Below are 46998 nucleotides of genomic sequence, written 5' to 3' on the forward strand. Positions count from 1 at the left end.
ATGTCAGCCCGCCATGCCGACCTGCGACACAACGTCCGTGGTCATTACAGCTAGTCCCCGAACTCCCCGAGTTCCTCGACCGGCAGCTCCACCACGAACCGGGCACCGCCGTCGGGCGCGTCCTCGACCCGCACGCTGCCGCCGTGGGAACGCGTGATCTCCGCGACGATCGCCAGACCCAACCCCGAACCGCCCTTGCCACGCGCGCGGTCGGCATCGAGGCGGGCGAAGCGATCGAACACCGAATGTCGCTGGTCCGCGGGAACGCCGTCGCCGTCGTCGTCGACCACGATCACGGCGCGCGGCGACCCGGCGACCGACCGGTCGACGGTGAGCCCCAGCGACATCCGCTCGCGCGCGTGCCGGCGCGCGTTGTCGACCAGGTTGCGCACCACGCGCTGCAGCGCGTCGGGGTCACCGCACAGGCGCGCCGGCTCCACCGACACCGCCACCTGCAGGCCCGCGCCGGCCGCCGTGCCCAGACCCCGCGCCCGCGTGCCCTCGGAGAGCACGATGTCGTCGAGGTCCACGTCGTCGCGGCGCAGCGGCATCCCGTACTCGTCGTTCTTGGCGAGCAGCAGCAGGTCCTCGACCATCGAGCGCATCCGCGCGACCTCGGGCAGCAACAGTTCGTCGACGGTCTCGACGTCGACCGGCGTGCCCGAGGTGGAGGACAGCTCGAGCATCGTCGACAGCGTGGACAGCGGGCTGCGCAGCTCGTGGGAGGCGTCGCCGATGAACGCCACCTGCGCGGTGCGGGCGGAATCCAGGCGGGCGAGCATGGCGTTCATGGTCTCGGCGAGGCGGGCGATCTCGTCCTCGGCCTCCGGCACCGGGACCCGCTCGCCGTGGCCGGACGTGGAGATCTCGGCGACCCGTGAGCGGATCGCCTCGACCGGGCGCAGCACGCGGCCCATCGCGTAGTGGACGAACACCGCGGTGGCCAGGCCCGCGACCGGCACGAACGACAGGAACAGGACCGCGCCGGTGTCGAGCAGGGAGTCGTAGCGGTCGGTACCGGCGCCGACCTGCACGACGAACGTGGTCCCGCGCACGTCGACGCCGACGGAGGTGACCCGCACGTCGTCGCCGTTCGGCGCGCGGAACCGGTGCCGGACCAGTTCCCCCGCCGCCGGCGCGGTCAGCACGGGGACGTTCTCCAGCCCGTGCATGACCTGACCGGCGAGGATCGTCTCGTCGGGGGTGATGATGCGCACCATGTCGACGCCCGCGAGCGGCTCGGCGACGATCTCGAGCGAGGCCTGCGGCCCGCGGGTGGCGAGCTGCCCGGCCACCTCGACGGCGCGGTTGCGGTTCAGGGTGTCGATCGTGCTGTGCACGGCCGAGCGCAGCATCAGCCACGCGCCGCCGGCCGCGGCGGCCAGCACGAGCATGACGATCGCGGTGGCGATCACGGTGGTCGCGACGCGGATGGGCCACCGGTGGGGAGTGGTGAGGACGTCGCGGTTCAGGGGCACGGTCCCATTGTGCGTGCCCGGCGGAAACTAGAACGCGTGTTAGCGTCGCGGGGTGAGAGAATCGCAGTACAGAGGCCCCGAGCCGCGCCTGGGCGTGACCTTCGACGAGGCCGGGGACGGATCCATCACCTGGCACCAGCCGGTCGGCGACCAGTTCATCGGCCCCGGCGGACGCTTCGCCACGGGCGGACTGGCGGTCCTGGTCGACTCGGGGCTCGGCGCCGAGAACCACCGCCGCCGGCCGAGCGGGATGTGGACGGTCACCACCGAGCTGCGCATCGACCTCGTCTCGCCGCCGCGCGAGGGCTCGACCGGCCTGGGCGTGCGCACGGACCACCTGGGCGGGGACAGCCGTGTCCTCACCACGCGCGGTGAGATCGTCGACGACGACGACGAGGTGGTCGCCGCCGCACTGGTCAAGTCCATGGAGTTCTCGATCGGCGTCGACCCGGACGAGTTCGACGACGAGCCCCCGTGGCCCTCCCTGCTCGCGCCGGGAACGCTGCCGGAGGTGCTGTGCCTGACACTCGACGAGCGCGATGACGGCCCGGGCGGCACCCGCGCGGTGGAGGCCGTGATCGCCCCGGAGCCCGCGCTGGCCAACCCGCTGGGCAATCTGCACGGGGGAGTGTTCGCGGCGGTCGCGGAGATCGCGGGCGCGGCCGTGTTCCCGCACCAGCGCGAGGTCAGCTCGTCGTCGCTCGAGGTCCACTACATCCGGCAGGTCCCCCTGGTCGAGCCGGTCACCGTGCGCGCGGAGGTCGTGCACGACGGCCGGAGCTGGGGCATCGCGCGGGCCAGCACGCTCGACGAGCGCGGTCGCGTGTGCGCGGTGGCATCGGTCACCGTCTACGGGCAGCGGTAGGGTCGGCCGGACCTACCGACGAGAGGGGACCAGACGTGAAGATCGGCATCATCCTGGGCAGCATCCGTGAGGGGCGCGCCGGCGAGTCCGTCGCGCGGTGGGTGGCCGAGCAGGCCGCTTCGCGCGAGGGCGTGACCTACGAGCTGGTCGACCTCAAGACCTTCGACGTCCCGCTGCTCACCTCGGCCACCGTGCCGGGCGCGGCGAACAAGCAGTACGACGACGAGCGCGTGACCCGCTGGAGCGCCGCGATTGACTCCTACGACGGCTTCGTCTTTGTCACCCCCGAGTACAACCACAGCGTGCCGGGCGGGCTGAAGAACGCCTTCGACTCGCTCGGGGGCGAGTGGGCCGACAAGGCCGTGGCCTTCGTGTCCTACGGCGCCGAGGGCGGCGTCCGGGCGGTCGAGCACTGGCGCCAGATCGTCGCCAACTTCCGCATGTTCGGCGTGCGCCAGCAGGTCTCGCTGAGCACGTTCGCCGAGTTCGACGACGACGGCGTGGCGCCGGCCGAGCGCCGCACCCGGGAGATCGCGACCGTGTTCGATCAGCTCGAGAGCGCGACGCGCCGCATGAGCGCTGAGCCGTGAGCATGACAGCGGCCCGCCCCCTGTGCAGGGGGCGGGCCGCGGTCGTGTGTGTCAGTTCAGGGCGGCGAGCGCGGCGTCGTAGTCCGGCTCGGTGGTGATCTCGTCGACGAGCTGGGTGTAGAGGACCTTGCCGGCGGCGTCGAGCACGACGACCGAGCGGGCGTTGAGGCCGGCCAGCGGGCCGTCGATCATCTTGACGCCGTAGTCGGTGGAGAAGGTGCTGCGGAAGGTCGAGCCCGTGGAGACGTTCTCGATGCCCTCGGCGGCGCAGAAGCGCGCGGCGGCGAACGGCAGGTCGGCGGACACGCAGACCACGGCGGTGTTCTCCAGGCCGGCGGCCTTCTCGTTGAAGGTGCGGACGGAGGTCGCGCACACGCCGGTGTCGACGCTCGGGAAGATGTTGAGCACGACCTTCTTGCCGGCCAGCGACTCGGAGGTGACGGCCGACAGGTCGGAGCCGACCAGGTCGAAGGCCGGCGCGGTCGAGCCGACGGCGGGAAGCTCGCCGGACGTGGAGACGGGGTTGCCCTTGAATGCGGTGGTTGCCATGAGTCCGTTCTACCGCACGGCGGGCCTCAGCGTCGGTGGGGAGTCGCCACGTGGACCACCACGTCGTCAGGCACTCCCTTGACCCCGCCGAGCCGAAACGTCCGCTTGGGGCGGGTCGCCACCCGCGCCGGATCCAGGCCCGCGCGCGTCGCCTCGCTGATGAGGATCTCTCCCGCTCCGGCCTTCTCGCCGAGGCGCGCGGCGATGTTGACGTCCATGCCCAGGTAGTCGTCGCCGATCCGCCGCGGATGCCCGGTGTGGACCCCCACCCGCAGCCGTGGCCGCCAGCCGCCGACCTCGATCCGGGCCACTCCGTCCAGACACGCGGCGACCGCGTCGAGCGCGAGCTGCGGGGACGGGAACACGGCCATCATCCCGTCGCCCAGCCGCTTGACCACGGCCCCGCGGTTCGCCACGACCTCGGGCTCGGTGGCGGCCGCGACCCGCCGCAGCAGTCGCAGGGCCTCCTCGTCGCCGGCGTGCATCGCCCAGTTCGAGAACCCCACCAGGTCGGTGAACACGATCGTCACCTCGTGCTCGCCGACCCCTCGGCCCGCCCGCTCCCGCAGCGCGTGCCACAGCTGCAGGCCGCCGAGCGTCACCTCGCGTGTGGCCGTGGGGCGCTCGTCGAACAGTCGGCCGGCGATCCGCGCGATAGTGCCGGCGCCGTCGCGTCCCGCCGCCGAGAGCGGGTCCCCGAATCCCGAGTCCCCGGGCAGCACCCGCCGGACCCGCCGCGCCATCTCGACCGACGCCGGGTGCCGGTTGGCGTCGTAGGCTCCCGTGGCCACCCGGGTCGCCGCCGCGCGCATGCGGGCCCAGCGCTCCGCCGGCAGTGCTGGCTGGTTCTCCGGCTCGGGCGTGGGCCCCTCGGCGGACGTGGTCATGGGACGAGACTAGGACGTGGACCGTCGGCGCGGGGCCCTCCCGGTCCTGACCTGGGGTGCCCTGGAGAGGGTGAGCAGGGCACTGCAGGTCAGGGGCCCTTCGCCGGCGGCGGGGTCTGCGTCAGGCCGGAGGGGCGGATTCCCCGGTCTGGTCCACCGCGCGCCACAGATACCAGGACGCGACCGACCGGTACGGCGCCCAGGCCTGTGCGTGCTCGGCCATCTGGGCGGGCGTGGCCTTGGCCTCGAGGCCCAGCACCCGTTCGAAGCCGCGGCGGACCCCCACATCGGCCAGGGGAAAGACGTCGGGTCTGTCCAGCAGGAAGATCAACTGCATCTCGGCGGTCCAGCGGCCTATCCCGCGGACGGCGGTCAGGGCGCTGATGACGTCGTCGTCGTCATATCCGCGAAGCACCTCGAGGGTGGGGATCCGTCCCGACCGGACCGCGTCGGCGAGGTCTCGAAGGGCAGCTACCTTCGGCCGCGAGATCCCGCACGCGCGCAGCTCCTCGTCGGACAGGGCGGCAACAAGGTCCGGGGCGAGGAGCGGGCGGGCACCGGTGGGGCTAGTGTGGCCTGTGGTGCTGGCGCGGTCGCGGAGGCGTCCGGCGATCGTCGCGGCGGCCTTGACCGACAGTTGCTGGGACAGGATCGACGACGCCAAACGGTCGAAAAGCATGTGGGTTCCCGCATCCGGGGGTGGGTTGAGGGTGCAGGGGCCGACAGAATCGATATGGGCGCTAAGCAGAAAATCTGCCCGGCGGAGGTGTTGTACAGCCGTTACTTTGTCGTATCCTTCCGTCATGACGTGCACGTTACGCGCGCATTCGTGATCGATCCGAGTTCGAAGGTAACGCCTCGGCTGCCAGCGCCGATAACCGATGGGTCACAACTTTGCTTGGGAGAGGACCGAATTCGTGGGAAAGACACAAAAGCGTATCGCTGCAGTCGCCGCGACCGCGGCCATGGCGATGAGCTTGGGGGCCGGCACCGCCTCGGCCGGGTCGGCGGAGATGCCGTCGACCACCGCGTTGTACAACGGCGCCGTGATGCTGGGGTGCCAGGTCGTGGACCAGGCGCTACTGCCGTCGTGCGGCGATCTCGACAATTTCGGCACAGATGATCCCGCGGTGCTCACGATCAACCCGTTCACCACCGACATCGTCATCCTCGGCGCGGGCCTGAGCCCCGAGGGCCATATCCCGCCGATTCTCGAGGAGCGGCTGCGTACGGGCTTCCGGCTCGCCTCCCAGTACCCGACCTCGCGGATCATCGTCACCGGCGGCGTGCCGAAGAACGGTCTCACCGAGGCGCGCGCGATGGGCGACTGGCTGCGCGGTGCCGGCATCGCCCCGTGGCGCATCACCGAGGAGGGCAACTCCAACTCGACGGTGCAGAACGCCCAGTTCACCGACCAGATCTTCCGTGAGCGCGGCACCACCGGCGCCGTGGTGGTGACCAACGACTTCCACCTCAACCGGGCGGTCCTCAACTTCCGCCAGGCGGTCGACGGTCGTATCCCCGTCACCGGCGTGGTGGCGCGGGGCTGATACCCGTTCCCGGTTCCCCGTCGTCGGTCCTCGCGGCCGAGGGCGAACTCGGCGGCATCGCCGGCTGGGCCGTGGGCCTGATGGACGCGCTCGGTGGCCCGGGTGCGTCCATCATCGTGGGGCTGGAGAACGTCTTCCCGCCCATTCCCAGCGAGGTCATCCTCCCGCTGGCCGGGTTCAGCGCCGCGCAGGGGACCTTCACTCTCGCCGGGGCGATCTTCTGGACCACCCTCGGCTCGGTGCTCGGGGCGATCCTCGCCTATGCCCTGGGCTTCTGGCTCGGGGCCGACCGCGTGCGCGCGATCTTCGGGCGCGTCCCGCTGATGAAGGTCGAGGACTTCGACAAGGCCGAGGGATGGTTTCACCGGCACGGCGCCGCGTCGGTGTTCTTCGGTCGCATGGTGCCGGTGGTGCGCAGCCTCATCTCCATCCCGGCCGGGGTGGCACGCATGAATTTCCCGCTGTTCCTGGCGCTGACCCTCGCCGGCAGTCTGATCTGGAACTCGATCTTCGTGGTGGGTGGCTACCTGCTCGGTGGTCAGTGGCATCGGATCGAGGCGGTGGCCGACTGGTTCTCCAACGCCGTGGTGGCGGCGATCGGCGTCCTGGTGGTGGCGTTCCTCGTGCGCCGGTGGCTGCAGGAGCGTGCGCAGGCCAGGCTGGAGTCTGACGGGCGGCCCGCGGAATAACACCGGCCCGCCGCCAGTTGGATGATGTGACAGCAAAATTGTCCCGCCATAGGAGGAGCCCATGTCCGCCATCCGTCAGGTCGTACCGCTCGGGGCCCAGTGGCCGGGCATCGACCCGTTCCTGTTCACCGCCCACCACCGGGACGAGTTCCCTGCCGCCGACGGCACCACCATGCGTCCCGCCACTTCGCTCGAGGGGCGGTCGATCGGCCAGGACTTCTCCGGCAAGGACGGCTGGTCCATGTACCACGGAGACACCGTTCCGGGCTTCCCCCAGCATCCGCACCGCGGCTTCGAGACCGTCACCGTGGTGCTCGACGGCATCGTCGACCACTCCGACTCGCTCGGCGCCGCCGCGCGCTTCGGCCACGGCGACACCCAGTGGCTCACCGCCGGGGCCGGCATCTCCCATTCGGAGATGATGCCGCTGCTCAACGACGACGCCCCCAACCCGCTCGAGCTTTTCCAGATCTGGCTCAACCTCGCCCCCGAGGACAAGGCGGCCGAGCCGCACTTCGACATGTTCTGGGCCGAGGAGACCCCGATCGTCGTGCGCGGCGAGGAGGGCGCCGCCGCGCGGTTCCGCGTGATCGCCGGCGAACTCGACGGCGTACGCGCGCTCGACCCACCACCGAACTCGTGGGCCGCCCGCCCGGAGAACCACCTGGCCATCTGGATCGTCACTCTCGACCCCGGCGTGAGCACCGAGCTCCCCGCCTTCGACGCCTCGGCCGGGCGGGTGCTCTACAACTACGGCGGCGGGGTCACCGTCGACGGGCAGGAGATCGGCTATGACGCCGCGGTCCTCGCACCGGAGCCGGTCACGGTGACCGCCGGAGACGACGGCGCCGCGTTCCTCATCCTCCAGGCCCGGCCCATCGGCGCGCCCGTCGTCCAGCAGGGGCCGTTCGTCGGCAACACCCGCGAGGACATCATCGCCGCGATGGACGAGTACCGCGCCGGGGTGTTCGGGCAGTGGGACCTGCCGAGCAACGGACCGGTCCACCCGCACGGCCAGACGCGCTTCGCCCGCTACCCCGACGGCACGGAGAAGCGGCCGGCCGAGGCGAGTTAGTCCGGCCAGTCGCCGGTCCGGAGCAGCTCCAGGGCCGCCGACTGATCGATGATCGGTTGGCGCATCTGGTCCGACAGGAACTCCAGCAGCGCGGCGGACAGCGCGGCGTCATCCGAGGCGATGGCGTCGCGCGCCACCGCGATGTGGACGTTCTCCGCGAACCCGTCGATCGCGGTCTGTGCCACGCAGCTGTGCGTCGAGACCCCGCACAGCAGCAGGTGGTCCACCCCCAGCCGGGCCAACTCGGCGGCGAGCGAGGTCTTGAAGAACGCGCTGTCGCGGGTCTTGACCACCTCCACATGCCCGCCGGTGTCCAGACCGTCCAGGAATTGGGCCTGCTCCGTTCCCGGGAAAGCGAACCCCTCGTCGTCGTCGCACATGTTGAGGGTCCACGTGGAACCGTCACGGGCGTGCTCGGTCCGCACCAACACCACGGGCCGGCCGGCGCCGTGGGCGGCGGCGATGAGCTCGTTGACGCGCGCGACCAGCCCGTCGCGCACCTTCGCCAGGTCCGGGAACTCGAAATACGAGTTCTGCATGTCGATCACCGCGAGCGCCGTCGGCGGCCCGGGGCGCCACCACGTGTCGGACACCGAGACCGGCATGGTGCGCTTGTGGCGGCCCCGGTCCCACGCCGCCTCGATGCGCTCGGCCGCCGCGTCCGGGACGTCGCGGCCCTCGAGGTAGTCGTCGATGTCGTCGTAACGCAGGCCCAGCTCGTCCTCGTCGGTCTGCCCGACGTTCTCATCGAGCAGGTCGGCGGTGGGGACCTTGGCCCACAGCTGGCGCGGGGCGTCGAGGTGCCGGAGTAGCGCTCGGCACTGGCGCTTGTCCAGGCCGGACAGCGGCAGGACGTCCGCGGCGCCGTCACCGAACTTGGTGAAGAACGCGGTGACGTTCTCGGCCGCGTGGTCCGCGCCGATCACCAGCAGCCCCCGGTCGCCGGCCAGCGCGTACTGGGCGACCATCCGGTGGCGGGTCTTGGCGTTGCCCTTGGTGAAGTCCGTCAGCTCCGCGCCCGTCGCCCGGGCGATCTCGGCGTCGAGGGCGTCCACGCCGGGCGCCACGTTGACGGTGAGCACCTCGTCGGCGCCGATGAACTCGACGGCGGCGGCCGCGTCGGCCTCGTCGTGCTGCACCTTGTAGGGCAGGCGCATACCGACGAACCGTGCCGCGCCGCCGTCGGCGCGCACGCGCTCCACGGCCAGCTGTGCCAGGCGCGCGGCGAGAGTGGAGTCGACGCCGCCGGAGATGCCGAGCACATAGCCGCGGGCCCCACTCGCGTGCAGGTAATCGACCAGGAACCGGATCCGCCGCTCGATCTCGGCGGCCGGGTCGATCTCGGGCCGGACCCTCAGGGCGTCGATGATCGTTCGCTGCTTCTCACGCATGGCCCCATTGTGTGGATGCGCCGCGATGGCGCGCCACCGGAGGGCGGGGGGGCGCGCTCAGGCGAAGAGTTGCTCGATCTCCGCCGCGTAGAGATCGTCGACCACCCGGCGCCGCAGCTTCATCGTGGGCGTGAGCTCGTGCCCGGGACGCCAGTCCTGCCGCAGCACCGTGAACTTCTTGATCTGTTCGACCCGGGACAGCGTGGCGTTGGCACGATCGACCTGCGCCCCGATCATCTCCTCGAGATCCGGGTCGCCCGCCCGCTGCGGATCCGCCACGATCAGGGCGACGTTGTAGGGACGCTGATCGCCGATCACGGCTACGTGGGAGATCGCGTTGCCCGCCGAGCGGATGGCCATCTCGATGTTGGCCGGGGACATGTTCTTGCCGGCCGCGTTGATGATCAGCTCCTTCTTGCGGTCGACGATCCACAGGTAGCCGTCCTCGTCGAGCCGGCCGATATCGCCCGTGTGGAGCCACCCGTCGCCGTCGATCGCCTCGGCGGTCTTCTCCGGCGCACCGCGGTACCCGCGCATGACCTGCGGGCCGCGCACCGCCACCTCGCCGTCCTCGGCGATCCGGACCTCGACGGTGTCGAGCGGTTTTCCGACGCTCCCGAGCTTGATGGCGTCCGGGGTGTTGGTGGCCACGCAGCACGAGACCTCGGACATCCCCAGCATCTCGCACAGCGGGAGACCGAGGGCGGTGAAGAACTCCAGCACGCCGCGAGGGGTCGGGGCCGCCCCGGTCACGACCCAGCGGGCCTCGTCGAGTCCGATCTTGGCCCGCAGCGCCTCGGCTACCTGCGGGTTCGCGACGGAGTCGGCCACCGCGTCACCCGGGTAGCCCGTCTCGAGCGCGGCCTTGAGCTTCTCCCACACCCGCGGGACGGCGCCGAACAGGGTCGGGCGCGTGGCCGCGAGCGCGGCCGGCAGCTCCGCCATGTCGGCCACGCACGTCACCGTGTTGGCGTAGGCCATGAAGCCGGAGTAGTGCGAGGTCCAGCGATCGGCCACGTGGGCCGCGGGCAGGAACGAGATCTGGCGCCCGTGTCCCGGCAGCGGGACCGCGGCATGGACCCCGCGAAGCTGCGTGAGCATGCCCTCGTGGGTGAGCTCGACGCCCTTCTGCGGTCCCGTGGTGCCGGAGGTGTAGATGAGCGTCAGCAGGTCGTCAGGGCGGATCGCCTCGGCGCAGGAGAAGTCGAAAGCGGTCTCCTCGGCGGCCAACTCGTCCAGCAGGTCGTCGTGGTCGTCCGGGTTCTCGTCCACCAGGACGAGCCGCTCCACCGCCGGGGCGGAGCCCCGTGCGGCCTCGAGGACCTCGACGAACGCCGACTCGGTCACGATGGTCTTCACACCGGCGTCCGCCAGGACGTAGGCGAGCTGATCCGGCGCCGACGTGTTGTAGAGGCTGAACGGCACGGCGCCGAGCATCATCACGGCGGTGTCCACGAGGTGGAACTCCGGCCGGTTGCGCAGCATCAGGGCGACCGGCTCGCCCGGGGCCACACCCAGCTCGCGGAGCGTGCCGGCGATCGCCCCGACCCGCGCCCGGGCCTGTACGTACGTGACCTCGGCTCCCGTCTCGTGGGAGCGGAGCGCGACCGCGCCCGGGTGGGCGGCGGCCGTCGCGAGGAACAGGTCGGCGAGGGTGCCCGACTCCGCCAGGCGGGTGGCGATCGCGGAGACGGACGGGGTGGCGGTGGAGGTCACGGTGGCTTCCTGGGGCTCGTCGGGGTGGTCGCAGTGTCGGCTGGCTCACATTCTCGGCCACCGCGCGGGCGCGGTGACACCCCCGGAGGTCGTGGAAGAGCACCCGAACGGGTGCCGACCCCGGCGGGCCGGGCCGGACACGCACGCTGCCGTAGCCTGGGCTGATGCACGACGATCCGTCCCTCGACTACCGGGACCTCCTGGCCCGCCTGGCGGATGTCGTCTACGCCGTCGACACCGACGGCAGGTTCACCTACATCAACCCCGCCGGCGAGCGGATCTTCGGCTGGGACGTCGCGGATCTGATCGGCGAGCACTTCTCCAAGGTCATCGACCCCGACGCCCTCGCGGAGACGGTCGAACACTTCCGACTGGGGATGGCCAGCGCCGACCCGGGACGCTACTTCGAGACGCGGATCCTGCAGCCGGACGGCCAGCTCCGCGACCTGGAGATCCACGCCGGGAACATCTACCGCGACGGTCGGCTGGTCGGCCGGCAGGGCGTCGGCCGGGACATGACCGAGCTGCGGCGACTCCAGGCGAACCTGGCCACCAAGACCAGGCGCCTGAAACTCCTCGAGGAGCAGCAGCGCGCCGCGCTCGAGGTCTACCGGCGCCTCAACCTCATGGTCGGCCGCGCCGGCGGTGACCCGGGCCGGACGGAGCAGGCGCTCGACGCCGTGGAGAGCTCGCTCCAGCTCGAGACGGCGCGAGTGATGGGTCTGCAGGACGACCTGGAGATCATCGCGCTGATCGCCGACGGCTACTCCAACCAGGAGATCTCCGACCGGGTCCACCTGAGCGTGCACACGGTCAAGGACCGCGTCAGCCGCATCATCACCAGGCTCGGCGCCCGCAGCCGCGCCGCGGTGGCCACCCGTGCTACCGAGGCGGGGCTGCTCCGGTCTCGTCAGTGAGGCCCCCGATGAACGCCGACACCGCCCGCGGCCACACCTCGACCTCCACCGGGGAGCGCGCGACCTCGAGCCGTGCATCGGGTAGCAGCCCCGCCAGCTCGGCGGCCACCTCCAGCGGGTGCGAGGCGTCGTCCGGCCAGGCCGGCAACAGGACCGGCATCGTCAGCCGCGCCACCTCGTCCCGCGACGGAAGATCGGAGGCCGCCGCGCCCCGGAACGCCGCCGGCAGCCACTCGTCCGCCACATCCGGCGGCAGGAACGGGCGGTCCGGGTCGATCGCCGGCGAGGTGGGCGGCCGGTGCGTCAGCTCCGCCCACCGGGCCACGCCCCACCGCGCCACCTGCCGCGCGCCCAGTTCGTAGAGCTTCGACTGTTCCGCGCGCCACTCCCACGCGGTCGGCGGGATCCCTAGCGTGAGCGAGGCGAACCGCGCCGGCTCGGCCACGGCGGCCGTGAGCAGGGTCGCCGTCCCCATCGAGGTGCCCACCCCGTGCACCGCGCGGCCGGGGAAGACCTCGTCGAGCAGTCCCAGCAGGTCCCCGGCGAGCGCGGGCCACGTGTACGCGGCCGGATCGGGCGATCCGGGCGACCGGCCATGGCCGCGCGCGTCATAACGCAGGACGCGCAGTCCCTCCCGGCCCGCCGTGAGGTCCAGGCCCCGCAGTTCATCGCGGCGCCGACTCGAGGACAGTCCGTGCAGCTGCACCACCGGGGCCCCGTCGCCCCGGAGATCGCGGGCCAGGGCCGCCCCGTCCCCGCCGGCGCTGGTGTGCGTGGACCTCGTCGTCGTCATACCTCCGGCCCTCCCGGGTTGCAGCCCTCCAGCAGCATCACGTCAGCCGTCACGTCCGGCCGCCACGGTTCGAGGTTCCACGTGGGCTTGTCCGGCTCGAGCAGCCGCGCCCAGGTCCAGTGGCAGTCGAACTGCTCGCGCATGCCGGGGGTGTCGGCGTCGGGGGCCAGGCGCAGCACCTCGGCCCAGGCCGTGGCCGCGTCGGCGGCGCCGGTCGCCCGGAGCGCCGAGGGTGTCGGCGCCACGCGAAGGGTGACGCCGTAGTCGGAGTCGCCCCAGGTCGCCGACGCGACGAACGGCGGAGTGGCGGGGGCCGGTGCGGGCGACGAAGGACGTGGCGACGGGGTCGACGACGACAACGCCGTCGGCCCGGTCGACGGCGACCCGGTCGATGGCGAGGGCGAGGGCGAGGAGCTCGACGTGGCCGGGGTGTCCGACCCCACAGCCGTTTCCTCCTTCCCGGACGCGCCGGTCGAGCAGCCGACCGTGGTCAGGGTGGCCACCACGAATGCGGCGGCGAGGGATCGGCGGGCGTGGTGGTGGGGCATCGGAGGCAGTCTGCCACGGCGCCGGGGTTGCAAACGGGCACGCGTGCCTGGATCCTGTGACAATAGGAATGCGGTGCCTGCGGAACAGCCGCGCGCCGTCCTTGAATAGAAGGAGAGTGACCGATGCCCCAGTTCGACCTCACCCAGCTGCAGGCAATGTGGGACGGAATCTTCCCCGCCATCTTCGGCCCCCTGGCGGCCCTGGTCGACACCCTCGGCGCGTCCGTCGAGGCGCCCTGATCAGTCACTGACCGATCCGCCTCTAGCCCAGCGCGAGAATCTTGTGCAGGGTATTGAGGTTCCGCGTGGTGAGATGACGCGCGTACTCCCTGGCCGCGGTGACCTTCGCCGCCGTTGACGTCAACGAATCGCCACGGGACACCCGCCAGTACACGCAGCCCGGCCCGGCAGCCACGATTTCCGTGGTGCCGGGCCGGACTGCGTCCGTCATGTCGCGCAGGACTCGCGCGGTGACCTCCTCGGAGTCGGAGAACACCAGGTAGTCGTGGTGCTCGTCGAGCGTCTCGAACGGGTACGCGTCGACCGCCGCCGCGACGGCGTCGCGCGTGAGGACCTGAACCACCGCGTCGTAGCCGAAGGCCGCGGAGTAGGCCGATTCGAGTGACTGCCGCAGTTCGGCCGGGGCGCGCGGGTCGGTGACCACCACGTTTCCGCTGGCCAGCACGGTCGCGACGGCCGTGCAGCCGGCGTTCTCGGTCACGGCGCGGAGATCGGCCATCGCTATCCGGTTGCCCTTGCCCACGTTGATCCCGCGCAGCAGTGCCACCGCGCGGTGTGTGCCCGAGTCCGTGTGCTGGTCCGCCATGTACTGATCCTCGCACCGTTGCGCGGGCGTGAGGGTAGCTTTACTGAGCATGGCAGTCTCAGTGCAATCAGTCATCACCATCGAGGCCGGTATCCCCGAGATCATGGAGGTCATGGCGGACGTCAGGTCCCTCGTCGACTGGTCGGACGCCCACCGTGCGGTGGAGGTCCGTGAGGAGGACGCGGACGGCTGGCCGATTGTCGTGTGGGAGAAGATCTCGCAGTACGGGGTCACCGACGAGATGGTCGTCAGGTACGAGTGGTACGACGGCGAGGTGAGCTGGTCGCTGATCGAGAGCGGTTCGCAGAAGCTGCAGAACGCGCGCTACCGGCTCACCGACAACGGCGACGGCACCACCGAGGTGATCTTCGACCTCGAGGTGGACCTGAAGATCAAGCTCCCCGGCATGGTGGTCAAGAAGGCGCAGAAGAGCATCGCCGACACGGCCACCAAGGGCCTGCGCACAGAGGTCCTGCGCCGCTACGGCTAGCTAGCGCCCGCGGTGCAGGAGGTCCAGCGCGGCCCGCACCCCGTCGGCGGGGAGCTGGCCCGGGGCCGATGCCGCGCCGACGGTGGCGAAGGTCGCCGCGGATCCAAACGCACCTCCGCCGATACGGGTGACCGCGCCGAGCGCGCCCATCGACATGGTGATGAGCGGGATCCGCGCCTGCCGGTAGCGGCGTTCGGTCGCGTCCAGGAGCGACACCACGTCGGCGGCCGAGCGTGGCATGACCGCGATCTTGGCCACGTCCGCCCCGGCGGCCTCCATGGCCTCGAGTCGGGCCACGATCTCCTCGACGGGGGGAGTGGTGTCGAAGTCGTGGTTGGAGGCCACGACCGGAACGCCGTGCCGGTGCGCCGCGGCGATCGCCCGACCCGCCTCGGGGTGCCGGTACTCCACGTCCACAGCCGCGACCATGCCGGTGGCGGCCAGGGCATCGATCAGCGAGACGTAGGAGTCGGCGGCGATCTCGGCCGACCCGCCCTCGGCGGTGGTGCGGAAAGTCGCGAGGATCGGGGTATTCGGCAGGAGCCCGACCAGCCGCTCGAGCGCGGCGACCGCCTGCGCCGGATCGCCCCCGCCGCCGTCGGTGAACGGCGTGAAGAGGTCGACCCGCCACTCGGCGGCCGCGCCGGCCGGCGCAGCCGCCGAGGCCGCCGCGCTCTGGTCGAGCTCGGTGACGTCCCGTGCGGTGATCGGCACGATGATCGTCGGCGAACTCGCGTCCAGGCGCAGCTGATGGCGGGGCATGGCTCAACCCTACGACGGGGTCGGCGGCCGGCCCGCCCGGGCGTCAGCCGCAGGCCCCGCAGGGGCAGGGCCGGCGGGCCGGGATCAGCTCCAGTGCGGTCACCTCGCCGGGCAGTGGGGGCGGGCCGGAGCCGGCTGCTCCGTAGTAGAGGCCCGCCCAGCGCAGCGTGCGTTCGGGCCGGTGGACCGGCACGAGCTCCCAGGTGTGTCCGGCAGGTCCCTCGCACAGCAGGTGTCCGGCATCGAGTGCCTCGCCGCCCAGGACCACGTCCCCCCACCTGTTCAGTAGCGCGGCCGACTCCCGGCCGCCGAGGCCGCGCACCAGCAGTTCCGGATGGCCCAGCTCGGTGAGGCCGATCGTGTATCCGAACTGCTGCTCCGGCGGGATGGGGGCCGCGTGGCAGTCCCGGCAGTCACAGCCCTCGCCGACGTGGATGATGTTGATTCCGCAGCGCTCGATCGTGGCCGCGATCTTCAGCATCGCGGGATCGACCGGCGCGAACAGGGTGTGGGACATGGGTGCTCCTCGATGTGGTGATCTGTCAATCGTGCGGACCGTGGGGCCCGGTATCGAACTGATGGTCGATACAGTGCGGACGATAGGTGTCGGGTACGACACGGACGCCCGGTCGGCACGCCCGGCCAGGGAGTTCACGGTGCACACTGGAAGACGTTCGGCGAACGCGGAAGGGGTGGCGCGGAATGAGGATCGCGTTGGCACTGGGGTCCGGCGGGGCACGCGGCTATGCGCACATCGGGGTGATCCGGGAGCTCGAGGCCCGTGGCCACGAGGTGGTGGGCGTGTCGGGCGCGTCGATGGGCGCCGTGGTGGGTTCGTTGTACGCGGCCGGCAAGCTGGACGACTTCGAGGAGTGGGTGCGCGGGTTGTCCCAGCGTGACGTCCTACGACTGCTGGACCCGTCCTTCGCCGGCGGCGGCGCGATCCGCGCCAACAAGATCATGGCGGTGATCGGGTCGATGCTCGACGGCATCCGCATCGAGGGCATGCGTCTGCCGTTCACGGCGGTGGCCACGGACCTCAAGGCGCGCCGCGAGATCTGGTTCACGCAAGGTCCGGCGGACGTCGCGGTGCGGGCCTCGTTCGCGATCCCCAGCGTCATCACCCCGGCGCTGGTCGGTGGACGGCTTGTCATCGACGGAGGCGTGACCAACCCGGTACCGCTCGAGCCACTCGCCCCGGTAGAGAGCGACATGCTGCTGGCGGTGTCCCTGACCGGCCGGCGCACAGGCATGCGCGTGACATCGGTCTTCAAGAACCCGGGTCCCGACGACGGCGCCGACGCCGATACCGGCCACACCCGCAAGGGCCCGGGGGTGGCCCGGTCCGCCGGCACGCTGACCGGCCGCATCCGGACCGCGGCCGCCGACGTCCGCGACGCCGAGCTGGTGCGCTCGATCGCCGCCCGCTGGGGCCAGGGCGCCGCCGAGGGTGGAGATCTCCGCGACGACACCACCGCGGGCCCGGACGGCCGGGATGAAACGGACACGCTGACCGACGCGGCGGCGACCGCCTCGGATGCCGTCACGGCCAGTGCTGCTACGGATGTAGAGCCCTCGCACGAGGTCGAGGAGTCGGTGGCCCGTGGCGAGGCCGAGGTCGAGTCAGAGGACCCCGGCGACGCCTCCCTGCCCGGTACGCTGCGGATCTTCGACGTGGTGATCCACTCGATCGAGGTGATGGAGAGCATCATCACCGCCTACCGGATGGCGGCGAACCGGCCGGACGTGTTGGTCGAGGTGCCGTCCGACTCGTGCACGGCGTTCGACTTCCACCGGGCGGACGAGATGATCGCGCTCGGCCGGCGCCTCACCGCGGAGGCGCTCGACCGGGCCGGGTTCTAGTTGTTCAGTGCCGGCGCGTAGTCCGGGCAGAAGGCGTTCACGGCCGCCTCCAGGACGGTCGCGCCCTCGTTCTCCGGCGCCTCGGGGTGCGCCTCGTAGTAGCTCGCGATCACCACGTCCGCGCTCTCGCCGTCCTCGAGGTCGCGGCACGCGTCGTGTCCGCGGATGAGGAAGTCGACGTCGTCGTGGACGGTGACCCCGTTGTCGCGGAGCGCGTCCAGGTACTCGCGGTCCTTATCGGGATGGTCGTCGCCGTCGTGATCGCCGTGGTCGTGACCCTCGTGATCGTCGCCGTCCCCGGCCTCACCCACGGCGCTCGTGGCCTCGGCGGCGGCGGAGCCGACGGCACTCGTGGCCTCGGTTGCGGCGGACGCGACCGCGCTCGTGGCGTCGGCGACCGTGTCGTCGGCGTTGTCGTCGCCGCTGCAGGCGCTCAGGGTCAGCGCCAGGGCGGCCAGCCCGGAGGCCGCCACCATCGCGCGGCGTCGGGTGCGGTGTGCGTGGGGTGACATGGGAACTCCTTGACCTCGTCGTGCTGCAGAGACGGCCCTGCCGGGGCCTGTGTTGCCGCAGACGGTACGGGACCTTCTCGCCCGGCCTGACGGGAACGAGGGAGGAAGAGGACGTTGGTGCCCCAATCGTGATGCGCGTGAGATCAGCCAGGGGGCGGGCTATCACGCAGGCGTCCGGGAGCGTTCCGGGGGCGGGCAGGGGAAGCGGCTGCGCCGGATCGATTACGGCAGTCGGAGGGCCAGACTAAGGTGGGTCGCATGGGATCTGCCGTGACTGTCGTTGACCCTCTCGAGGTGGGTGCCGCCCGCCACGCGGAAGGTGTGCAGCGACTCGTCGACAGCTTCCGGGCGGTGCCCGAGGGCTCCCCGGTGCGGCTGGCAAAGAAGACGTCCAACCTCTTCCGGCCGCGGGCCTCGTCGTCGTCGCCCGGTCTCGACACGACCGGTCTCACGTGCGTCATCTCGGTCGATCCGGACGCCCGCACCGCCGACGTCCAGGGCATGTGCACCTACGAGGACCTGGTCGACGCCACGCTCGCGCACGGCCTCATGCCGTACGTGGTGCCGCAGCTCAAGACCATCACGCTCGGCGGCGCGGTGACGGGTCTGGGCATCGAGTCCTCCTCTTTCCGCCTGGGGCTGCCTCACGAGTCGGTGCTGGAGATGGACGTGCTGACCGGCACGGGTGAGATCGTCACCGCGCGCCCCGACGGCACCGAGCGCGAACGCACCCTTTTCCGCGGCTTCCCCAACTCGTACGGCTCGCTGGGCTACGCGGTGCGACTGCGCATCGCCCTGGAGCCGGTCAGGCGTTACGTCGAGCTCCGCCACGTGCGGTTCAACTCGATCGCCGCGCTCACCGCGGCGCTGGAGCGGATCAGCGTGGAGGGAAGGTACGACGACGCAGCCGCCGCCGGCTCGGCCGACACCGGTGGCGCAGGCTCCGGCCCGGACCCCGAATCCGCCCGCGTCGACTTCCTCGACGGCGTCGTGTTCTCCACCGACGAGGCCTACCTCTGCCTCGGGCGGCACACCGACGAGCCCGGCCCGACCTCCGACTACTCCGGCGCGACCGACAAGCAGGCGATCTTCTACCGATCGGTCCAGCACGACGGACCAGAGGGGGCGGTCAAGCGCGACCGGCTGACCATCCGCGACTACCTGTGGCGCTGGGACACCGACTGGTTCTGGTGCTCGCGGGCGTTCGGCGTGCAGAACCCGCGGATCCGGAAGTTCTGGCCGCAGCAGCTGCTGCGCTCGTCCGCGTACTGGAAGATCATCGGCCTCGATCACCGCTACGACCTGGGCAACAAGATCGGCGCGCTCAAGGGCGAGGGGCCGCGCGAGCGGGTCGTGCAGGACGTCGAGGTGACCATCGATCACGCCACCGAGTTCCTCGAGTGGTTCCTACGCGAGGTGCCCATCGAGCCGCTGTGGATCTGCCCGCTGCGGCTGCGCGAGTCCACCCCGGCGCCGGGGTCGGACCGGCCGTGGCCGCTGTACCCGCTCGACCCGGGCACCACCTACGTCAACATCGGCTTCTGGTCCTCTGCACCTATAGAGCCGGGGATGGCCGAGGGTGCGTGGAACAGGCGGATCGAGGAGGAGGTCTCCCGGCTCGGCGGCCACAAGTCGCTGTACTCGGAGGTCTTCTATTCGCGCGAGGAGTTCGCCGAGCTGTACGGCGGCGAGCAGGCGACGCGCCTCAAGGCTGAGTTCGACCCGAACGGTCGGTTCGCGACCCTCTACGACAAGGCGGTAGGAGCACGATGACCACGACCCGCAGCAGCACGCCCTCGGGCACAATGACGATCGGCGAGATCATCGGCGCCTTCGCGACCGGTGAGCCGCCGCTGCGGATTGAGGCCTACGACGGCTCGGCGATCGGGCCGGCCGACAGCGACCTGGTGCTCCGCCTGAAGAGCGAGAAGGCGCTGCAGTACTTCGTCACCGCCCCCGGCGACCTCGGTCTGGCCCGCGCCTACCTGATGGGCGAGCTCGAGGTGGAGGGCGTGCACCCCGGTGCCCCGCGCGACGTCTTCGGCTCGCTCGAGGTGTTCCGCAAGACCATGACCCGCACGCCCGACGCGCGGACGCTGTTGCGGATCGCCCGCTCGATCGGCCGCGAGAACCTCACTGTGCCGCCGATTCCGGCGCAGGAGGTGCCGCCAGCGTGGAAGCGCGTGGTCAGCGGGCTGCGGCGGCACTCCAAAGAGCGCGACTCGGAGGTGGTGAGCTACCACTACGACGTGTCGAACCGCTTCTACGAGTGGATCCTCGGGCCGTCCATGACGTACACGTGCGCCTGCTATCCCGAGGTCGACGCGTCACTGGAGACGGCGCAGGAGAACAAGTACCGCCTGGTGTTCGACAAGCTGGGGCTCTCCGCCGGCGACCGGCTCCTCGACGTGGGCTGCGGCTGGGGCGGCATGGTCCGCTACGCCGCGCGCCGGGGCGTCCGCGTGATCGGCGTGACCCTGTCCAAGGAGCAGGTCGAGTGGGGCCGGGCCGCGATCGAGGCCGAGGGGCTCGGCGATCTGGCCGAGGTCCGGCTGCAGGACTACCGCGACGTGCCCGAGCGGGACTTCGACGCGGTGAGCTCGATCGGCATCACCGAGCACATCGGACGCAAGAACTACCACGACTACTTCAGCAAGCTCCACGGCTACCTCAAGCCGGGCGGGATCCTGCTCAACCACTGCATCACGCGGCCCGACAACGCGGGCAAGGTCAAGGCCGGGCAGTTCATCGACCGCTACATCTTCCCGGACGGTGAGTTGGCCGGCGCCGGAACGGTGCACGTGGAGGCCGAGAACGCCGGATTCGAGGTGCTCCATGAAGAGAACCTGCGCCCGCACTACGCGATGACCCTGCGTGACTGGTGCGCCAACCTCGTCGAGCACTGGGACTCCGCGGTCGAAGAGGTCGGCGAGCCCATGGCCAAGCTGTGGGGCCTGTACATGGGCGCCTGTCAGTACGGCTTCGAGCACAACAAGATCCAGCTCCACCAGATCCTCGCTGTGCGTCTGACCGACGAGCAGACCTGGGATCGCCCCCTCCGCCCGTGGTGGCAGCCCTGAGACGACGCGTCCCGCGCACACCGCTGACCTGGAGTGCCCTGCACGCATCGAGCAGGGCACCGCAGGTCAGCGCGCAGGGCGCCCCAGGTCCGCGTGCAGTCGGCGAGCCGAAGCGGGGCGGGCCCAGCCCATACTCAGTCGAGGTTGAGCGCGAGCAGGACCTCGCCCGTCGGGGCCGGTGAGCCGCCGGCGGGCTCCTCGGTGAGACCGATCTGCTCGGAGCCGCTGATGCCCTCGATCTGCGCGGCGGGCGACGGGCCCACCTCGCCCGACTCCATGGTCCCGGCGGGGATCGGATCGTGGTCGCCCATGAGCCACAGCTGGTAGGCGCGTCCTTCGGCGGGATCGGGCAGACCGGTCATCGAGATGACGGCCATATCCGCCGACCGCGACGCCAACACGGTGGCCAGCCCGGCGCCGCCGACCTGGCCGCGGGTGATCTCCAGGTCGTCGGAGGCCAGCAGCATCGTCACGTCTTCCGGCATGGCCCCGGACGGCGGCGCGGCCACGGGCAGGTTGTCCTCACGGGAAGAGCCGTCAGTGATCCGCCCGATGCCCACACCGGCCGCGACCAGCAGGATCGCGGCCGCCGCGGCGCCGATGACGGTCCACATGCGGGGACGGCGACGCGCCCGCATCGCACTCAGGTCAGTCACAGAGCCGCCGCCGCCCGGGCGGTCGCCGGAAACAGGGTCGCCGGTGGTGTCGTCGTCGTCATCGTCTCGGGGCCCACCAACGCGGTCCCGCCGCGCCCGGGCGGCCACCTCGTCGAGGACGCGGGCCCGCAGCGCGGGAGGGGGAGCGGTGTCGAGGCCGGCGACGGCGACCATATCCGCGGCGACCTCCTGCGTGGACGCGATGTGCGCGAACATCGACGCGCGCTGATCCTCCGGCGCGCTGACCAGCGCTTCCTCGACGGCTTCGGCCTCGCGCGGGGGCAGGGCGTCCAGGGCATACAGGTCGAGATCGGCGGGGTCGATGCCGCCCGCGGTCTCGGGATGATCGTGATGGCTTCTCACGCCAACGCACCTCCCAGGCAGCCCTTCAGCCGGCGCAGCCCGTCGCGGATGCGGGACTTGACCGTGGGCAGGGCCGCGCCGAGCCGGTCGGCGACCTCGCGGTATGTCAACCCGGTGAAGTAGGCCATCTCGATGGACTCGCGCTGGGTGTCGGTCAGGGTCTCCAGGCATCCGCGCACGCGCGCGGCGTCCTCGTCACGGCCGATCCGCTCGGTGACCTGCTCGGCGACGTCGTCAGACGCGGCGGACCCGGACGCGGCCATGGCGGCGGCGTCGACCTCGTCGCGGCGCGTCGCGGAACTCTCCGCCCGCACGCGATCCACCGCGCGGCGATGGGTGATGGTCAACACCCACGACTGCACCGATCCGAGCGACGGCCGGTAGTCGACGGCCTGCTTCCACACCTGGAGAAACACTTCCTGCACGGTCTCCTCGGCGTATCCCGGATCGCGCAGGACGCGCAGCGCGAGGCCGTACGCGCGGGGCGCGAGGAGGTCGTAGAAGCGGGCGAACGCGTCGAGATCGCCGCCGGCGGCGAGCTCCAGCAGGCGCCCCGGGTCGGCCATCGACGGGGCGGTGGGCTCGGGCACGAGCGTCAGTCTAGTGCGGGGGGCGGCGCGCTGTACCGGCGCGGGCCGCGGCGTGTCGAGGACGGCCATCACGCCGTCACCCGGAAGGTGCGGTTGTGCCAGCCGGTGGCGCCGTCGGGGACGGTGGGGCGGCGCTGCTCGGTCTGGACCTCGCCGCGGCCGTCGGTGGCCCGGACGTGCAGCGTGTGCAGGCCGGGTTCGGCGTCCCAGTCGAACGACCACATGCGCCAGGTGTCGAGAGAGTAGGCCGGCGACAGGCGGGCGTCGGTCCAGGGTCCGTCGTCGACCTGCACCTCGACCCGGTCGATACCGCGGCGCTGCGCCCAGGCCGTTCCGGCGACGACGACGAGGCCGGCCTCGAGCTCCGCCAGCGGGGCCGGTCGGTCGATCCGGCTGGCGGTCCGTATCGGGCCGCGCTCGCCCCAGCCGCGGTCGGTCCAGTAGGCACTCGCCTGGTCGAACCGCGTGACCTCCCAGTCGATCACCCACTTGGTGGCGGAGACGTAGCCGTACAGGCCCGGGACGACCTGGCGGACGGGGTAACCGTGTTCCAGCGGCAGGGGCTGGCCGTTCATACCGACAGCCAGTAGGGCGTCGCGGCCGTCGGTGAGCGCCTCGAGCGGGGTACCGGCGGTCCAGCCGTCGACGGAGGTGGAGAGCAGCATGTCCGCGCCGGGCAGGGGGCCCGCCTCGGCGAGCAGGTCGGCGATCGGGAAGCCGGTCCAGGCCGCGGTGCCCACCAGGCCGCCGCCGACCTCGTTCGACACGCAGGTCAGCGTGACGATCCGCTCCTGCGCCTCGCGGGCGGTCAGGCCGTCCCAGTCGAGTTCGATCTCGCGCTCGACCATCCCGTGGATCCGCAGCCGCCAGTCGCGGGCGGTGATCGCAGGGACGCGCAGCGCGGTGTCGATGCGGTAGAACTCGTCGTTTCCGGTGAGGAACGGGGTCACGCCGGGGGCGTCAGGCACGATGCCGTCCGGGACGGCGGGGGCCGCCTGGCGCGGTAGGACGCGGGGCAGGCGTAAGCCGGTGCGTTCGGCCACGACGTCGGCGGCCCGCCGCCCCAGCGCGACACCGGTGGCGCCGGCCGCGGCGATGACGGCGACGGCGGAACCGGCCAGGATGAGGAAGCGGCGGCGGTCGGGGCCGGCCGTGGCTGATGGCGCGGTCTCGGCCGGCGACGCTGCTCCAGCTGTTTCGCGGCCCCGGTACAGCGCCCCCACCAACAGGCGCAGGGTCACCACACCGACGGTCGCGCCGAGCAGGGTCGGCAGGGCCCAGAGCGGACTGCCGTTGGGGCGCAGGGCCGCTGCGAGCGCCCCGACCACGCCGAGGACGGCGATCACGGCCGACCCGATCGGTCGCCGGGGCCGCTCGAGCAGACCCGCCACGATGCCGATGAGCAGGAGGATGACGGACAGCCCGATCAGGAGTGCGGGTTTGTCGGCGGTGCCGAGTTTGTCGATGGTCATCTCGCGTACCGCGGCGGGCGCGCGGTCCACCACGGAGTCGGCCACCGCGAGGAAGGGTGAGGCCGCAGTGTCGAAGGCCGCGGCGATCGCGTGTCCGAGCGACAGCGCGACCCCCACCGCGAGGACGCCCGACAGGGCGCGCGCCGCTGCTACGGGCCGGCGACCCCGGCGGGGGCCCTGCCCGGACCCCGTTGTGTGAGCCTCTGCTGTGTTCATGTGAGGAGTTCGGAGCGGAGCCGCCGACGGACCGGTTCGGAAAAAAGATTCGCGCCGCACCCATCCGCTACGTCTGCAGTGCCGAACCACCGGTGACCCAGCACACGGAGCCCACCGCAGATCACCTACTGGCGATCAGGGCTCGACCGAAAGGATCATCACCATGGGCACCACGATCTCCCGGCGCATCGCCTCCGTCGCCGCCGCCGCTGCTGTGGGCGGGCTCGTCCTGGCCGGCTGCTCCACCGACGACGGCTCGAGCGACGCCGAGGGCACCACCTCGGCCATGACCACCTCGTCCGCGATGGCCTCTTCCTCCGAGACCTCCGCCATGGAGGCCGAGCCCGCCTCGCTCGTGGGTCCCGGCTGCGCTGATTACGCCGAGGCCAACCCGGACGGGCCCGGCTCGGTCGAGGGCATGGCCATGGAGCCGGTCGCCACCGCGGCCTCCAACAACCCGATGCTCACCATGCTGACGCAGGCCGTCTCGGGCGGTGTGAACCCGGAGGTCGACCTGGTCGACACCCTCAACAGCGGCGAGTACACGGTCTTCGCGCCGGTCGATGACGCGTTCGCGCAGATCGACGAGGCGACCATGGAGCAGCTGAAGACCAACCCGGAGATGCTCACCGACATCCTCACCTACCACGTGGTCGAGGGCGAGATGACCCCCGATGAGGTCGTCGGCATGCAGACCACCCTCAACGGCGCCGACGTGGACGTCACGGGCTCGGGCGACGAGCTCATGGTCAACGGCGCGAACGTCATCTGTGGCGGCGTCGAGACCGCCAACGCGACCGTCTACCTCATCGACGAGGTGATGGTCCCCGAGATGTGACCTGACCCGTTGCGGGGACCCTGAATCCCCGTCGTCCGCAGCCCCGGAGCCCGGGCCGACCACCTCGAGTCGGTCCGGGCTTCGCGGCGTCCGCCCTCGGAACGAGGCTGGTACAGGTCGCCGTCCAGACCCCAGCCGCCCCCGGCGCAGTTCAGAACCAGTCGTCGCGCATGTCGAGCGTGGTGCGGTCGCCGGAGGCGAGAAGGTCGAGCTTGGCGTCGACGATCGGCAGCTCGCGGCGCAGGAAGTAGCGGGCGGCCTGGAGCTTGCCGGCGGCGAACGCGTCGGATCCCTCGGCGGCCTCGTCCACCCGCGAGCCCAGCGCGAGCAGCTGCTCGAGCCACATCCACGCGATCACGATGTGCCCCGTCGCCTCGAGGTACTCGGTGGCATCGGCCAGGAACGCCTCCGGATCGCTCGCGCCCACCTCGGCCAACGCGGTGGTCACCTCGATGAGGCGGGTGACGCGGGGCCGCAGCAGCGCGGCCAGCTCGGCGAGCTCGGTGCCGGGCCCGTCCGCGGCGGCCCGGTCGCACGTCTCGGTGATCCGCTCGGTCAGTGCGGCCAGCCCGGCACCGCCCCCGGCGAGTACCTTGCGGCCCAGCAGATCCTGGCCCTGGATGCCGTGGGTGCCCTCGTGGATGGGGTTCAGGCGGTTGTCCCGGTAGTGCTGCTCCACGTCGTAGTCGATCGTGTAGCCGGCCCCGCCGAGCACCTGGATCGCCAGCTCATTGGCCTTCAGACACCACTGCGACGGCCACGACTTGGCGATCGGCGTGAGGACGTCCAGAACGGTCTTCGCGGCCGCCGCCTCCTCCGGGGAGCCGGACTTCTCGTCGTCGACAAGCCTCGCGCAATACAGGCCCAATGCCAGCGCGCCCTCCACATACGACTTCTGGGCGAGCAACATCCGCCGCACGTCCGCGTGCCCGGTGAGCATGACCTGCGGCGACGCCGGGTCCGCGCCGGCCGACCGGCCCTGGGGCCGGCCGCGCGCGTAGTCCAGCGACTTGAGGTAGCCGGTGTAGCCCAGCGCGGTGGCGCCCAGCCCCACGCCGAGGCGGGCCTCGTTCATCATCGTGAACATCTTCTTGAGCCCGGTGTTCTCCTCGCCCACGACGTAGCCGACCGCGCCCGCCTGACCGCCGGGCGTGTGCAGGCCCTGGCCCAGGGTGGGGGCGGTGTTGACGGTGCCACGAAAGCCCATCTTGTGGTTGAGGCCGGTGACGACAACGTCGTTGCGCTCGCCCAGCGAGCCGTCCTCGTTGACCAGGAACTTCGGGACCACGAACAGGCTGATCCCCCGCGTGCCGGCCGGGGACCCGGGGACCTTCGCCAGCACGAGGTGGACGATGTTCTCGGCCATCTGGTGCTCGCCGCCGGAGATCCACATCTTCTGGCCGAACAGGCGGTAGGTGCCGTCGGGCTGCGGCTCGGCGCGCGTGGTGATGTCCGCCAGGTTGGAACCGGCCTGCGGCTCGGACAGGCACATGGTGCCGGTGAAGCGGCCCTCGATCATCGGCCGGACGTAGCGCTCGATCTGCTCCTCGCTGCCGTGCGTGAGCAGCAGGTTGGCGTTCCCGGTCGTGAGCAGGGGATAGCCGGCCGTGCCGATGTTGGCCGCGTAGAACCAGGCCATGCACGCGAGGTACGCGGTATACGGCAGCTGCATGCCGCCCACCTCGGCGTCCATGGCGGCGCCCACGAGGTCGGCGTCGGCGAACCGGCGCAGCGCCTCGCCGATCTCGGGGATGAGCTCGACGTCCTCGCCGACGAGCCTGGGCTCGGTGAGGTCGGAGGCCCGGTTGTGCGGCGCGAAGTACTTCTCGGCGAGCTCGGCCGACAGGTCCAGCACCGCGTCGATCGTCTCCCGCGAGTGGTCCGCGTACCGCTCGCGGTCGGTCAGCTCGGAGACCCGCAGCCAGTCGTGGAGGAGGAAGTCGAGGTCGGCGCGGGACATCAGGTTCGAGGGGCTCATGTCCTGCAGAATACGTGGGGCGGGCGTCGGCGCAGGCGCACCCGCTGATGCTCTCCGGGGCCCGATCAGAGCGGCACGCCGCGGTCCTCGACGACCGTGCGCATCACCAGCGTCGAGCGCAGGTTCCCGACGCCGGGCAGCCCGGCCAGGTGCTCGTCGTAGAGCTTCTGGAACGCGGCGAGGTCGGCCACGAGGATCCGCAGCAGGTAGTCGGGCTCGCCGAACAGCCGCTGCGCCGAGACGACGTCCGGCAGCTCCGCCACCCCCGCCTCGAACGCCGTGAGCGTGGCCTTCTCGCCCGAGCGCATGGTCACAAAGACGAGGGCCTCGAAGTCGAGCCCTACCGCCGACGGGTCGATCACCGCGCGGTATCCGGTGATCGCGCCGGAGGTCTCCAGCGCGCGGAGCCTCCGGTGCGACGACGACACGCTCAGCCGCACCCGGTCAGCGATCTCGGCGAGCGTGAGCCGACCCCGCTCCTGGAGTGCCAGGAGAATATTTCGGTCAATGCGGTCCATGCGGGACATTCTCCCGCAGAACGGATTGTTCGGCGAGTAACTCGGGAGCACTTTTCGCAGGAACACTCATAGCATTTCAGTCATGCCACTCACCTCTGTCGCCGCGTTCTGGGCGGTGTCCATGCTGTTCGTGCTGACGCCCGGAGCGGACTGGGCGTACGCGATCTCCTCCGGCCTGCGGAACCGCTCCGTGGTGCCCGCGATCAGCGGGATGCTGTCCGGGCACCTGGCGGCGACCATCGTGGTGGCCGCCGGTCTGGGCCTCCTGCTCACCGGGGACCCGATGATCCTGGGTGTGCTCACGGTGGTCGGCGCGCTCTACATCGGTTGGCTGGGCATCGGGATGCTGCGTGAGCCGGGCCGGAGCGAGTTGGGCGGCGGTGCTCTCGATCGCGCGCTCGACCCCGGCGCGCCGGGCATGGTCGGAGCCGCCGGCACTCACGCGGGCCCAGCCCCCGCGGTCGGCGCCGTCTCCAGCGGCGGGCAGTTCGCGCGCGGCGTGGGCGTGAGTCTGCTCAATCCCAAGGTGATCCTGCTGCTCGGGGCGCTGTTGCCGCCGTTCGCCGCCCCGGACGCGGCCCTGCCGATGCCGGCCCAGATGATGGTCCTGGGCTCGGTGCATCTGGCCGGCTGCGCGGTGGTCTACTTCGCCGTCGGGCTGCTGGCCGCCCGGTACCTGAGCGGGCGGCCGTCCGCGGCGGCGACCGTGACCCGGCTGTCCGGCGTGGCGCTCACGGTCGTGGCCGCGGTGCTGCTGGTGCGCCAGGCGGCCGGCTGGATGTGACGGCGGGGGCCGGGCGTGCGGGCGCGAGCGCTCCGCGAGCGGCCGCCGTTCGCGTCAGTTTTTGCCGGTGGCGGCCGCGAACTTGCGGCCCATGTCGAGCATCGTCTTGGCGTAGACCGCCGGGAGCAGACGCTTGCCGCGGTAGTTCTTGCGGGCATCGGGATCGGGGAGGATGAGGAACTCGCCGGCGTCGAGCGCGAGCATGACCTCGGCGGCGATCTGGTCGGCGTCGAGCTTCGCGCGGGTGATGAGTTTGGAGGCGAACCCGGCCGCGGCGGGGTCGGAGGAGTTGAGGCTCGAGGCCAGGTTGGTGCGGAAGAACGACGGGCAGATCACCGAGACGTCCACTCCGAACGGCTCGAGCTCCCAGCGCAGGCTCTCCGAGATCGCCACGACGGCCGCCTTGACCGCGGTGTAGGAGCTCATCGTGGGCGGATGCACCAGACCGGCGAGCGAGGCGGTGTTGACCACACGGCCGCGGCCCTGCTTCTTGAGCATCGGCACGAAGGTGCGGCAGCCGCGGGCCACGCCCAGGAGATTGATGTCGGTGATGAGGCGCCAGTCGTCTTCGGTGAGCATCTCGATCCGGCCACCCTGCGCGATCCCGGCGTTGTTCACCAGCACGTCGAGACCGCCCCAGATCTCATTGATCTCGTCGCGCGCGGCCTGCCACTCGTCCTCCGAGCGCACGTCAAGTCGCAGGTAGCGGGCATCCTCGGGGATGGACGCGGGCCGGGAGTCGGCGGGCGCCAGGTCGGCGATCATCACCCGGTCGCCGCGCTCGAGAAACGCTGTGGCCAGCGCGAGGCCCAGGCCCGAGGCGCCGCCGGTGATCAGCACCCGCCGGTTGGTGTCGGCAGGGGACGGGGTCGACACGAAAGGCAGTCGGGACAGGCGGCGGGCCGCGGCATCGGGGAGGGGCAGGTCGCTCAGGCGCATGAGCCGAAACTACCCGTTCCCGTCGCTCGGCCCACTGACTGCGCGCGGCTCACCCCTGCCCGACCCGGCGTCGCCGGGCAGAGAGAGAGACGCCGCTCGCCGCATCAATTTTGGGCCTCATCAGTGAGTTCTGACTCGGCGTGTCGCACGCTGATGGTGCCCAAGATCTGACCTGCGCTCAGCCGGCGGCCAGCGGGGCCGGCTGGCCGGCGGAGGTGAGGAAGTTCGCCGCCATCGACACCGCCGGCCCGGATGAGTCGGCGCCCTCGATGAGCACCGCCACCGCGATGTCGCCCGTCGAGCCCACGAACCAGCCGTGGGACGGCCCGTTGCCGACCTCCGCGGTGCCGGTCTTACCGCCGAGCCCCGGCACCGAGTTGGCGGCCGTGGCCGTGCCGGTCTGCACTGTCTGCACCATGTAGCGCCGGAGGGTGTCGACGACGTTCTGTGGCAGGGGCTCCGGCGAATCGTTGGCCACCGCCGGCATCCCGGAGATGAGCTCCGGCAGGATCATCCTGCCGTTGTTGGCCAGCGACGCGGTCATCACCGCCATGCCGAACGGGCTGGCCAGCACCTCGCCCTGCCCGATCGCCGCCTCGACCCGGCCAGGGCCGCGCTCGGTGACGGGAACAGAGCCGGTGAACCATGACGGGCTCATCCCCGGCCCGGAGAATCCGACGCCCAGGCCAAGCTGCGCGGCGGTGTTCTTCATCGCCTCCGGCTCGAGCCGGTCGCTGATCACCGCCTGGCTTGTGTTGCACGAGCGTGCGAATGCGGTCTCCAGCGGCACCTCGCCGAGCGCGAAGTCGTCGTCGTTGGGGATCGTGCGGCCCGACACGGTGATCTGCGCCGGACACGGCACGATCTCCTCCGGGCCCACCACCCCGGACTCGAGAGCGGCGCCCGTGGTGACCACCTTGAACGTGGAGCCGGGCGGGAAGCGACCCTCCAGCGAGACGGGGCCCTGCGCGTCGGCAGCGGAGTTCTGCGCCACCGCGAGGATGCCGCCGGTCGACGGTTGGATCGCGACGATCGAGGCGGCCTGGCCGGAGCCGTCCACCGCGGACTGCGCGGCCTGCTGCATCGAGATCTGCAGCGTGGAGGTCAGATCGTCCACCTGTCCCGCCGGCGCCCCGCCCAGCTCGATCGGCTCGGCATCCGGGTTGATGATGTCCGCCGACCAGCCGCCGGAGGCCCGCAGCGCCTCGAACCAGGCGTCGGGCAGACCGTTCAGCGCCGGCGAGCTCAACTCGCGGTCGGTGCGGATGAGATCTCCCCGCTCGGGCAGCGTCACCCCCGGCACGGCGGCCAGCTGCTCACGGATCGGGTCGATATCGCTCGGCCGCAGCCCCACCACCTGGTACGGCTGGTCGCCTGCCTCCGCCATTCCGTCGCGGATCGACTGCCCGGTGATCGTCGGCGCCGCACTGTTCACCAGCTGCGCCACCGCGTCCGCGCTCGCGGCGGCGTCCGGGGCGAGCGTCACGGCCGTGACCGGAGTCCACTGCATGAGCGGCGCGCCCGTGCGGTCGAGGATGTCGGTGTCGTAGTCCATCAGTTCGGCGTACTCCAGATACCCGCCCGCGACGAGACGGGAATCCAGGATCGTGGGCTCCCACTGCACCTTCCACTGGTCGTCCACCTTGACGGTGCCCGCCTGTCCTGAGGTGGTCACCGAGCGAGATCCGGCCTCGCCGCCGGTGTCCGTGGGGCCGGGGGTGGCCTCGTCGTCGTCACCCTCGGTGCCGTCGTCGTCACCGTCCCCCAGGTCCCACGTGAAATCCACGGCCACGGGGTCGCGGTCGGGGCGCCGGTCGCCGTCGGGGGTGTCGGCCGACAGCGCGGGGTAGCCCATGCCGGCGACGCTCGCGGTGAGGGCCTCCTCCGCGGCCACCGGGTCGGTGGTGAGGGCGGCCGCCCCGGCGAGGTCGCCGCGCTCGAGGACGGAGAGGAACTCCTGCAGCTCGTCCGCGCCGGTGTCGCCGGTCAGCGCCGCGCAGCCGGAACCCGCCATGACGACGGCGAGGGCGGCAGCCGCGAGGCCGGCGGCGGGGCGGGTCCGGTGACGTGTGTGCGGACGGCGGGTCGAGATCGTCATCACTCCACGAAACCAGAATCTGTCCGCCACCGCTGCCGGGATCGCGGCCGCGGGCGTCCAGCAACTTCACAGGAGACCTCCAGTCGGCGTACGGGAAGCGGCTCTACCGTCAGGTCATCGCCGAAGAGAAGGACTGTGATGACAACCCACGACGACCACCCCGACCAGCATGAACACGACCTGGGCCTGCGCCACGACATGGCCGTCCTGTCGCGACGCAGCGCCCTGAGGGGACTGTTCGGCGCGGCCGGACTGGCGACGCTCGGGTTGGCGGGCTGCGCTGCCACGGACACCGGCTCGACCGGGACGACCGCGGCCGCGGGGAGTGCGGCGGCGACCACCGACGCCGCGACCGACGCCGCCGACTGCGTTGCCGCCGCCCCCGGCGAGACCGCCGGACCCTACCCGGGCGACGGGTCCAACGGCCCCAACGTCCTGGTCGAATCCGGGGTCCACCGCAGCGACATCACCACGAGTTTCGGCACCATGAGCGGCACCGCCGAGGGGGTGCCCATGACCTTGACCATGAACCTGCAGGACCTCACGCAGTCGTGCGCGCCCGGCGCCGGCATGGCCGTCTACCTGTGGCAGTGCGACCGGGAGGGCAGATACTCCCTCTACAGCGACGGTGTGACGGACCAGAACTACCTGCGCGGGGTCCAGACGGCCGACGCCGAGGGGCGCGTGACGTTCACCTCGATCGTCCCGGGTTGCTACGCGGGACGTTGGCCGCATCTGCACTTTGAGGTGTACGACACGCTCGCCGCGGCGGTGGCCGGGGAGAACGCCCGGCTGACCTCGCAGATCGCGCTGCCGCAGGACATGTCCGAGGCCGTGTACGCGGCGGACCCCGGGTATTCGGCCTCGGTCGCCAATCTCTCGCGGGTGAGCCCGGAGACCGACGGCATCTTCAGCGACAGCTGGGATGCGCAGCTGCCCACCGTCACCGGCGACCCGCGGGCCGGGTACTCGCTCACCATCACGATAGGCGTGGCGTCGGCGGAGGAGAACGCGGCGAGCGGTGGCGCAGGCGGGCCCGGCGGTGGACCGGGCGGGCCCGGCGGTGGACCGGGCGGGGGCGGGCCGATAGGTGCTCCGCCTGAGGGGATGGCCCCGCCCGAGGGCATGAGCCCGCCCGGCGGCCAGCGCACACCGGCCTGATCAGCCGAGAGGATTCGGGCACACTCATGACCATGACCGCAGCCACGGACGCCCAGGGCGCCGCCGTCCGCGTGCTCGTCTGCGACGACGAGCCCGGAATCGTCGAGTTGCTCCAGGTCAGTCTGACGTTCCAGGGATTCGAGGTGGCCACCGCCGACACGGGCACGAAGGCGATCGACGTCGCCCGCACGTTCCGCCCCGACGTGGTGGTGCTCGACGTGATGATGCCGGGGATGGACGGATTCGACGCCCTGGCCCGGCTCCGCGCGGACGGCTCCACGGCCCCCGTGCTCTTCCTCACGGCCAAGGACGAGGTCGCCGACCGCGTACGGGGGTTGACGATCGGCGGCGACGACTACGTGACCAAACCGTTCAGCCTCGAGGAGGTGATCGCCCGGATCCGCGTGCTCGCGCGCCGGGGCGCGGCCCCCCGCGACGAGCCTGCTGCCGATCACCGGATCGCCTTCGCGGACATCGAACTCCACGACGATTCCCACGAGGTGTTCAAGGCCGGTGAGGCGGTCGCGCTCTCGCCCACGGAGTTCGCGCTGCTGCGCTACTTCATGGTCAACGCGGGCGTCGTGCTGTCCAAGGTCAAAATTCTCGACCACGTGTGGGACTACGACTTCGGAGGGGACGCCAACGTCGTCGAGTCCTACGTGAGCTACCTGCGCCGCAAGGTCGACACCGGCCCGGTCAAGTACCTCCACACCCTGCGCGGGGTCGGATACGTGATGCGCGAGCCCCGATGACGCGGGGCCAGTTCGAGCGCATCCCGCTGCGGGTCGTCCTCGTGGTGACGATGGTCCTGCTGGTGCTGGCGGGCCTCGTGGCATCGGGCGCGGCGGTGGCGGTGACCATGCGCGCGCAGCTGATCGACCGCGTCGACGCGCAGTTGATGGACGCGGCGGGCGGATGGGCGCACCGCCCGCCGGGCGCTCCCGGCGTGCTGCCCGGCCAGGCCGCTGGCCCGGGCTCCGACACCGACACCGGCACCGGCGCCAGCCCCGCACCCGGCACCAGCTCCGGCCCGCCGTCCCGGGGCGCGCCGCCGAGCCGCTTCTATGTGGAGGAGCGGTCCGCGTCCGGCTCGGTGGTGCTGTCCGTCGACGAGACGGGCGAGAGCCCCGAGGTCCCGGCGAGCCCCGCCACCGGCACGCCGACCACGGTCACCGGTACCGGCGACGGGGACTGGCGGGTGGTGGTCCTGCCGTCGTCGGAGGGGACCACGATCGTCGGACTGCCCATGGACCGCGAGGTCGACCAGACCGTCGCGCTCCTCATCACGGTCTCCGCCGTGGTGGGGGCCGCGGTCCTGCTCGTCGTGGGGGCGGCGGGGTGGTCGCTGGTCACCCGCGCGCTCCGGCCGCTGGACGAGGTCCGCTCGGCGGCCGGCCAGATCGCTGCCGGGGATCTCCAGCGGCGTCTGCCGCCCCGGCCCCGTGGCACCGAGGTCGGTGATCTCACGGCCAGTCTCGACGAGATGGTCGACTCGCTGCGCGGGGCCCTGGCCGCGAGCGGCGAGTCGGAGGCGGCGGCGCGCGCGGCGGAGTCGATCGCGCGCGCCTCGGAGGAACGCACCCGACGGTTCGCCGCCGACGCGAGCCACGAGCTGCGCACGCCGCTCACCTCGATCCGCGGGTTCGCGGAACTGCACCGGATGGGCGCCCTCCCGGACTCGGATGCCGCCCTGACGAAGATCGAGGCCGAATCACTCCGGATGTCACGGATCGTCGAGGACCTGCTGACCCTCGCGCACCTCGATGCCGAGCGGCCGCTCGACCGCGCGCCCGTCGACGTGGCCGGGCTCGTCTCCGATGTGGTTGATGCCGCCGGCGCCACCGACCCGTCGCGGGAGGTCGACCTGCAGGTCACGGGGGTTCCCGTGGTCACCGGTGATGCGGGCCGACTCCACCAGGTGGTGACCAACCTCGTCGTCAACGCCCTGCGTCACACCCCGCCCGAGGCCCGCGTGTGGGTGACCGTCGCCCACGAGCGGAGCGAGGCGGTGATCACGGTCCGCGACGACGGCCCCGGGATGGCGCCCGAGGACGCCGCGCGGGCGTTCGAACGCTTCCACCGGGCCGACGACTCGCGCACACGCACGCGGGGCGGCGGCAGCGGGCTCGGACTGAGCATCGTCGACGAGCTGGTCCGCGCGCACGGCGGCACCGTCGAGCTCGACACCGCCCCCGGCGCCGGCGTCGTCGTCACCGTCCGGCTCCCCGCGGACTGAGGCGGGTCCGGTGGCGCATCGCGGTGGCGCGTCACGTCGCGGCCCGTACTCTCGGCCGATATGACCGGCGCCCGCCCCGACCGCACGCCCGCCGCGACCCCCGTCGCGCCGGCCCACGGCACGCCGACCCCGGGCACGCCCGCCGCACCGGTCCCCGTCGACCGCACCGGCGGGTCGCCCCTGACCGCCGGCCTGGCGCGCGTGCTCGACGACCTCGTCCGCATCCCCGGCACCCGCTACCGCGTGGGGGTCGACCCGGTGATCGGGTTCGTGCCCGGCGTCGGCGACGCGGTGGGCACGGTGGTGGCGGCGGTCGTGATGGTCGAGGCCGTGCGCAACCGGGTGCCGGTCCGCATCCTGTTCCGCATCGGCTGGAACTACCTGGTCGACGCGGTGTTGGGCACGGTCCCGTTCGTCGGCGACGTGGCCGATGTCGCGCACAAGGCCACCTCCAAGAACCTGCGCCTGGTCAACCAGACGATCGCCGACGGTCGGACGATAGACACCACCGCCCGCGGCTATCTGCTGCGGGCGGTGGGTGCGGTGGGGCTGATGCTGCTGGTGTTGATCGGCATGGCCGGGCTGGCGCTGTGGGGCCTGCTGAAGTTGATCGGGCTGTTCTGAGCTCCCGCGCCTAGCCGGAGGTCGCCGGGAGGAGGCGGCGGACCACGTCGTCGAGTGTGACGACGCCACGCACCTCCGAGACGTGGGTGCCCGGGTAATCGCCGGACTGTTCGACGACGACGAGATGCGCCCGCGAATCACGCATCCGCCGGAAGGCCTCCGCGACGGACAGATCGAACTCGAGGGACAGGCACGGCCGCATGAGTTCACGGGCGGTGGCGGCCCCGGTGACATCGATCGAGTCCCGCGCGTGCACCACGCCGACAGCGGTGTCGTTCTCCAGCACCAGCAGGCGGAGGTGGCCCGTGCGGCGGGCGGTCTCCCGGATCTCCTCGGGGCTCGCGTCGACGGAGACCGACGACATCTCGGACTCCGTGGCCGGGGTGTCGGCATCGCGCTCGCCGAGCAGGTCCCCCATGGTCAGCTCCTGGAGTTCGAGGGCGCTGAGCAGCTGGCGCTGGCGGGACTCGTCGAGCGTCCCGGCCTCACCGGAGTGGCGCACCAGCTCGCGCAGCGAATCGGCGTCCTGCCCGGACGAGACCTCGTCCTTCGCGTCCACCCCGAGCTTGTGCAGGATCGCGTTGGCGGTGTTGTTGAGCAGGAGCAGCAGCGGGCGGGTGAGCCAGAGGAACCCGCGCATCGGCAGCGCCAGCAGGGTGGCCGAGTACTCCGGGTGCGCGATGGACCACGACTTGGGCGCCATCTCGCCCACGACCAGGTGCAGGAACGTGACGATGATCAGCGCGAGGATGAACGCGATGACGTCCGCCGTCCAGAGGGGCAGGCCCCAGCCGGAGAACACCGGCGTGAGCCAGTGGTGCACGGCCGGCTTGGTGATCGAACCCAGGGCCAGCGCACACAGGGTGATGCCGAGCTGTGCGCCCGCCAGCAGCAGGGTCAGCTCGGAGGCGTTCCGCAGTGCGGCGCGCGCGGCGATGCTGGTGGCGGCCGCGTCCTCGAGACGGTGTCGGCGCGCGGAGATCAGCGAGAACTCCACGGCCACGAAGAACGCCGAGGCCACGATCAGCAGTGCGGTCGCGGCCAGAACGACCAGCGGGTTGTTCATGGCCCCCGACGGTGCGTCGGCGGCGAGCAGGGTGACGGTCACGGTGTTCATCCGGTGACCTCCTCGACCGCCACGTACAGCTCGGAGGGCACTCGACGCTCGATCTGCCGCACCTCGGTGTGCAGGATCCGCGAGCGCGACAACTCCTCGAACACGTCAGTGTCGGGCAGGTCCACGTCCACGCGGTCACCGATCGCGGGCAGGTCGCCGGAGGTCTCGATCACGAGGCCACCCAGGGTCTCGGCGTCAGTGTCGGGAAGTGTGATGTCGAGCAGGCGTTCCACCTCGTCGAGGTGCGTGTCGCCGCTGACCAGCCAGCCGTCCCCCTCGCCGACGGGGATGCCCGCCGCGGCCTGGGGGTCGTGCTCGTCGACGATCTCGCCAACGATCTCCTCGGCCATGTCCTCCATGGTGACGACCCCGGCGAAGCCGCCGTACTCGTCCACCACGACGGCCATCTCCGAGCCCGCGTCACCGAGCCGGTTCGCGACCTCCGGAAGCGGCAGGGAGGTGGGCACGACGATCGGCGCCCGCATCAGCTCGGACACCTGGATCAGGGTCGTGTCCTTGTCGTCGGAGACGATGAGCAGGTCGTGCAGGTCGACGACACCGATCACGTCGTCCGAATCCTCGCCGACCACCGGGTAACGGGTGTGGCCCTTCGCCATCTTCGACAGCACGTCGCAGACGGTGTCCTCCCCGCGCACCACGTCGGTGCGCGAGCGCGGGACCATCGCGTGCTCGGCGGGCTGGCCGGGGAAGTCGAGCATGCGGTCGAGCAGCCGGCTGAGCTCGGGGGAGAGCTCGCCGGCCTCGCCGGACTCGGCGACGATGTGCTCGAGGTCGCGGGCGGTGGCCGAGTGCTCCTTGTCATGGACCGGCTCGATGCCGGCCAGCCTGAGCAGGGCCTCGGAGGCCTTGTCGAACAGGCCGATGAGCCAGCCGAAGACGGCCAGGTAGATCGAGGTGGACCGCGCCAGCCAGCGGGAGACCGGCTCCGGCTTGGCGATCGCCAGGTTCTTGGGCACCAGCTCGCCGAAGATCATCTGGACCACGGTCGAGAACAGCAGTGCCAGCACGGTACCCACCACCACGCCGACGGCCTGCGGCACGGAGGCGAGGCCGAGGAGCTCGCCGAGGGCCCGCCCGATGAGGGGCTCGGCCACATAACCCACGACCAGGGTGGTGACGGTGATGCCGAGCTGGGCGCCCGACAGCATGAACGAGGTGCGTCGGGTGACGCCGAGGACGCGTTCGGCGACAGGGTCGCCCTTCTCGACGGCGGCGCCCATGCGGGAGCGGTCTACCGCCATGAACGCGAATTCCTGGGCTACGAAGTAGCCCGTCAGCGCGGTGATCGCCAGGACCACGACGACGCCGATAAGTAGTGAGAGCGCGATGCTCATCCGGTGTGCCCCCTTCCGTGAAGGGGGCGGATAGATCGGGCCGGGGTGTCGGCTCGGGTCACTGGAGGTGCTCCTGCGCGTTCTGCTCGGGGTGCCCCGAGTGGGTGTACTCGGGCTGAGTAACCGATTGTCCCGCTCGCCGGTGGGAATGTCGACTCCCACCCCGTCGGGCGTGGTGAATAGCACGGTTTGTCACATGCCGCTGTCAGGAGTATCACTATCTGACATGACAACTCGGAATCCCGAGGTGGCTCTCGCCGATTCGGACCGCAGGTTCTTCGGCCATCCACTCGGTCTGGCCAACCTCTCAGGCATCGAGCTGTGGGAGCGCTTCAGCTTCTACGGCATGCAGGGCCTGTTGGCGTACTACATCTACTACGCGGTCGGCGAGGGCGGTCTGGGCTTCTCCGAGCAGATCGCCACCTCCATCGTCGGTGCGTACGGCGGTCTCGTCTACGCCTCCGCGATCCTCGGCGGCTGGGTCTCCGACCGGCTCTTCGGCGCGGAACGCACCCTCTTCGGTTCGGCCGTGTTGATCATGCTGGGGCACATGTCCCTGGCATTGATCCCCGATGCCATCGGACTCGGCATCGGTCTGGTGTTCGTCGGCGTCGGCGCCGGCACGCTCAAGGCCACCACCTCGACCGTCGTCGGCGACATGTACCGCCGGACCGACGACCGCCGGGACGCCGCGTTCTCGATTTACTACATGGCCGTCAACATCGGTGGCCTGCTCGGCCCGCTGGTCACCGGCGCGCTGTGGAACACCCACGGGTTCCACTGGGGCTTCGGTGCGGCCGCGGTCGGTATGGCGATCGGACTGATCCAGTACGTCGCCATGCGTGGCTCCACCCTCAAGGGCATCGGTGTGGAGGTCCCGGATCCGCTGCCCCGCGCGCTGCGTGTCCGTTACCTGGGTGTCGGCCTTGTCGTCGTCGTCCTCATCGTGGCGGCCATCGCCACCGGCCTCGTCCCGCTCGAGTGGCTGGCCAACATCGTCACCGCGATCGCCGCGGTCGGCGCCGTGGTCCTGTTCGCGATCCTCATCGGCAGCTCCAAGACGCAGGCCGACGAGCGTCGCCGCGTGATCTCGTTTATCCCGATGTTCCTCGCCTCGGTGATGTTCTGGGCGCTGTTCCAGCAGCAGTTCACCGTGATCGCCATCTACTCGGACCAGCGGCTGGACCGCAACATCGGCGGCTGGGAGTTTCCCGCCAGCTGGGTGCAGTCCATCAACCCGCTGTTCATCATCATCTTCGCGGCCGTCTTCGCCGCGATGTGGGTCAAGCTCGGCAAGCGCCAGCCGTCCACGCCGATGAAGTTCGCGCTGGCCAACCTCATCATGGGTGCGGCCTACCTGGTGTTCCTGTTCTTCGTGGGCAGCACCGCCACACCGTTGCTGGCGATCGTCGGCATCCTGTTCCTGTTCACGATGGCCGAGCTGCTGCTCTCGCCGGTCGGGCAGTCGCTGGCGACCAAGCTCGCCCCGGAGGCGTTCAAGACGCAGATGGTGGCGCTGTTCTTCCTCACCGTGTCCATCGGCAGCGCGCTGTCCGGTGTGTTGGCGGGCTACTACGATCCCAGCGACGCCGGCGCCGAGCGCTTCTACTTCCTCACCCTGGGGATCGCCTCGATCGTGGTGGCCGTGGTGATCGCGCTGCTGGCGCCGTGGATCAAAAAGAACATGATGGGCGTCCGCTGATCGGCTGAGCCCGACCGGGCCCGGCGGCCGATCCGCCGGGCCGAAGTGAGGCTGTGCCGTTCGGCGTGAAGCTGAGCGGATGCCCGGCCACTCAGTCGGCGGAGCCGGTCTGCCAGACGTCCCACGGCACGGACCAGTCGCCGTTCTTCCACTGCTCGAGATCCGGACCCTGCGTGCCACGGATCTCCACCACGTCGCCGGTGGTGGCCTGGTCGAAGTACCACTCGGCATCGGCCGACGACAGGTTGAGGCAGCCGTGCGAGGTGTTGGTGTTGCCCTGCGCCCACACGGTCGCGGGCATGGCGTGGAAGTAGATACCGTTGTTGGAGATGCGCACGCCGTGCGCGACGGTGGTGCGGTAGCCCGCCGACAGCGGGAGACCGTAGGTGGTGGAGTCCATGAGCACCGAGCTGGCCTTGTCGAGCACCGTGTAGGTGCCGGGCTGGGTCCAGAAATGCATGGTCACGTCGCCGTAGGTGGCCCAGCCGCCCTTGCCCATCGACGTGGGCATGGTCTTGATCAGCTCCTGGTCGTGGTATACCGAGACCGTCTTGGTGGCGTCGTCGGCAATAGTGACCCGGCGCTCACCGATCGTGAAGTCCACCGCGGCGTTGTCGGCGCCCCACTGGCCCCCGCCGAGGTTGCGACCCTCCAGATCGAGGTCCACCTGGACCTTTGTGCCGGTGGCGTAGTAGTCCTTCGGGCGCCAGTGCGCGGTCGAGTCGTCAAGCCAGAACCAGTTGCCCTCGACCTCGGGAGTGGTGCTGACGCGCATGTACTTCTCGGCCTCGCCGCGATTCGAGACGGGCTGGTCGAACACCGCGGCCACGACGATGCCCACGCCGTACTCGCGCCCCGACTCCAGCGGGGCGCCGCCGGTCGTGACGAGGTCGACACCCACGGTCGACTGCGGGTTGGCCATGGTGAACGACCGCGTGTCCTTCTTGGGCCCGCCGGTGTCGCCGGTGTAGGTGATCTCAAGGGTGTAGGTGCGCCCGTAGCCCAGCGGGATGTCGGGAGCCCACTCGGTGCCGTCGGGCGAGATGGTGCCGTCGATCTCGAGGCCGGCGTCGTTGGTGAGGACGGCCTCGGTGATGGTGCCGTCCGCCACCGCTGCGGACACGCCGTCCCGGATCGAGACGTCTGTCGCGCCGTCCGCGGGGGTCACCGTGAGCTCGGCCGGCCGGGGCGCCTGCGAGGTGTCGGACGGGGTGGTCTCGCCCGCGGAGCCGGTGGGCACGGGGACCGTGCACCCGGAGATGGCGAGGATCAGGGCGGCCAGCCCGGCGAGGAGGGCGAGCGGAACCAGGGTCCCCGGGCGTGTGGGACTTCCTGACCGGGAGAGGGACATGCGTAACTCCGAATGCGACTGCGCGAGATCGGCCGGTGAGTACCGGCTTACGTTCCACATGATGCCTGCCGGGTACGACACGGGACGAGCTGGAAACGGGCCCGACGGCGTGTCGTTGCGCAGTTGTGACCGGAGGGAGTGAGAAGCGCTCACATAGTGTGACGTGAGTCTCTTTCATCTGCTGGTCGCGCCCGCGATCGGGCGGGTAGAACAGAGGCCATGGGTATCGAGCTTCCAGTGACCATCGTCGGCGGCCACGGCAAGGTGGCCCTGCGCGCCGCCCGGATCTTGTCGGAGGCGGGAGCCGAGGTGTATTCGGTGATCCGCAACCCCGATCACGCCGAGGACGTGCGTGCGACCGGCGCCACCCCGGTGGTGGCGGACGTCGAGAAGCTCGACGACGACGAGTTTCGTGAAGTCCTGCGCGGCAGCGGCTCGGTGGTCTGGTCCGCCGGCGCCGGCGGCGGCAACCCGGAGCGGACGTACGCGGTGGATCGCGACGCCGCCATCCGCTCGATGGACGCCTGCGTGGCCGAGGGGGTCGAGCGCTACGTGATGGTGTCCTACGACGGGGCGGGCCCCGACCACGGGGTGCCCGAGGACAGTTCCTTCTTCCCGTATGCCGAGGCCAAGGCGGCGGCGGACGCGCACCTGCGTGAGACGGATCTGAAGTGGACGATCCTCGGCCCGGGCGCGCTGACCGACGAGCCCGGCGGCGAGTCGATCGGCGTGGGGGACGACAAGAGCGAGGACCGCAAGACCAGCAGGGACGTCGTGGCGGACGTGATCGCGGCGGTGCTGCGCAGGCCGGACACCATCGGGCGGACGATCGACTTCTCCGACGGTGACACCCCGATCGGAGAGGCCCTCACCAGGGAGTGAGCCCGTGCCCGTGCCCGTGCCCGGGTCCGTGCTCACGGCGGCCGCCGGACCACGGTGCGCGTGAACGTATAGACCAGCGCGCCGCGGGGCTCTACTGTTTTCGTGGCCAGTAGCGCACACACGTGGGGAGCCGTCCGAGATGATCCGTGCCCGTGGACTCCGACAGACCTTCCACAGTCGCAGGGGTCGCGAGAAGGTGGAGGTGCACGCCGTCGCCGGGGTGGACATCGACGTCGCGGACGGCGAGGTCGTCGGGTTCCTCGGCCCGAACGGTGCGGGTAAGACCACCACCCTGCGCATGCTCACGACTCTGCTGCGGCCGACCGCCGGGGAGGCGACCGTCGCCGGGTATGACGTGGTGACCCAGTCAGCCGAGGTTCGCAGGCGGATCGGGTACGTCTCCCAGGTCGGCTCGACCGGTTCCGAGCCCCGCGCCGGCGAGGAGGTCGTGGACCACGCCATGCTCTACGGCTTGAGCCGGGCCGACGCGACGGTCCAGGCCCGGAAGCTGTTCGAGGAGCTCGAGCTGGACGGGCTGTGGGACCGGAAGTGCTCGAAGATGTCCGGCGGGCAGCGCAGACGGCTGGATGTGGTGATGGGCCTGGTGCACTCGCCGTCGCTGGTGTTCCTCGACGAGCCCACCACCGGACTGGATCCACAGGCGCGTGCCAATCTCTGGCAACACATCCGCGGGCTGCGGGAGCGCCGCGGCGCGACCGTCTTCCTCACCACCCATTATCTGGACGAGGCGGATGCGCTGAGCGACCGGATCGTGATCATCGACCACGGGGAGATCGTGGCCGAGGACACCGCCGAGAACCTCAAGCGCCAGGTCTCCGGAGACCTCGTGGAGGTGGAGGTGGCGGACCCCGCCCGCGCCGCCGACGCGGCGGGGGTGCTCGACCGCGCCGTGCGGAACCGCGCTAATGTCTCCGGTCGGGCGGTGAACGACGTCGTCGTCGCCTCCACCCGACTGACCGCGCGCATCGACCGCGCGGCGCTGGCGCTGCCCGACATCGTGCGCGAGATGGACTCCGCCGGCATCGCGCTGGTGTCCGTTGACGTCACCCGCCCCACGCTCGACGACGTGTTCCTCGACCTCACCGGCCGCTCGCTCCGCGACAGCTGACCGACAGGCCCCGTTCTCCGCCCGCCCAGGAGCCCCCAGTGTCCTTCTTCCGCGAATCGACCATCATTTTCCGTCGACAGCTGCGCATGAACCTGCGTAACCCGGCGTGGGTGCTCATCGGGATCATGCAGCCGGTTCTGTACCTCCTGCTGTTCGCGCCGCTGCTCACCCCGCTCACCGAGCAGTTCGGCGCCACCAACGCCTACACGTTCTTCGTCCCCGGCCTGCTGGTCCAGCTGGGGATCTTCGGCGCCCTGTTCGCCGGCTTCGGGCTCATCGCCGAGTGGCGTGAGGGCGTGGTCGAGGCCGAACGCGTGACGCCGGCCAGTCGCACCGCGCTGCTGTTCGGCCGGGTCATGCGCGACATCCTGCAGCTGCTCGTGCAGGCACTGATCCTGGTGGGGCTGGGCTATGCCATGGGGATGGAGGCGCCGATCCGGGGCGTCGTCCTGGGCATCGGGCTCACCGTGCTCACCGGCGCGGCCGGCGCCGCCGCCTCCAATGCGCTCGCGCTGACCTCCAAGAGCGAGCAGGTCATGGCGCCGCTGACCAACATGCTCATGATGCCCATCATGTTGCTGTCCGGGATCCTCCTGCCCATGACGCTCGGACCGGCCTGGCTCCAGCGGGTCTCGGACCTCATCCCCTTCCGCTACATCGTCGACACGGCGCGGTCCGCCTTCGCCGGGACCTTCGTCGCCTCCACGATGCTGTGGGGGATCGGGTGGGCCCTGGTGCTGTTCGCGGCAGCCATCTGGTGGGGCACCCGCGTGTTCCGGCGGGAGAACGCCTGACGCCGGGTTCGCCGCCTGACGTCCCTCTCGCCGCCGCCTCGCGCGGTCCCGGCGGGCCGAGGCACGGTTTCCGTACGTCGCCGCCGGGGTTATCCTCCACGGGTGAAGATCCTGGTGGGCGGCTCGTGGACCACGGTGGTCTGCGCCCTCCTCACCGCCCTGTGGAGCGTCCCGCAGTTCCTGGTCTCGGGAACGGTGACGCTCAGCACCCACCCCTTGTTCCCGGTGCTATTTTTGTTCCCGGCCCAGATCGGTGTGCCGGTGAGTCTGCTCATCGCAATGAACTCTGTGCTGTTGGTCGGCCGCCGACGCCTCACCACTCTTCCGCGCGCACTCATGGGCGGCGGCCAGATCCTCACCGTGGCACTGCTGATCATCTGTGCACTGCTGTTGCTGATGCCCACGGCGTTCGGGCGGGAGTTCATCGTGATGGCGTTGGCGTTCCAGGTCGGTCAGGTGGTCGTGGCGTCGGGCCTGGTGATGTACCTGTGGCAGCGGCGGACGAGCACGCGTCGGCGCGCTGCAGAACAGGCGCGGTGAACGCGGTCCGCTGACCGGGGGCGCCCCGACTCCCTGACATGTGTCCAGGCGACTGACACTATGGACCGCATGCGTGCCATCCACATCTCCAGCCATGACGGACCCGCCGCCCTCGAGGTGGTCGACATCCCCGAACCCGACGCGGGGGAGGGGCAGGTCGTCATCGACGTCCACGCCTCGGGCGTGACCTTCCCGGAGGTCCTGCAGACCCGCGGCAAGTACCAGATGTCGCCGCCGCTGCCGTTCGTGCCGGGCTCGGAGATCGCGGGCGTGGTCCGTTCGGCGCCCGAGGGCTCGGGCCTGTCCGCCGGCGACCGCGTGTGCGCCTTCCCCGGACTCGGCGGCTTCGCCGAGGTGGTCGCCACCGACCCGTCGCAGGTGTTCCCGCTGCCTGACAGCCTCAGCTTCACGCAGGGCGCGTCGGTGCCGATGAACGTGCTGACCGTGCATTTCGCGCTCGCCCACCGCGGCCGACTGCAGGCCGGGGAGACGGTGCTCGTGCACGGGGCTGGTGGCGGGATCGGGATCGCCGCCACCCAGTTCGCCACCGCGATGGGTGCGCGCGTGATCGCCGTGGCCTCCACCGAGGAGAAGCGGGACCTGGCGCTGCAGGCCGGCGCGTCGGAGGCCATTGCGCCCGAGGGCTTCAAGGACGCGGTGAAGGAGCTCACCGGCGGGAAGGGCGTCGACGTCGTCGTCGACCCCGTGGGCGGTGACAGGTTCACCGACTCGATCCGCGCCCTCGGGCAGGAGGGCCGGATCCTCGTCATCGGGTTCACCGGCGGCGACATCCCCACCGTCAAGGTCAACCGCCTGCTGCTCGGCAACAAGAGCGCCGTGGGCGTGGGTTGGGGCGAGTACTGGATGAGTAACCCCGGCTACCTGCAGAAGCAGTGGGCCGAGGTGCAGCCGCTGCTGGCCGCTGGCAAGCTCGACCCACTCGTCGGAATGGAATTCCCGCTGGAGAAGGCCACCGACGCGCTCGAGCTCATGGACGGCCGCGGCGCCGTCGGCAAGATCGTCCTCACCCACGGTCGCTGAGGCGGGCGCGCGACCGCTTCACCGCGCTGACCTGGGGTGCCCTGCTCGGGCCGGGCAGGGCGCCCCAGGTCAGAGGGGGGAATCCCGGTGGCCGGTTCCCCACGCGTGCCGACCGCGTCAGCCCTGAACTCCAACGAATATGAAACGTTGGAGTTCAGTTGGAGTTCACGTGTCACCCCAGGTCAGGTGGCCTCGTGAACTCTAACCCGCGCGCCGACCGCGTCAGCGCTTGAGCGCCTGCAGCCGGCGGCCGGCCTCGTCGAGCACCTCGGGCCGCTTGCAGAACGCGAACCGCACCAGGTGCGACCACTCGCCGGCGAAACGGTCGGTGAACGGCGCGAACGGCACCGCCGCCACCCCGATCCGTCCTGGTAGATCGAGGCACCAGGCCGCCGCGTCGGTCACCCCGAGCGGGCGGGGATCGGCGGTCAGGAAGTAGGTGCCCTGCCCGACGACGAGATCGAACCCGACGCCCGAGAGGACGTCCACGAGCTGATCGCGTCGTTCCTGCATGCCGTCACGCAGCGAGTCGATCCACTGCTGCTCGTGCCGGAGTGCGTGGGCGACCCCCAGCTGCAGCGGCGTGGCGCCGGTGAAACTCATGTACTGCTTCGCGGCGCGCACCCCCGCCACCAGGTCCGCGGGCCCGGTGACCCAACCGACCTTCCAGCCGGTGCAGTTGAGCATCTTGCCCGCGCTGGAGATGCGCAGCGTCCGCTCGGCCATCCCCGGCAGCGTCGAGATGGACACGTGCTCGATACCGTCGAAGGTGAGGTGCTCGTACACCTCGTCCGAGATCGCGATCGCGTCGAACTCGTGGCACAGGGCCGCGATCTGCTCCAGGTCCTCGCGCGGCAGGACGGCCCCGGTGGGATTGTGCGGCGTGTTCACCAGTACGGCCCGCGTCCGCGGGGAGAACGCGGCCCGCAGCGAGTCCACGTCCAGCCGAAACCGGCCGTCCTTCAGGACCATCCGGGCCGGGCGACGGGTGGCGCCGGCCATCGCGATGGTCGCCGCGTAGGAGTCGTAATACGGCTCGATCACGACCACCTCGTCGTCGGACTCCACCAGGCCCACCACCGCACCGGCGATCGCCTCGGTCGCGCCGACCGTCACCAGTACCTCGATGTCGGGGTCGCGCACCAGCCCGGTACGGGCACGCTCCAGCTCGGCGATCACCTGTCGCAACTCCGTCACGCCCGCCCCCGGCGGGTACTGGTTGTGACCCTCGCGCATCGCCCGCGCCGCCGCCTCGATCATCGACGCGGGGCCGTCAGTGTCGGGAAAGCCCTGACCGAGGTTGATCGCATCGTGCCTGGTGGCGAGCTGCGACACCTCGGCGAAGATGGTGGTGGAATGCGGGGCGAGTCTGCGGACCGTCATGGGGGCAGCCTAGGGCCGTCGCCGGAGTTCTCTACCACGCGGGGACGGATACCATGGCCTCATGACCGATTCCCCCGCCGCTACGTCCGTCACCAAGGTCGGGCCGTGCACCCAGCGCCGCACGGTCCTCATGGCACTTCCCGGGATCGTGCTCCTGCCGGGCATCGCCTCCGCGTGTGGCATGACCCCCACGCCCGAACCGGCCTCGACGGTGCAGCAGACCACGACCGTCCCCTCCACGACCATCGACGCCGCCGAGATCCCTGTCGGCACAGCCAAGCAGTTCAAGGCCGGCGACGAGAACGTGATCGTCGCGCAGCCCGCCGAGGGCGAGTTCGTGGCCTACTCCTCGCGCTGCACCCACCAGGGTGGAAACGTGCAGGTCGTCGAGGGCATGACGCTGCGGTGCCCCCTGCACGGCGCCGAGTACGACGCCACCGACGGCCGCAACACCCTCGCGCCCGCGCCGCGGCCGCTGGACGCCATTCCGGTCGCGGTGTCCGGCGACAAGCTGACGCTGGGCTGACGCGCAGCCCCACCCCCGCCGCGGCCCGCCGCCCCACGGCCCGTCGAGAAGAGTGTTTCGCACACATCGGTCGAGGCGGTCTCAGGGAGCCAGCGCAACACCGTTGATGAGTTCGTTCATCTTG

General features: G+C 71.0%; 46 protein-coding genes and 1 pseudogene. 23 read left to right on the top strand and 24 right to left on the bottom strand.

Features of this window, described 5'->3' with window-relative positions; all coding sequences use genetic code 11:
- Nucleotides 1–50: 50 nt before the first annotated feature.
- On the bottom strand, nt 51–1478 hold the full coding sequence (locus ACWGLC_RS15720) for a sensor histidine kinase (protein ID WP_452100762.1): 1428 nt from the start codon (nt 1476–1478) through the stop codon (nt 51–53).
- Nucleotides 1479–1530: 52 nt separating this feature from the next.
- On the opposite strand from ACWGLC_RS15720, the gene ACWGLC_RS15725 reads away from it, so the two are divergent.
- Nucleotides 1531–2343, top strand: coding sequence for a PaaI family thioesterase (locus ACWGLC_RS15725; protein WP_452100763.1), 813 nt, complete (start codon nt 1531–1533; stop codon nt 2341–2343).
- Nucleotides 2344–2378: 35 nt separating this feature from the next.
- Nucleotides 2379–2933 carry an NADPH-dependent FMN reductase gene (locus ACWGLC_RS15730; RefSeq protein WP_452100764.1) on the top strand — a complete coding sequence of 185 codons (555 nt, stop codon included), beginning with the start codon at nt 2379–2381 and terminating at the stop codon, nt 2931–2933.
- Between the two features lie 51 nt (nt 2934–2984).
- Here the strand turns inward: ACWGLC_RS15730 and tpx are convergent, their stop codons facing one another.
- The 3 genes from tpx to ACWGLC_RS15745 form a co-directional block, all read right to left on the bottom strand.
- A complete protein-coding gene (gene tpx / locus ACWGLC_RS15735; RefSeq protein WP_452100765.1) occupies nt 2985–3482 on the bottom strand; it encodes a thiol peroxidase in 498 nt (165 codons plus the stop codon).
- Between the two features lie 26 nt (nt 3483–3508).
- The gene (locus tag ACWGLC_RS15740; RefSeq protein ID WP_452100766.1) at nt 3509–4369 is read right to left on the bottom strand and encodes an adenylate/guanylate cyclase domain-containing protein; all 861 of its coding nucleotides are present in this window, start codon (nt 4367–4369) and stop codon (nt 3509–3511) included.
- A 121-nt stretch (nt 4370–4490) separates the two neighbouring features.
- Nucleotides 4491–5048 carry a DNA-3-methyladenine glycosylase family protein gene (locus ACWGLC_RS15745; protein WP_452100767.1) on the bottom strand — a complete coding sequence of 186 codons (558 nt, stop codon included), beginning with the start codon at nt 5046–5048 and terminating at the stop codon, nt 4491–4493.
- 238 nt (nt 5049–5286) lie between these two features.
- Here ACWGLC_RS15745 and ACWGLC_RS15750 point away from each other — a divergent pair, with 238 nt between their 5' ends.
- From ACWGLC_RS15750 to ACWGLC_RS15760, 3 genes are all read left to right on the top strand, one after another.
- Complete coding sequence (locus ACWGLC_RS15750; RefSeq protein WP_452100768.1) at nt 5287–5919, top strand: YdcF family protein; 633 nt, start codon at nt 5287–5289, stop codon at nt 5917–5919.
- Nucleotides 5920–5999: 80 nt separating this feature from the next.
- The gene (locus ACWGLC_RS15755) at nt 6000–6608 is read left to right on the top strand and encodes a DedA family protein (RefSeq protein ID WP_452100769.1); all 609 of its coding nucleotides are present in this window, start codon (nt 6000–6002) and stop codon (nt 6606–6608) included.
- Nucleotides 6609–6669: 61 nt separating this feature from the next.
- Nucleotides 6670–7683, top strand: coding sequence for a pirin family protein (locus ACWGLC_RS15760; RefSeq protein WP_452100770.1), 1014 nt, complete (start codon nt 6670–6672; stop codon nt 7681–7683).
- Here ACWGLC_RS15760 and ACWGLC_RS15765 read toward each other — a convergent pair.
- From ACWGLC_RS15765 to ACWGLC_RS15775, 3 genes and pseudogenes are all read right to left on the bottom strand, one after another.
- Nucleotides 7680–8276, bottom strand: a complete 597-nt coding sequence (locus ACWGLC_RS15765) for a cysteine hydrolase family protein (RefSeq protein ID WP_452100803.1) — start codon at nt 8274–8276, stop codon at nt 7680–7682. The two genes, ACWGLC_RS15760 and ACWGLC_RS15765, sit on opposite strands and share 4 nt — an antisense overlap.
- Nucleotides 8256–9074: pseudogene (nadE, locus tag ACWGLC_RS15770) on the bottom strand (ammonia-dependent NAD(+) synthetase); the annotation flags it as partial. The gene ACWGLC_RS15765 and the pseudogene nadE, both read right to left, overlap by 21 nt.
- Before the next feature lie 57 nt (nt 9075–9131).
- Nucleotides 9132–10790 carry an AMP-dependent synthetase/ligase gene (locus ACWGLC_RS15775; protein ID WP_452100771.1) on the bottom strand — a complete coding sequence of 553 codons (1659 nt, stop codon included), beginning with the start codon at nt 10788–10790 and terminating at the stop codon, nt 9132–9134.
- Nucleotides 10791–10954: 164 nt separating this feature from the next.
- Between ACWGLC_RS15775 and ACWGLC_RS15780 the strand changes: the two genes are divergently transcribed.
- Nucleotides 10955–11707: a PAS domain S-box protein gene (locus ACWGLC_RS15780; protein ID WP_452100772.1), complete on the top strand. Its 753-nt coding sequence runs from the start codon at nt 10955–10957 to the stop codon at nt 11705–11707.
- Here the strand turns inward: ACWGLC_RS15780 and ACWGLC_RS15785 are convergent.
- The 3 genes from ACWGLC_RS15785 to ACWGLC_RS15795 form a co-directional block, all read right to left on the bottom strand.
- Entirely contained in the window at nt 11673–12500 is an 828-nt protein-coding gene (locus tag ACWGLC_RS15785; protein ID WP_452100773.1) for an alpha/beta fold hydrolase, read from the bottom strand. The genes ACWGLC_RS15780 and ACWGLC_RS15785 overlap by 35 nt on opposite strands.
- On the bottom strand, nt 12497–13048 hold the full coding sequence (locus ACWGLC_RS15790) for a DUF2599 domain-containing protein (RefSeq protein WP_452100774.1): 552 nt from the start codon (nt 13046–13048) through the stop codon (nt 12497–12499). The genes ACWGLC_RS15785 and ACWGLC_RS15790 overlap by 4 nt, the downstream gene beginning before the upstream one ends.
- Before the next feature lie 262 nt (nt 13049–13310).
- On the bottom strand, nt 13311–13874 hold the full coding sequence (locus ACWGLC_RS15795) for a DUF1697 domain-containing protein (protein ID WP_452100775.1): 564 nt from the start codon (nt 13872–13874) through the stop codon (nt 13311–13313).
- A gap of 49 nt (nt 13875–13923) precedes the next feature.
- On the opposite strand from ACWGLC_RS15795, the gene ACWGLC_RS15800 reads away from it, so the two are divergent.
- On the top strand, nt 13924–14364 hold the full coding sequence (locus tag ACWGLC_RS15800; protein WP_230929149.1) for an SRPBCC family protein: 441 nt from the start codon (nt 13924–13926) through the stop codon (nt 14362–14364).
- Here ACWGLC_RS15800 and aroD read toward each other — a convergent pair whose 3' ends face one another.
- Nucleotides 14365–15126, bottom strand: coding sequence for a type I 3-dehydroquinate dehydratase (gene aroD, locus ACWGLC_RS15805; protein ID WP_452100776.1), 762 nt, complete (start codon nt 15124–15126; stop codon nt 14365–14367).
- 43 nt (nt 15127–15169) lie between these two features.
- On the bottom strand, nt 15170–15643 hold the full coding sequence (locus ACWGLC_RS15810) for a DUF4262 domain-containing protein (protein WP_452100777.1): 474 nt from the start codon (nt 15641–15643) through the stop codon (nt 15170–15172).
- A gap of 185 nt (nt 15644–15828) precedes the next feature.
- On the opposite strand from ACWGLC_RS15810, the gene ACWGLC_RS15815 reads away from it, so the two are divergent.
- Nucleotides 15829–16989 (top strand): patatin-like phospholipase family protein, encoded by a 1161-nt coding sequence (locus tag ACWGLC_RS15815; protein ID WP_452100778.1) that lies wholly within the window; start codon nt 15829–15831, stop codon nt 16987–16989.
- On the opposite strand, the gene ACWGLC_RS15820 is transcribed toward ACWGLC_RS15815, so the two are convergent.
- Complete coding sequence (locus tag ACWGLC_RS15820; RefSeq protein ID WP_452100779.1) at nt 16986–17501, bottom strand: DUF732 domain-containing protein; 516 nt, start codon at nt 17499–17501, stop codon at nt 16986–16988. The genes ACWGLC_RS15815 and ACWGLC_RS15820 overlap by 4 nt on opposite strands.
- 258 nt (nt 17502–17759) lie before the next feature.
- On the opposite strand from ACWGLC_RS15820, the gene ACWGLC_RS15825 reads away from it, so the two are divergent.
- Entirely contained in the window at nt 17760–19274 is a 1515-nt protein-coding gene (locus ACWGLC_RS15825) for an FAD-binding oxidoreductase (protein WP_452100780.1), read from the top strand.
- A complete protein-coding gene (locus tag ACWGLC_RS15830; protein WP_452100781.1) occupies nt 19271–20581 on the top strand; it encodes a class I SAM-dependent methyltransferase in 1311 nt (436 codons plus the stop codon). Before ACWGLC_RS15825 ends, ACWGLC_RS15830 begins: the two co-directional genes overlap by 4 nt.
- A 134-nt stretch (nt 20582–20715) precedes the next feature.
- Here ACWGLC_RS15830 and ACWGLC_RS15835 read toward each other — a convergent pair whose 3' ends face one another.
- From ACWGLC_RS15835 to ACWGLC_RS15845, 3 genes are all read right to left on the bottom strand, one after another.
- Complete coding sequence (locus ACWGLC_RS15835) at nt 20716–21600, bottom strand: anti-sigma factor (protein WP_452100782.1); 885 nt, start codon at nt 21598–21600, stop codon at nt 20716–20718.
- Nucleotides 21597–22190 carry an ECF RNA polymerase sigma factor SigK gene (gene sigK, locus ACWGLC_RS15840; protein ID WP_452100783.1) on the bottom strand — a complete coding sequence of 198 codons (594 nt, stop codon included), beginning with the start codon at nt 22188–22190 and terminating at the stop codon, nt 21597–21599. Before sigK ends, ACWGLC_RS15835 begins: the two co-directional genes overlap by 4 nt.
- Before the next feature lie 68 nt (nt 22191–22258).
- Nucleotides 22259–23878 (bottom strand): molybdopterin-dependent oxidoreductase, encoded by a 1620-nt coding sequence (locus tag ACWGLC_RS15845; RefSeq protein ID WP_452100784.1) that lies wholly within the window; start codon nt 23876–23878, stop codon nt 22259–22261.
- 163 nt (nt 23879–24041) lie between these two features.
- On the opposite strand from ACWGLC_RS15845, the gene ACWGLC_RS15850 reads away from it, so the two are divergent.
- Nucleotides 24042–24716 (top strand): fasciclin domain-containing protein, encoded by a 675-nt coding sequence (locus ACWGLC_RS15850; RefSeq protein ID WP_452100785.1) that lies wholly within the window; start codon nt 24042–24044, stop codon nt 24714–24716.
- Between the two features lie 151 nt (nt 24717–24867).
- Here ACWGLC_RS15850 and ACWGLC_RS15855 read toward each other — a convergent pair whose 3' ends face one another.
- A complete protein-coding gene (locus tag ACWGLC_RS15855) occupies nt 24868–26694 on the bottom strand; it encodes an acyl-CoA dehydrogenase (RefSeq protein WP_452100786.1) in 1827 nt (608 codons plus the stop codon).
- A gap of 65 nt (nt 26695–26759) precedes the next feature.
- Nucleotides 26760–27212 carry an Lrp/AsnC family transcriptional regulator gene (locus tag ACWGLC_RS15860; RefSeq protein WP_230929138.1) on the bottom strand — a complete coding sequence of 151 codons (453 nt, stop codon included), beginning with the start codon at nt 27210–27212 and terminating at the stop codon, nt 26760–26762.
- A gap of 82 nt (nt 27213–27294) precedes the next feature.
- On the opposite strand from ACWGLC_RS15860, the gene ACWGLC_RS15865 reads away from it, so the two are divergent.
- A complete protein-coding gene (locus tag ACWGLC_RS15865; RefSeq protein WP_452100787.1) occupies nt 27295–27996 on the top strand; it encodes a LysE family translocator in 702 nt (233 codons plus the stop codon).
- 54 nt (nt 27997–28050) lie between these two features.
- On the opposite strand, the gene ACWGLC_RS15870 is transcribed toward ACWGLC_RS15865, so the two are convergent.
- Nucleotides 28051–28935, bottom strand: a complete 885-nt coding sequence (locus ACWGLC_RS15870) for an SDR family NAD(P)-dependent oxidoreductase (RefSeq protein WP_452100788.1) — start codon at nt 28933–28935, stop codon at nt 28051–28053.
- A 178-nt stretch (nt 28936–29113) separates the two neighbouring features.
- Nucleotides 29114–31033, bottom strand: a complete 1920-nt coding sequence (locus tag ACWGLC_RS15875) for a penicillin-binding transpeptidase domain-containing protein (protein ID WP_452100789.1) — start codon at nt 31031–31033, stop codon at nt 29114–29116.
- A 138-nt stretch (nt 31034–31171) separates the two neighbouring features.
- On the opposite strand from ACWGLC_RS15875, the gene ACWGLC_RS15880 reads away from it, so the two are divergent.
- Genes ACWGLC_RS15880 through ACWGLC_RS15895 form a run of 4 tightly spaced genes read left to right on the top strand, consistent with a single transcriptional unit; the run spans nt 31172 to nt 35054 of the window.
- The gene (locus ACWGLC_RS15880; RefSeq protein ID WP_452100790.1) at nt 31172–32194 is read left to right on the top strand and encodes a dioxygenase family protein; all 1023 of its coding nucleotides are present in this window, start codon (nt 31172–31174) and stop codon (nt 32192–32194) included.
- Between the two features lie 32 nt (nt 32195–32226).
- Nucleotides 32227–32946 carry a response regulator transcription factor gene (locus ACWGLC_RS15885; protein WP_452100791.1) on the top strand — a complete coding sequence of 240 codons (720 nt, stop codon included), beginning with the start codon at nt 32227–32229 and terminating at the stop codon, nt 32944–32946.
- On the top strand, nt 32943–34430 hold the full coding sequence (locus tag ACWGLC_RS15890) for a sensor histidine kinase (protein ID WP_452100792.1): 1488 nt from the start codon (nt 32943–32945) through the stop codon (nt 34428–34430). The genes ACWGLC_RS15885 and ACWGLC_RS15890 overlap by 4 nt, the downstream gene beginning before the upstream one ends.
- A gap of 60 nt (nt 34431–34490) precedes the next feature.
- Complete coding sequence (locus tag ACWGLC_RS15895) at nt 34491–35054, top strand: DUF4112 domain-containing protein (protein WP_452100793.1); 564 nt, start codon at nt 34491–34493, stop codon at nt 35052–35054.
- A 10-nt stretch (nt 35055–35064) separates the two neighbouring features.
- Here ACWGLC_RS15895 and ACWGLC_RS15900 read toward each other — a convergent pair whose 3' ends face one another.
- Nucleotides 35065–36120 (bottom strand): CNNM domain-containing protein, encoded by a 1056-nt coding sequence (locus tag ACWGLC_RS15900; protein ID WP_452100804.1) that lies wholly within the window; start codon nt 36118–36120, stop codon nt 35065–35067.
- Nucleotides 36121–36167: 47 nt separating this feature from the next.
- The gene (locus ACWGLC_RS15905) at nt 36168–37526 is read right to left on the bottom strand and encodes a hemolysin family protein (RefSeq protein WP_452100794.1); all 1359 of its coding nucleotides are present in this window, start codon (nt 37524–37526) and stop codon (nt 36168–36170) included.
- A gap of 226 nt (nt 37527–37752) precedes the next feature.
- Between ACWGLC_RS15905 and ACWGLC_RS15910 the strand changes: the two genes are divergently transcribed.
- Nucleotides 37753–39228, top strand: a complete 1476-nt coding sequence (locus ACWGLC_RS15910; RefSeq protein WP_452100795.1) for a peptide MFS transporter — start codon at nt 37753–37755, stop codon at nt 39226–39228.
- A gap of 91 nt (nt 39229–39319) precedes the next feature.
- On the opposite strand, the gene ACWGLC_RS15915 is transcribed toward ACWGLC_RS15910, so the two are convergent.
- Nucleotides 39320–40579 (bottom strand): Ig-like domain-containing protein, encoded by a 1260-nt coding sequence (locus ACWGLC_RS15915; RefSeq protein WP_452100796.1) that lies wholly within the window; start codon nt 40577–40579, stop codon nt 39320–39322.
- Between the two features lie 219 nt (nt 40580–40798).
- On the opposite strand from ACWGLC_RS15915, the gene ACWGLC_RS15920 reads away from it, so the two are divergent.
- The 5 genes from ACWGLC_RS15920 to ACWGLC_RS15940 all read left to right on the top strand — a co-directional run bounded on the left by ACWGLC_RS15920 (nt 40799) and on the right by ACWGLC_RS15940 (nt 44965).
- Nucleotides 40799–41461 carry an SDR family oxidoreductase gene (locus tag ACWGLC_RS15920; RefSeq protein ID WP_452100797.1) on the top strand — a complete coding sequence of 221 codons (663 nt, stop codon included), beginning with the start codon at nt 40799–40801 and terminating at the stop codon, nt 41459–41461.
- Between the two features lie 139 nt (nt 41462–41600).
- Nucleotides 41601–42590 carry an ATP-binding cassette domain-containing protein gene (locus tag ACWGLC_RS15925; protein ID WP_452100798.1) on the top strand — a complete coding sequence of 330 codons (990 nt, stop codon included), beginning with the start codon at nt 41601–41603 and terminating at the stop codon, nt 42588–42590.
- A gap of 38 nt (nt 42591–42628) precedes the next feature.
- Nucleotides 42629–43384, top strand: a complete 756-nt coding sequence (locus ACWGLC_RS15930; protein WP_230929124.1) for an ABC transporter permease — start codon at nt 42629–42631, stop codon at nt 43382–43384.
- A gap of 102 nt (nt 43385–43486) precedes the next feature.
- Entirely contained in the window at nt 43487–43924 is a 438-nt protein-coding gene (locus tag ACWGLC_RS15935; protein WP_452100799.1) for a hypothetical protein, read from the top strand.
- A gap of 69 nt (nt 43925–43993) precedes the next feature.
- On the top strand, nt 43994–44965 hold the full coding sequence (locus tag ACWGLC_RS15940; protein ID WP_452100800.1) for an NADPH:quinone oxidoreductase family protein: 972 nt from the start codon (nt 43994–43996) through the stop codon (nt 44963–44965).
- Nucleotides 44966–45187: 222 nt separating this feature from the next.
- Here the strand turns inward: ACWGLC_RS15940 and ACWGLC_RS15945 are convergent, their stop codons facing one another.
- The gene (locus ACWGLC_RS15945) at nt 45188–46348 is read right to left on the bottom strand and encodes a pyridoxal phosphate-dependent aminotransferase (RefSeq protein WP_452100801.1); all 1161 of its coding nucleotides are present in this window, start codon (nt 46346–46348) and stop codon (nt 45188–45190) included.
- A gap of 61 nt (nt 46349–46409) precedes the next feature.
- On the opposite strand from ACWGLC_RS15945, the gene ACWGLC_RS15950 reads away from it, so the two are divergent.
- Entirely contained in the window at nt 46410–46874 is a 465-nt protein-coding gene (locus ACWGLC_RS15950) for a Rieske (2Fe-2S) protein (RefSeq protein WP_452100802.1), read from the top strand.
- The last annotated feature ends 124 nt before the right edge of the window (nt 46875–46998 follow it).

This window comes from Dietzia sp. NPDC055877 (assembly GCF_053615975.1).

Bases quoted from the DNA above. Each gene is read 5' to 3' on its own strand.
- ACWGLC_RS15905 (WP_452100794.1), bottom strand. From the start codon at position 37,526: ATGAGCATCGCGCTCTCACTACTTATCGGCGTCGTCGTGGTCCTGGCG.
- ACWGLC_RS15880 (WP_452100790.1), top strand. From the start codon at position 31,172: ATGACAACCCACGACGACCACCCCGACCAGCATGAACACGACCTGGGC.
- ACWGLC_RS15820 (WP_452100779.1), bottom strand. From the start codon at position 17,501: ATGTCACCCCACGCACACCGCACCCGACGCCGCGCGATGGTGGCGGCC.
- ACWGLC_RS15950 (WP_452100802.1), top strand. From the start codon at position 46,410: ATGACCGATTCCCCCGCCGCTACGTCCGTCACCAAGGTCGGGCCGTGC.
- ACWGLC_RS15745 (WP_452100767.1), bottom strand. From the start codon at position 5,048: ATGCTTTTCGACCGTTTGGCGTCGTCGATCCTGTCCCAGCAACTGTCG.
- ACWGLC_RS15920 (WP_452100797.1), top strand. From the start codon at position 40,799: ATGGGTATCGAGCTTCCAGTGACCATCGTCGGCGGCCACGGCAAGGTG.
- ACWGLC_RS15780 (WP_452100772.1), top strand. From the start codon at position 10,955: ATGCACGACGATCCGTCCCTCGACTACCGGGACCTCCTGGCCCGCCTG.
- ACWGLC_RS15760 (WP_452100770.1), top strand. From the start codon at position 6,670: ATGTCCGCCATCCGTCAGGTCGTACCGCTCGGGGCCCAGTGGCCGGGC.
- ACWGLC_RS15790 (WP_452100774.1), bottom strand. From the start codon at position 13,048: ATGCCCCACCACCACGCCCGCCGATCCCTCGCCGCCGCATTCGTGGTG.
- ACWGLC_RS15895 (WP_452100793.1), top strand. From the start codon at position 34,491: ATGACCGGCGCCCGCCCCGACCGCACGCCCGCCGCGACCCCCGTCGCG.
- aroD (WP_452100776.1), bottom strand. From the start codon at position 15,126: ATGCCCCGCCATCAGCTGCGCCTGGACGCGAGTTCGCCGACGATCATC.
- ACWGLC_RS15855 (WP_452100786.1), bottom strand. From the start codon at position 26,694: ATGAGCCCCTCGAACCTGATGTCCCGCGCCGACCTCGACTTCCTCCTC.
- ACWGLC_RS15785 (WP_452100773.1), bottom strand. From the start codon at position 12,500: ATGACGACGACGAGGTCCACGCACACCAGCGCCGGCGGGGACGGGGCG.
- tpx (WP_452100765.1), bottom strand. From the start codon at position 3,482: ATGGCAACCACCGCATTCAAGGGCAACCCCGTCTCCACGTCCGGCGAG.
- ACWGLC_RS15865 (WP_452100787.1), top strand. From the start codon at position 27,295: ATGCCACTCACCTCTGTCGCCGCGTTCTGGGCGGTGTCCATGCTGTTC.
- ACWGLC_RS15830 (WP_452100781.1), top strand. From the start codon at position 19,271: ATGACCACGACCCGCAGCAGCACGCCCTCGGGCACAATGACGATCGGC.
- ACWGLC_RS15910 (WP_452100795.1), top strand. From the start codon at position 37,753: ATGACAACTCGGAATCCCGAGGTGGCTCTCGCCGATTCGGACCGCAGG.
- ACWGLC_RS15890 (WP_452100792.1), top strand. From the start codon at position 32,943: ATGACGCGGGGCCAGTTCGAGCGCATCCCGCTGCGGGTCGTCCTCGTG.
- ACWGLC_RS15900 (WP_452100804.1), bottom strand. From the start codon at position 36,120: ATGAACAACCCGCTGGTCGTTCTGGCCGCGACCGCACTGCTGATCGTG.
- ACWGLC_RS15800 (WP_230929149.1), top strand. From the start codon at position 13,924: ATGGCAGTCTCAGTGCAATCAGTCATCACCATCGAGGCCGGTATCCCC.
- ACWGLC_RS15870 (WP_452100788.1), bottom strand. From the start codon at position 28,935: ATGCGCCTGAGCGACCTGCCCCTCCCCGATGCCGCGGCCCGCCGCCTG.
- ACWGLC_RS15875 (WP_452100789.1), bottom strand. From the start codon at position 31,033: ATGACGATCTCGACCCGCCGTCCGCACACACGTCACCGGACCCGCCCC.
- ACWGLC_RS15810 (WP_452100777.1), bottom strand. From the start codon at position 15,643: ATGTCCCACACCCTGTTCGCGCCGGTCGATCCCGCGATGCTGAAGATC.
- ACWGLC_RS15860 (WP_230929138.1), bottom strand. From the start codon at position 27,212: ATGGACCGCATTGACCGAAATATTCTCCTGGCACTCCAGGAGCGGGGT.
- ACWGLC_RS15755 (WP_452100769.1), top strand. From the start codon at position 6,000: ATGGACGCGCTCGGTGGCCCGGGTGCGTCCATCATCGTGGGGCTGGAG.
- ACWGLC_RS15915 (WP_452100796.1), bottom strand. From the start codon at position 40,579: ATGTCCCTCTCCCGGTCAGGAAGTCCCACACGCCCGGGGACCCTGGTT.
- ACWGLC_RS15940 (WP_452100800.1), top strand. From the start codon at position 43,994: ATGCGTGCCATCCACATCTCCAGCCATGACGGACCCGCCGCCCTCGAG.
- ACWGLC_RS15845 (WP_452100784.1), bottom strand. From the start codon at position 23,878: ATGAACACAGCAGAGGCTCACACAACGGGGTCCGGGCAGGGCCCCCGC.
- ACWGLC_RS15885 (WP_452100791.1), top strand. From the start codon at position 32,227: ATGACCGCAGCCACGGACGCCCAGGGCGCCGCCGTCCGCGTGCTCGTC.
- ACWGLC_RS15925 (WP_452100798.1), top strand. From the start codon at position 41,601: ATGATCCGTGCCCGTGGACTCCGACAGACCTTCCACAGTCGCAGGGGT.
- ACWGLC_RS15825 (WP_452100780.1), top strand. From the start codon at position 17,760: ATGGGATCTGCCGTGACTGTCGTTGACCCTCTCGAGGTGGGTGCCGCC.
- ACWGLC_RS15740 (WP_452100766.1), bottom strand. From the start codon at position 4,369: ATGACCACGTCCGCCGAGGGGCCCACGCCCGAGCCGGAGAACCAGCCA.
- ACWGLC_RS15945 (WP_452100801.1), bottom strand. From the start codon at position 46,348: ATGACGGTCCGCAGACTCGCCCCGCATTCCACCACCATCTTCGCCGAG.
- ACWGLC_RS15795 (WP_452100775.1), bottom strand. From the start codon at position 13,874: ATGGCGGACCAGCACACGGACTCGGGCACACACCGCGCGGTGGCACTG.
- ACWGLC_RS15815 (WP_452100778.1), top strand. From the start codon at position 15,829: ATGAGGATCGCGTTGGCACTGGGGTCCGGCGGGGCACGCGGCTATGCG.
- ACWGLC_RS15850 (WP_452100785.1), top strand. From the start codon at position 24,042: ATGGGCACCACGATCTCCCGGCGCATCGCCTCCGTCGCCGCCGCCGCT.